The organism is Cytobacillus depressus (genome assembly GCF_008923245.1).
GTDB classification, from domain to species: Bacteria; Bacillota; Bacilli; order Bacillales; family Cytobacillaceae; genus Cytobacillus; species Cytobacillus depressus.
Map to the genome: position 1 here is coordinate 1 of NZ_WBOS01000014.1, position 57,671 is coordinate 57,671.

The 57,671-nt window shown below is 39.0% G+C and carries 52 protein-coding genes (1 of these 52 running past the window's edge); 46 read left to right on the top strand and 6 right to left on the bottom strand.

Going from position 1 to position 57,671, the window contains the following annotated elements; all coding sequences use genetic code 11:
- Positions 1-162 precede the first annotated feature (162 nt).
- A complete protein-coding gene (locus tag F7731_RS19745; protein WP_246197336.1) occupies positions 163-558 on the top strand; it encodes a hypothetical protein in 396 nt (131 codons plus the stop codon).
- 132 nt (positions 559-690) lie between these two features.
- On the opposite strand, the gene F7731_RS19750 is transcribed toward F7731_RS19745, so the two are convergent.
- A complete protein-coding gene (locus F7731_RS19750) occupies positions 691-828 on the bottom strand; it encodes a hypothetical protein (protein WP_151536516.1) in 138 nt (45 codons plus the stop codon).
- Positions 829-1,006: 178 nt separating this feature from the next.
- On the opposite strand from F7731_RS19750, the gene F7731_RS19755 reads away from it, so the two are divergent.
- The 8 genes from F7731_RS19755 to F7731_RS19790 all read left to right on the top strand — a co-directional run bounded on the left by F7731_RS19755 (position 1,007) and on the right by F7731_RS19790 (position 8,975).
- Positions 1,007-2,833: an APC family permease gene (locus F7731_RS19755; protein ID WP_151536517.1), complete on the top strand. Its 1,827-nt coding sequence runs from the start codon at positions 1,007-1,009 to the stop codon at positions 2,831-2,833.
- Between the two features lie 93 nt (positions 2,834-2,926).
- The gene (locus F7731_RS19760) at positions 2,927-3,193 is read left to right on the top strand and encodes a hypothetical protein (protein WP_425482029.1); all 267 of its coding nucleotides are present in this window, start codon (positions 2,927-2,929) and stop codon (positions 3,191-3,193) included.
- A gap of 125 nt (positions 3,194-3,318) precedes the next feature.
- The gene (locus F7731_RS19765) at positions 3,319-3,963 is read left to right on the top strand and encodes a LytTR family DNA-binding domain-containing protein (RefSeq protein WP_151536518.1); all 645 of its coding nucleotides are present in this window, start codon (positions 3,319-3,321) and stop codon (positions 3,961-3,963) included.
- 125 nt (positions 3,964-4,088) lie between these two features.
- The gene (gene scpC / locus F7731_RS19770; RefSeq protein ID WP_151536519.1) at positions 4,089-5,600 is read left to right on the top strand and encodes a succinyl-CoA:acetate CoA-transferase ScpC; all 1,512 of its coding nucleotides are present in this window, start codon (positions 4,089-4,091) and stop codon (positions 5,598-5,600) included.
- Positions 5,601-5,745: 145 nt separating this feature from the next.
- Complete coding sequence (locus F7731_RS19775) at positions 5,746-6,420, top strand: GntR family transcriptional regulator (protein ID WP_151536520.1); 675 nt, start codon at positions 5,746-5,748, stop codon at positions 6,418-6,420.
- Positions 6,417-7,259, top strand: coding sequence for a fumarate hydratase (locus tag F7731_RS19780; protein ID WP_151536521.1), 843 nt, complete (start codon positions 6,417-6,419; stop codon positions 7,257-7,259). The genes F7731_RS19775 and F7731_RS19780 overlap by 4 nt, the downstream gene beginning before the upstream one ends.
- Positions 7,260-7,325: 66 nt before the next feature.
- Positions 7,326-7,907, top strand: coding sequence for a FumA C-terminus/TtdB family hydratase beta subunit (locus F7731_RS19785; RefSeq protein WP_151536522.1), 582 nt, complete (start codon positions 7,326-7,328; stop codon positions 7,905-7,907).
- A complete protein-coding gene (locus tag F7731_RS19790) occupies positions 7,908-8,975 on the top strand; it encodes a tartrate dehydrogenase (protein ID WP_151536523.1) in 1,068 nt (355 codons plus the stop codon).
- 145 nt (positions 8,976-9,120) lie between these two features.
- Here the strand turns inward: F7731_RS19790 and F7731_RS19795 are convergent, their stop codons facing one another.
- The 3 genes from F7731_RS19795 to F7731_RS19805 are packed head-to-tail and all read right to left on the bottom strand — an operon-like array spanning position 9,121 to position 11,662.
- Positions 9,121-10,179 carry a DctP family TRAP transporter solute-binding subunit gene (locus F7731_RS19795; RefSeq protein WP_151536524.1) on the bottom strand — a complete coding sequence of 353 codons (1,059 nt, stop codon included), beginning with the start codon at positions 10,177-10,179 and terminating at the stop codon, positions 9,121-9,123.
- Positions 10,176-11,081 (bottom strand): NAD(P)-dependent oxidoreductase, encoded by a 906-nt coding sequence (locus F7731_RS19800; protein WP_151536525.1) that lies wholly within the window; start codon positions 11,079-11,081, stop codon positions 10,176-10,178. Before F7731_RS19800 ends, F7731_RS19795 begins: the two co-directional genes overlap by 4 nt.
- Positions 11,078-11,662, bottom strand: a complete 585-nt coding sequence (locus F7731_RS19805) for an amino acid synthesis family protein (protein WP_151536526.1) — start codon at positions 11,660-11,662, stop codon at positions 11,078-11,080. Before F7731_RS19805 ends, F7731_RS19800 begins: the two co-directional genes overlap by 4 nt.
- Positions 11,663-11,879: 217 nt before the next feature.
- Between F7731_RS19805 and F7731_RS19810 the strand changes: the two genes are divergently transcribed.
- The 36 genes from F7731_RS19810 to F7731_RS19985 all read left to right on the top strand — a co-directional run bounded on the left by F7731_RS19810 (position 11,880) and on the right by F7731_RS19985 (position 53,833).
- Complete coding sequence (locus tag F7731_RS19810) at positions 11,880-12,434, top strand: TRAP transporter small permease (RefSeq protein ID WP_151536527.1); 555 nt, start codon at positions 11,880-11,882, stop codon at positions 12,432-12,434.
- Entirely contained in the window at positions 12,431-13,699 is a 1,269-nt protein-coding gene (locus tag F7731_RS19815; protein WP_151536528.1) for a TRAP transporter large permease, read from the top strand. Before F7731_RS19810 ends, F7731_RS19815 begins: the two co-directional genes overlap by 4 nt.
- 31 nt (positions 13,700-13,730) lie before the next feature.
- Positions 13,731-14,378: a GntR family transcriptional regulator gene (locus tag F7731_RS19820; RefSeq protein WP_151536529.1), complete on the top strand. Its 648-nt coding sequence runs from the start codon at positions 13,731-13,733 to the stop codon at positions 14,376-14,378.
- A gap of 112 nt (positions 14,379-14,490) precedes the next feature.
- Positions 14,491-15,351 carry an HpcH/HpaI aldolase/citrate lyase family protein gene (locus tag F7731_RS19825; RefSeq protein ID WP_151536530.1) on the top strand — a complete coding sequence of 287 codons (861 nt, stop codon included), beginning with the start codon at positions 14,491-14,493 and terminating at the stop codon, positions 15,349-15,351.
- 20 nt (positions 15,352-15,371) lie between these two features.
- Entirely contained in the window at positions 15,372-16,730 is a 1,359-nt protein-coding gene (locus F7731_RS19830) for an MmgE/PrpD family protein (RefSeq protein ID WP_170289754.1), read from the top strand.
- A gap of 57 nt (positions 16,731-16,787) precedes the next feature.
- A complete protein-coding gene (locus F7731_RS19835) occupies positions 16,788-18,260 on the top strand; it encodes a DASS family sodium-coupled anion symporter (protein ID WP_151536532.1) in 1,473 nt (490 codons plus the stop codon).
- A 155-nt stretch (positions 18,261-18,415) separates the two neighbouring features.
- A complete protein-coding gene (locus F7731_RS19840; RefSeq protein ID WP_151536533.1) occupies positions 18,416-19,069 on the top strand; it encodes a GntR family transcriptional regulator in 654 nt (217 codons plus the stop codon).
- Positions 19,070-19,133: 64 nt separating this feature from the next.
- Positions 19,134-20,333 (top strand): ATP-grasp domain-containing protein, encoded by a 1,200-nt coding sequence (locus F7731_RS19845; protein WP_151536534.1) that lies wholly within the window; start codon positions 19,134-19,136, stop codon positions 20,331-20,333.
- Positions 20,333-21,250, top strand: a complete 918-nt coding sequence (locus tag F7731_RS19850) for a succinate--CoA ligase subunit alpha (RefSeq protein WP_151536535.1) — start codon at positions 20,333-20,335, stop codon at positions 21,248-21,250. Before F7731_RS19845 ends, F7731_RS19850 begins: the two co-directional genes overlap by 1 nt.
- The gene (locus tag F7731_RS19855; RefSeq protein WP_151536536.1) at positions 21,247-22,611 is read left to right on the top strand and encodes an MmgE/PrpD family protein; all 1,365 of its coding nucleotides are present in this window, start codon (positions 21,247-21,249) and stop codon (positions 22,609-22,611) included. Before F7731_RS19850 ends, F7731_RS19855 begins: the two co-directional genes overlap by 4 nt.
- Positions 22,593-23,249 carry a succinate dehydrogenase cytochrome b558 subunit gene (locus tag F7731_RS19860; RefSeq protein WP_246197338.1) on the top strand — a complete coding sequence of 219 codons (657 nt, stop codon included), beginning with the start codon at positions 22,593-22,595 and terminating at the stop codon, positions 23,247-23,249. The genes F7731_RS19855 and F7731_RS19860 overlap by 19 nt, the downstream gene beginning before the upstream one ends.
- A gap of 36 nt (positions 23,250-23,285) precedes the next feature.
- Positions 23,286-25,079, top strand: coding sequence for a succinate dehydrogenase flavoprotein subunit (sdhA, locus tag F7731_RS19865; protein WP_151536538.1), 1,794 nt, complete (start codon positions 23,286-23,288; stop codon positions 25,077-25,079).
- 17 nt (positions 25,080-25,096) lie between these two features.
- Positions 25,097-25,849 carry a succinate dehydrogenase iron-sulfur subunit gene (sdhB, locus tag F7731_RS19870; protein WP_151536539.1) on the top strand — a complete coding sequence of 251 codons (753 nt, stop codon included), beginning with the start codon at positions 25,097-25,099 and terminating at the stop codon, positions 25,847-25,849.
- Positions 25,846-27,390, top strand: coding sequence for an FAD-dependent oxidoreductase (locus tag F7731_RS19875; protein WP_151536540.1), 1,545 nt, complete (start codon positions 25,846-25,848; stop codon positions 27,388-27,390). The genes sdhB and F7731_RS19875 overlap by 4 nt, the downstream gene beginning before the upstream one ends.
- Positions 27,391-27,445: 55 nt before the next feature.
- Positions 27,446-28,291, top strand: a complete 846-nt coding sequence (locus F7731_RS19880) for a fumarate hydratase (RefSeq protein ID WP_151536541.1) — start codon at positions 27,446-27,448, stop codon at positions 28,289-28,291.
- An 11-nt stretch (positions 28,292-28,302) separates the two neighbouring features.
- Entirely contained in the window at positions 28,303-28,866 is a 564-nt protein-coding gene (locus tag F7731_RS19885) for a Fe-S-containing hydro-lyase (protein ID WP_281352572.1), read from the top strand.
- Between the two features lie 78 nt (positions 28,867-28,944).
- Positions 28,945-29,319 carry a VOC family protein gene (locus tag F7731_RS19890; RefSeq protein WP_151536543.1) on the top strand — a complete coding sequence of 125 codons (375 nt, stop codon included), beginning with the start codon at positions 28,945-28,947 and terminating at the stop codon, positions 29,317-29,319.
- A 227-nt stretch (positions 29,320-29,546) separates the two neighbouring features.
- Complete coding sequence (locus F7731_RS19895) at positions 29,547-29,831, top strand: YciI family protein (protein WP_151536544.1); 285 nt, start codon at positions 29,547-29,549, stop codon at positions 29,829-29,831.
- 379 nt (positions 29,832-30,210) lie between these two features.
- The gene (locus F7731_RS19900) at positions 30,211-31,989 is read left to right on the top strand and encodes an adenine deaminase C-terminal domain-containing protein (protein WP_151536545.1); all 1,779 of its coding nucleotides are present in this window, start codon (positions 30,211-30,213) and stop codon (positions 31,987-31,989) included.
- Positions 31,990-32,288: 299 nt separating this feature from the next.
- Positions 32,289-33,146, top strand: a complete 858-nt coding sequence (locus F7731_RS19905; RefSeq protein WP_151536546.1) for a 3-hydroxyacyl-CoA dehydrogenase family protein — start codon at positions 32,289-32,291, stop codon at positions 33,144-33,146.
- A 65-nt stretch (positions 33,147-33,211) separates the two neighbouring features.
- Entirely contained in the window at positions 33,212-33,988 is a 777-nt protein-coding gene (locus F7731_RS19910) for an enoyl-CoA hydratase/isomerase family protein (protein ID WP_151536547.1), read from the top strand.
- 12 nt (positions 33,989-34,000) lie between these two features.
- Positions 34,001-35,182 (top strand): acetyl-CoA C-acetyltransferase, encoded by a 1,182-nt coding sequence (locus F7731_RS19915; protein WP_151536548.1) that lies wholly within the window; start codon positions 34,001-34,003, stop codon positions 35,180-35,182.
- Positions 35,183-35,345: 163 nt separating this feature from the next.
- On the top strand, positions 35,346-36,929 hold the full coding sequence (locus F7731_RS19920; protein ID WP_151536549.1) for a class I adenylate-forming enzyme family protein: 1,584 nt from the start codon (positions 35,346-35,348) through the stop codon (positions 36,927-36,929).
- On the top strand, positions 36,926-38,125 hold the full coding sequence (locus F7731_RS19925) for an ABC transporter substrate-binding protein (RefSeq protein ID WP_151536550.1): 1,200 nt from the start codon (positions 36,926-36,928) through the stop codon (positions 38,123-38,125). The genes F7731_RS19920 and F7731_RS19925 overlap by 4 nt, the downstream gene beginning before the upstream one ends.
- A 75-nt stretch (positions 38,126-38,200) precedes the next feature.
- Positions 38,201-39,079 (top strand): branched-chain amino acid ABC transporter permease, encoded by an 879-nt coding sequence (locus F7731_RS19930; RefSeq protein WP_151536551.1) that lies wholly within the window; start codon positions 38,201-38,203, stop codon positions 39,077-39,079.
- Between the two features lie 17 nt (positions 39,080-39,096).
- A complete protein-coding gene (locus F7731_RS19935; RefSeq protein ID WP_151536552.1) occupies positions 39,097-40,140 on the top strand; it encodes a branched-chain amino acid ABC transporter permease in 1,044 nt (347 codons plus the stop codon).
- Complete coding sequence (locus F7731_RS19940; RefSeq protein WP_151536553.1) at positions 40,103-40,873, top strand: ABC transporter ATP-binding protein; 771 nt, start codon at positions 40,103-40,105, stop codon at positions 40,871-40,873. Before F7731_RS19935 ends, F7731_RS19940 begins: the two co-directional genes overlap by 38 nt.
- Positions 40,870-41,616, top strand: a complete 747-nt coding sequence (locus F7731_RS19945; RefSeq protein WP_151536554.1) for an ABC transporter ATP-binding protein — start codon at positions 40,870-40,872, stop codon at positions 41,614-41,616. Before F7731_RS19940 ends, F7731_RS19945 begins: the two co-directional genes overlap by 4 nt.
- Positions 41,613-41,966 (top strand): cupin domain-containing protein, encoded by a 354-nt coding sequence (locus F7731_RS19950; protein ID WP_151536555.1) that lies wholly within the window; start codon positions 41,613-41,615, stop codon positions 41,964-41,966. Before F7731_RS19945 ends, F7731_RS19950 begins: the two co-directional genes overlap by 4 nt.
- A gap of 29 nt (positions 41,967-41,995) precedes the next feature.
- Positions 41,996-43,135 (top strand): acyl-CoA dehydrogenase family protein, encoded by a 1,140-nt coding sequence (locus F7731_RS19955; protein ID WP_151536556.1) that lies wholly within the window; start codon positions 41,996-41,998, stop codon positions 43,133-43,135.
- Between the two features lie 115 nt (positions 43,136-43,250).
- Positions 43,251-45,470 (top strand): helix-turn-helix domain-containing protein, encoded by a 2,220-nt coding sequence (locus tag F7731_RS19960; RefSeq protein ID WP_151536557.1) that lies wholly within the window; start codon positions 43,251-43,253, stop codon positions 45,468-45,470.
- An 85-nt stretch (positions 45,471-45,555) separates the two neighbouring features.
- Positions 45,556-46,356 carry an MBL fold metallo-hydrolase gene (locus tag F7731_RS19965; protein WP_151536558.1) on the top strand — a complete coding sequence of 267 codons (801 nt, stop codon included), beginning with the start codon at positions 45,556-45,558 and terminating at the stop codon, positions 46,354-46,356.
- A gap of 480 nt (positions 46,357-46,836) precedes the next feature.
- A complete protein-coding gene (locus F7731_RS19970; RefSeq protein ID WP_170289756.1) occupies positions 46,837-48,105 on the top strand; it encodes a CaiB/BaiF CoA transferase family protein in 1,269 nt (422 codons plus the stop codon).
- A 158-nt stretch (positions 48,106-48,263) separates the two neighbouring features.
- The gene (locus tag F7731_RS19975) at positions 48,264-50,798 is read left to right on the top strand and encodes an AMP-binding protein (protein WP_151536560.1); all 2,535 of its coding nucleotides are present in this window, start codon (positions 48,264-48,266) and stop codon (positions 50,796-50,798) included.
- A 142-nt stretch (positions 50,799-50,940) separates the two neighbouring features.
- Positions 50,941-52,413, top strand: coding sequence for an aldehyde dehydrogenase family protein (locus F7731_RS19980; protein WP_151536561.1), 1,473 nt, complete (start codon positions 50,941-50,943; stop codon positions 52,411-52,413).
- A gap of 211 nt (positions 52,414-52,624) precedes the next feature.
- A complete protein-coding gene (locus F7731_RS19985) occupies positions 52,625-53,833 on the top strand; it encodes an MFS transporter (RefSeq protein ID WP_151536562.1) in 1,209 nt (402 codons plus the stop codon).
- 139 nt (positions 53,834-53,972) lie between these two features.
- Here the strand turns inward: F7731_RS19985 and F7731_RS19990 are convergent, their stop codons facing one another.
- The gene (locus tag F7731_RS19990; RefSeq protein WP_151536563.1) at positions 53,973-54,812 is read right to left on the bottom strand and encodes an SDR family oxidoreductase; all 840 of its coding nucleotides are present in this window, start codon (positions 54,810-54,812) and stop codon (positions 53,973-53,975) included.
- 368 nt (positions 54,813-55,180) lie between these two features.
- Between F7731_RS19990 and F7731_RS19995 the strand changes: the two genes are divergently transcribed.
- On the top strand, positions 55,181-56,404 hold the full coding sequence (locus tag F7731_RS19995; RefSeq protein ID WP_170289757.1) for a cytochrome P450 family protein: 1,224 nt from the start codon (positions 55,181-55,183) through the stop codon (positions 56,402-56,404).
- A 727-nt stretch (positions 56,405-57,131) separates the two neighbouring features.
- On the opposite strand, the gene F7731_RS20000 is transcribed toward F7731_RS19995, so the two are convergent.
- Positions 57,132-57,671: the 3' portion of a GntR family transcriptional regulator gene (locus F7731_RS20000; protein ID WP_151536565.1), read on the bottom strand. 153 nt of this gene lie beyond the right edge of the window; the window shows 540 of its 693 coding nt (coding positions 154-693); its start codon lies beyond the right edge, outside the window — the gene reads right to left on this strand; its stop codon occupies positions 57,132-57,134.

Consider the following 57,671-nt stretch of genomic DNA (forward strand, 5'->3'; position numbering starts at 1 on the left):
TATCGGGCCTTTACGGGCTGTTGGATCTCCCACTTAGAAACTTTTGCTTTTTCAACCTCTTGAAGTGGGAGTCTTACAGCCCGTTAATCTGCGATAAAGTGAGAATATCCTTACGCATTTCACAATATGATGAAGTAGAATGTGTGGAATGAGGGGATACAATTGAGTAATCAAAATGCTTTAATTACGAGAGAGATGCTAGCCAATTACAATGACTTAAATCAAAGGAAAAAAGAAATTGAAACACAGCTGGATGAATTGAAGAAGGTTTTTAATCAATATTTTGACATGGCATTTGGAAAAAATGTAAAAGGCGAACTAACGGTAAATGATTATAAGCTGCAAAGACAAATAAGAATAACTGAGAAATATGAACAGGAAGCGACGGTTCATAGATTAGAAGAATTGAGTTTAATGGACCTTATTCAGAAGAAACCTGATGAAGCAAAAATAAAATCAGCGTTACATTTAGGATTTTTAAAGGAAGAAGATTTAGAGGGCTGTAAAACTATAAATATGAGTCAGGCCATTTATATTAAAAGCGTAGATTCCAAATAGTATAGAAAAGGCATTTGACGAGCCACATTGAAAGGTGATGAACATCCTTCTATGTGGCTCGTTTTGTGCCATATATATTATTTAAGTACAGCTGCTCAGTGTTATAAGGTTCCCATTACTTAATAGTGAAGATTATTTATGCCCTTTAGTTTTTTGAAATTGTTTTAACTCCTTTAGATCCATAGCTGGACTGTGACTCAGTTGCGAAATTTCTTTAGCAGCTCTATCTAAAAAGTCATCGGTAAGTAATGGCCGAGTATGTTTGATCAAATTGTTACTCCTATCTTATTTTTGACTTAATCATATTTTTAGCGAATGCCGGGATAATATCCTCTGACTTCATTATTTTCTCCAAAGTAAATTCTTCTTTTTGATGCAAAAATCAAATTTACTTTGGAGATAAGGGAACAATAATAAAAAATAAAAAACTATTTGGTGGTGCACCTAGATGGTATCGTTATTAAAAAAAATATTAATTGGAAGGCCCTTAAAATCAAATGAGTTAGGGGAACAGAAGCTTATTAAAACAAAAGCATTGGCGATTCTTTCCTCTGATGCGTTGTCCTCTGTTGCATACGGGCCGGAGCAAATATTAATTGTTCTTGTTACAATAGGTGCGGCAGCGTTCTGGTATTCGATTCCTATCGCAATAGGAGTATTGATCCTTTTAACTGCACTTATTCTATCTTATAAGCAAATCATTTTTGCATATCCGCATGGTGGCGGTGCGTATGTGGTATCGAAAAGTAATTTAGGGATAAATGCCGGATTAATTGCAGGAGGCTCCTTGCTCGTTGACTATATATTAACAGTTGCAGTTAGTGTATCAGCAGGTACGGATGCCATTACATCGGCTTTCCCAGCCTTACATTCTTATAAAGTGCTTATCGCGATTGTATTTGTTCTATTTATTACGATATTAAATTTAAGAGGAGTTACCGAGTCTGCGTCCATTTTAGCGTATCCAGTTTATTTATTTGTTTTAGCTATATTTATTCTAATTGGAGTAGGGGTGTTTAGGATTGCTACAGGGGGGGTGTCACCAGATCTGCATACACCAGTAGGCACACCTGTTGCAGGAGTTAGCCTATTTATTCTTCTTAGGGCTTTTGCATCTGGAAGCTCTGCATTAACAGGAGTTGAAGCGATTTCCAATGCCATTCCGAATTTTAAAGACCCAGCTCCTAATAATGCGGCTAAAACTTTAATGGCAATGGGGGGCCTACTTGCAATATTATTTTCAGGAATAATTTATTTAGCTTATTATTATGGGATTTCACCAAGTGAAAAAGTGACCGTCGTTTCACAAATTGCAGAATCTGTCTTTGGACGAAATTTTATGTATTTTTTCATTCAAGGAACAACAGCATTAATATTAATTCTTGCTGCAAACACTGGTTATTCAGCATTTCCTTTGCTAGCAGTTAATTTGGCGAAAGATAAGTTTATCCCGAGAATGTTTACTGTGCGGGGAGACCGTTTAGGATATTCGAATGGCATCATATTTCTTGCAACTTTTTCCATCATTCTCATAATTGCCTTTGAAGGACGAACAGAACATCTTATCCCGCTTTATGCAGTTGGTGTATTCCTGCCGTTTACTTTATCCCAGTCAGGTATGATGGTTAAATGGATCCGTGAGAAACCAGAAGGCTGGGTAATAAAATTAGTTATTAATACAACGGGTGCAGCTATTAGCTTTATCGTTACAATTATGTTTTTTCTAACAAAATTTGCACATATATGGCCAATATTAGTGTTTTTACCTTTCATCATTTATCTATTCCACCGAATTAAAAAGCATTATGATTCTGTAGGCGAACAGCTTAGAATAAGTCCAGCTGAGAGCATTCTCCCTATTGAAGGGAATGTCATTATCGTTCCAGTTGCTGGAATTACTAAAGTAGTGGAGAACTCCCTAAATTATGCAAAATCACTTTCACCTGATCAGATTATCGCCGTTTATGTTTCCTTCGAAAGGGAAGATGAAAAAAAGTTTGAGGAAAAATGGAATAAATGGCAGCCTGATGTAAGACTTGTGACATTGCAATCGTATTATAGAAGTATTATCACTCCACTCACCAAGTTTATTGATATCGTGGAGCATAAAGCAAGTGAAGCAAATTATCAAGTGACCGTTATAATCCCACAATTCATTCCGAAAAAAGGCTGGCATCACATACTCCATAACCAGTCAAGCTTACTGATTCGCTCCTATTTGCTTTTTAGAAGAGATATCATCATCACAACAGTACCTTTTCACTTGAAAAAATAAATTCCATCATAAAAAAGTGGTTTTGCATTATGTAGAACCACTTTTTAGGTCTAAATCAATCTAAAATCCTATATTTTATATGGAGGATACAATTTGAGCATTTGGTTGTATCACATACCATATGAAATAGGTGAGCCCAACATGTTTGCTGTTCATTTTTTTGAAAACAAAAATCAATTACTATGTCAGCTGCTTAAGAACGTTCCAAATGAAGGAGAAGCTTTAACCATTAAGGGTCGTACAGGAAAAATTGCAAGTGTTAAAAATATCGATGAAAAAAATATTCATGTACAAGTGATCTTTGAGGCGGTTAAAAAAGCTAAGCCAGTATTAGATAATTCTAAAAAGAAGAAAAGATAGGTAACAGGGACAGTGGGGCGTTTAACCTTGTCCCTTTTCTTTATTTTAAAATAGAATCCTCCTCCCAATCGTTGTAGAATAAAGATAGCCAAAAATAACTTCTTTTATGGGAAGGAAGTTGGGAAATGGAAAGCATCTCAATTAGTTCACTTTTAGACGTTATGGGTGAATTGTTTTCTGATGAAGTATCAATTGCTGTGTCCAATACAAAGGAATATATATATTATCGTCCGAGTAAACGTGTAGATTTAAAAATAAAGCCCGGTGACCCATTGATGGAAGGAACGATTGCCCAGAAGGCAATTGAAACAGGACAAAAAGTATCTGAATTTATTAATCGTGATTTATTTGGAGTTCCATATCATGGGATGGCTGTCCCTTTTCAACATAATGGAAGAATAGAAGGGTGCGTGACTGCCATTTATCCTGCGCTTTCGGATGGAAAGTCAGTCGTGACGATAAGAAGCCAGGATGGATGGAAACCAACTCCGTTTTCGAAAGTTGTCTACATAGAAGCAAAGGATAGAAAGACATTTATTCATACAGATCATGATTCTGGAACACATAAATACTCTTTACAGGAATTTGAGTATATTTTGCCTAAGGAATACTTTATCCGTTGCCATCGTTCCTATATCGTTAATGTGCATCACATTAAGGAGATCTTTCCTGATACACATTCAACATTTATTCTCGCAATGAATAATGGAGACCGCTTGCCTGTCAGTCAGTCGTATTCTAGCTATTTTAGAAAACTATTAGGATTTTAAAATTTTCTGCTTTGTACAAAAGATTCCCTGTTTCATCCCATTTTTCTACAATTTAATCCGAAAACTCTCTTACTCTAGTTTTTAAAAGGTAAAATAATTCTAAATAGTGGGAGAGGGTGGGGAAAATGAAAAAGGGGTATGAACGTATAAAAGATATTCGTTTACAAGATCGGGTAGTCACACCTGAAGAGGCGGCATCATGGATTGAAGATGGCATGACTCTTGGATTAAGCGGCTTTACACGTGCGGGGGACGTGAAAGCGGTGCCATTTGCGCTAGTGGAAAGAGCAAAAACGGAATCGTTCAAGGTAAATGTGTATACAGGGGCTTCTTTAGGCTCTGATGTGGATAAATTATTTGCTGAGGCAGGTATTATTAATAAACGGCTGCCATTCCAAGCGGATCCGACGATGAGAAGGGGTATTAACGAAGGGGACTTTTTATTCGTGGATCAGCATTTATCACATACAGCTGAATTAATTCGGGCAAATGTCATCGAATCAATTGATTTCGCTATTTTGGAAGCGGTTTCTATTACAGAGGATGGGCTGATCATCCCATCTACCTCTATTGGAAACTCGTTAACCTTTGCTCAGCATGCAAAGTCGATTATTATCGAAATTAATCTTGCGCAAACAACGGAATTAGAAGGTTTGCACGATTTATATGAACCGGGAAAACAAGGGGATAGAGATCCTATTCCATTAACAAATGCGGAGGATAGAATCGGTACAACCGGAATTAAAGTACCAATTGAAAAAATAAAAGGCATCGTCTTTACAAATCAGGATGATTCTCCATCTACGATTGTACCGCCAGATGTCGAGACAAAAATAATGGCAGGGCATCTATTAGATTTCTTCCGTAAAGAGATTGCGACCGGAAGATTAACGAAAAAGCTTGCCCCTTTACAGTCTGGAATTGGGTCTGTCGCGAATGCTGTTCTACATGGAATGCTTGATTCGGAATTCGAAGATTTAGAAGTGTACTCAGAAGTGTTGCAGGATGCCGTGTTTGATTTAATCGATGCAGGAAAGGTTCGCTTTGCCTCATGCTGTTCCATCACATTATCTGAACAGAAAATGAAGCAAGTGTTTTCCAATTTTGAGCAATATCGCGAGCGACTACTGATGAGGCCGCAAGAAATATCCAACCATCCTGAAATTATTCGCAGACTCGGGCTGATTTCCATTAATACAGCATTAGAATTAGACATTTACGGTAATGTAAATTCGACACATGTATTAGGTACGAAAATGATGAACGGAATTGGCGGATCCGGTGATTTTGCAAGAAACGCTCGCCTCGGAATTTTTGTCACAAAGTCAATTGCCAAAGATGGCAATATCTCAAGTATTGTTCCGTTCGTATCGCATGTTGACCATACAGAGCATGATGTCGATGTGATTGTGACAGAGCAAGGTTATGCAGATTTGCGTGGCCTGGCACCAAGAGAGCGCGCCCGGCTAATCATTGAAAATTGTGCCCATCCAATGTACCGAGAACAACTGCGAGAATATTATCAGGAAGCCTTAACAAGAGGAGGCCAAACTCCTCATGTATTAGAAAAGGCGCTTTCATGGCACATCGATTTTGCTAAGAATGGGACGATGCTGAAGGCTTTAGTGGAAAATTAATATTTGTTAACTCTGGGTGTACATCCCAGAGTTTTTTGTATAAATAGAAAAATGGAGATTGAAATTTCTGATAATAAATACTATTATAAATATGGGGTGTCGACAGCCGACACAAGACAGACTATATAGTTAGGAGACACTCATTGTGGATCAAAAATCACTAGAAAGGGCTCTTCCATTTTATGAGCAGATTCAGCAAACCATTAAAAAGGGCATATGGGAAGGAGTTTACGAGCCGGGTGATCGCATGTACGAAGCACAATTAGCGAAGCAATTCGCAATAAGCAGAAGTCCAGTCCGTGAAGCTATACGGGCATTAATTAATGAAGGATTACTCGTAATGGATGAGAAATCACAAATATCCGTTTATAAACCTTCTTTACAAGATGTCCTTGATATTTATGATTGCCGGATCGCCCTTGAATCAAAAGCCGTTGCTCTAGCAGCAGAAAGGGCAACTGAAGCCCAGTTAGGTGAGTTAGAAAGGATTTTACAAGAAACAGAAAAGGCCATAAATAGAAAGGAGAAAGAGGAGATTGTAGCATGCAACTCCAGATTTCATGAGGTAATCATTCATATTAGCGGAAATTTAAGATTAAAAAAGCTGGTTAATGAACTTCATTCTTTAACTCACTATTATAGGTTATTAAATATTGAAGGGTCTAACCGGGCTGAAACGATTTTAAAAGGGCATAGACAAATCTTCGATGCAATAAAAGAAAGAAATCCTGAAAAGGCATTTAGAAGTTTAGAAGAACATACAAAGGAAGACCTCGAAAATTTAATGATATTAATAAAAGAGAGGGAAAGGTCAGAATGAGAATAGTTGAGGCGGTAGTACTAACGGAAAGTGTGGCAAAGCTCTGTTGGGAAGCATGCTATTATTTGCCGGAAGATGTTCTAGCGGGATTTAGAGAAGCTGAAAGAACAGAAGCTTCGCCGATCGGCAAATCAATCTTACAGCAGCTCTTGGAAAATGCGGAAGAGGCGAAAACAAATCATATGCCATATTGCCATGATACTGGAATGGCCGTTGTATTTGTAGAAATTGGCCAGGAAGTGCACATAACGGGAGGAGATTATCTTGAATCCATTCAGGAAGGGGTTCGCAAAGGCTACAAAGATGGATTTTTAAGAAATTCTGTTGTAGGTGACCCTTTACTGCGAGTTAATACTGGGGACAACACACCAGCCGTCGTTCATACGGAAATTGTCCCGGGGGATCAAATAAAAATTACTGTCCTCCCAAAAGGCGGAGGAAGCGAAAATATGAGTGCAATGAAATTTTTACTGCCTGGAGAAGGAGTGGAGGGAGTTAAAAACTTTGTTGTGCAAACCATTAAAGAGGCAGGAGGAAAAGCTTGCCCCCCTGTTGTGGTCGGAGTAGGAATAGGCGGAAGTTTTGATAAAGTTACATCTCTTGCCAAGCATGCTGTCCTAAGAGAGGTAGGTGTTCACCATCCCGATCCTCACATTGCCAAGCTTGAGGAGGAATTATTAGAGGCAATTAATAATACCGGTATCGGTCCTCAAGGGTTAGGAGGAACGAGCACTGCACTTTGGGTCCCGATTGAAACTTATGCATGTCACATTACCGCGCTTCCTGTAGCTGTCAATATCCAATGCCATGCAGCTCGTAAAAAAACGATTGTTATATAATGTGATACTTGAATTTTTCTAGTTCAATAGTCTTTAAGAAAATTATTTAAAGCGGAGGAATTAGATATGGCAGAATATCGGCTCCAAACTCCAATCAATAAAGAGGATATTATGAAGCTAAAGATAGGAGATACTGTGTTGCTTTCAGGGACTATTTATATGGCTCGCGATGCAGCACATAAAAGAATGATAGAACTTCTTGAGAATGATCAACCACTACCGGTAAATTTGCAGGGAGAAGTTATTTTTTATGCGGGTCCTTGCCCGCCAAAACCCGGACAAGTGATTGGCCCAGTTGCACCAACGACAGCTTACCGAATGGATCCGTACGCTCCGGCCATGTATGAGTACGGAGTAATTGGAACGATTGGCAAAGGTCCAAGAAGAGATATGGTGAAGGAAGCCTGTCAACAGTATGGGGCCATCTCTTTTGCAGCTATTGGCGGTTTATCTACCATTCTAAGCCGGAGAATTAAGGCTGTTGAAGTGGTTGCCTACGAAGACCTTGGTCCTGAGGCTATTCGAAAACTTGAAATTGAGGATTTTCCTTTATTAGTAGCTTACGATGCACATGGAAATGATTTGTATGAACAAGAAATCCCTAAATATGAGAATTATAATACGAAAACACAAAAAGGAGTCATGTAAATGAGAAAATATGAGATTGCAGTTATCCCAGGAGACGGAATTGGTAAAGAGGTCGTTCCAGTATCATTAAAGGTTTTAGAAACAGTGGCAGAGGTTCATGGCGGCTTGAAGTTCGACTTTAAAGAATTTCCATGGAGCTGTGAATACTATATGGAGCATGGAAAAATGATGCCTGATGACGGGGTAAAGACTCTTTCAAACTTCGATTCTATTTTCCTTGGTGCCATTGGGAATCCTAATCTTGTGGCAGATCATGTTTCGTTATGGGGACTTCTTATTAAGATTAGAAGAGAATTTGAGCAGTCGATAAATATTCGCCCAGCAAAATATTTCAAAGGTCTTAGATCTCCGTTAGTGAACCCAAATGACTTCGATCTCATTGTCGTTAGAGAAAATAGTGAAGGAGAATATAGTGAAGTAGGCGGAAGAATTCATCGAGGGGAAGATGAAGTAGCCATTCAAAATGCTGTATTCACGAGAAAAGGAACAGAACGCGCAATGAAATATGCCTTTGAATTGGCCCAAAAAAGGAGAGGGCATGTGACTTCGGCAACGAAATCTAATGGAATTGTCCACTCTATGCCATTTTGGGATGAGGTTTTTAAAGATGTTAAATCGAGTTATCCAGATGTGAAAACAGATTCGTTTCATATTGATGCATTAGCAGCCTTTTTTGTTACGCGTCCGCAAATTTTTGATGTTATTGTGGCGAGTAATTTATTCGGTGATATTTTAACAGACATTGGCGGAGCAATTATGGGAAGTATCGGCATTGCCCCTGCTGCGAATATCAATTTAAATGGAAAGTATCCATCTATGTTTGAGCCTGTTCATGGATCAGCTCCAGATATTTATGGCAAAGGAATTGCTAATCCAATTGGACAAATTTGGACGGCAAAAATGATGCTTGATCACTTTGGAGAGTATGAGTTAGGGCAAAAGCTCCTAGATGTCGTAGAGGATGTAACGAATGATGGAATTAAAACGGGTGATATCGGTGGGACGGCTACGACAATAGAGGTGGGAGACGAAATTTGCAGGAGGTTAAAAAAGGTAGTTTCAGTTTAATATAATTCTTGTATGCAATCCCAGCTTATTAGTTGGGATTTTTCTTTGTCAGCAGCCTACAGGATTTATTTTACTTTATCAATAAAATAAGACCGAAGCCATTGGCTGCGGTCTTATTGGTCATTCTCCTAAAGGGAAGATTTCATTATCTGCTCTCAGCGTCTTTAATTATATCAGTACCAATTTTCTCAGCCCACTCTTTATATACAGGTTCAAGAACCTTTTTGAATGCTTCGATTTGATCAGCAGTTAACTCGTTAATTTCAGTTTTTCCGTTTGATTTCAATTTTTCTAAAGCATCTTCATTTAATTTTGCTGCAGACTCTATTGCAACCTTTGTAGCTTCATCGATTCCTTTTTGAACTACAGCTATTGTTTCTTCGTTAAGGCTGTCCCAGAATTTTGTATTTGTTAATAATGCGTAGTCAACGCGAGTATGGCCCATGATTGTTGTATATTTTTGGACTTCATCAAACTTCTTTGATTCAATATTACTGAATGTATTTTCTTGTCCATCAACCGTTCCTTGTTGTAGTGCCGTGTAAAGCTCTCCAAATGGAATAGAGGTAGAACCTGCTCCTAATTCGGCGTAAAGGGCCTCAAGTAATTGCCCACCTTGTGTACGAATTTTCATTCCTTCAAGGTCTTCCGGCTTACTGATCGGCTTTTTATTATTTGTCATATGTTTTGCACCATTTGGCCAAAATGCACTACCTAGAACACCATCTTTTTCTAAACGTTTGAAAATCTCTTGTCCTTTTTCACCATCCCAAAAAGCTTCGGCAGCTTCATCACTTTCAAATAAAAATGGCATCGCAGGAATGTTGAAGCCTGGATCATTACCAACAAGCTTTGACATATCTGGTAGAATAAATTGAATATTATTCGCAACTAGATTCTGATATTCATCTTTATCTCCAAACAATGAGCTGTTCGGATAGACTTGAACTTTGATCTTTCCTCCAGATTCAGCTTCAATGACTTCCTTCATTTTTAATGCACCTATGTGCTTAGGCGTATTCTCTGCAACTACGTGTGAGATTTTAATGGTTAATTCTTGAATGCCGCTATCTTTGTTATCTGTCCCAGACCCCTCAGATGTCTCACCAGACTTTTGAGTTGATGAACTGCCACTACATGCTGCTAAGCCGAACGAGAATACGAGAGTCAAGGCGACTAGCAACATTTTTTTTAGATTTTTCATTGGAATTCCCCCTTTTTAAGTAAATAGGTTGAAACAAATCTATTAATTTCTGTATGATCGGCCCCTTTTGCTAGAACTTGGCTTGCCTCGTTAAACTTTTCAAAAACAAGCTCTGGCAAATGAGTGGCAGCATTTCTTTCAGCAAATAACTGCTTCGCCATTTCAACGTCCTTCCTCAGCAAATCAAGAGAAAAGCCGGAATTGTATTCTTCATTTAATATGAAGTTAGGAAACTTATATTCTGTAGAGCCGCTTCTGCCAGTACTTTGATTAATCACATGAATAGCCTGTTCAGGATGAACCTCATATGCTGCTAATAATTGAATGGCCTCACAGGACGCAAGAAGATGTGTTGCGGATAGGAAATTATTAATAGCTTTCATTAAGTGTCCACTGCCAATAGGACCAACATGAAAAAGATTCCTTCCTAATGCGCCTAGCAAACGTTTACTTCTTTCGAATTGTTCAGCAGTTCCTCCAGCCATAACTGTTAAAGATCCATCTATTGCTTTTTTAACGCCTCCACTAACAGGAGCATCAATAAAGCTAATGTGATGATTTTCTAAAATTCTATTATTCTTCTTTGTGTCGGAAGGATATGAACTGCTCATATCTATAATCATAAGAGAGTCTTGTTGAATATGTTTGTCAAAGGTGTGGGCGTCAAGTATTTCGTGCAATACTTTGTTAACGATCGTAGAGGAGGGGAGCATTAGGAGAATAAATTGGACATTGTATACCCAGTCCTCTATTTTTCCGACATTCCCACCGAAGGATTGTAGCTCAGACATAGCAGTAGGGTTAGTATCAAATCCAAAAACGTTATATCCCTTTTTTAATAGATTTTTTGCCATAGGCAAACCCATTTGGCCAAGTCCTATGAAACCAATACTTTCGCTCATGAAGGGAAAACTCCTTCGAGCTCTTTATGTAAAGAGCCAATGCGGGGATGAGCTCGGCCGCTCGTTGTTACTACCGCAGCAATTATAATCTCATCATTTCTTGGTGCATCCGGAATCCGTACTTCGAAGGTCATATGATGGCTCCGGATTTTTGCATCCATTTTATGCTTGATAGCTAAGTCAAGAGTTGAACCTGCACTCCCTCTTTTTTCAGCAGAAGGAAGAAGTGTTTCGGCGTTTCCACATAGTTTTCGAAATGGATTTCCGAAAGTGAGCGTATGAATGATAGCTGAGCCATGCTCAATTTCTCCATCCAAACCAATAAGGGCTCCTTTTCCGTATGCTTCAACCTCTTCTCCAGTAATGCCTAACGATTCCATTGCTTTTTTTGGTAATATTTCTCCTAACTTTTCTGAATAAGTTTTAATTAAAGGAAGAAGATCTTCTACATACCTACCTGCATAAGGGTTTTTGATAACAGCTAAAGCAGCAGCAATACGTACTGGATTCTTTGCTTTTTTGAAGCCTTCAATAAATGTTTCTTCTTGGATGGTGACAATCTTTCTAATTTCTAATTCCACAAGCCTACCTCCTTTTAAAAAATTGGATACAATGTATGTTTCGATAAAGTAAATCTATAGATGATGAAAATATTATAACAAACTAGCCTAATATTGTGAATATACAAAAATAAATAAAAATATTAAATTTTCTGTTTATTTTTCTGTGTATTTCTAGTATATTAAAAAATAGAATGAGATTAAGATTGGATACAATCTAAAAAAGGAGTTGATATGGATGAAACTCTTTAAATGGCTTGATCGCATCGAAGAAGGAGCAGCTGGGGTGCTATTTGTTGGGGGAGTTGTTGTTAGTTTGTATGGTGTATTTATGCGATATGTAGTGAATGCACCGCCAGCATGGGTGACAGAGGTTTTTGAGTTTTTACTAGTTTGGTCTATTTTCTTAGGTTTTGGAATGGCTTTAAAGGATAAGAGACATATTCAAGTGGAACTTTTATTTGATTTATTACCTTTTGGAGCGAAAAAAGTAGTAGCAGCAATTGCTAACATAATTGGCGGGTGCTTTTCATTTTTTCTGGCCTATTCGTCACTAGAGTTGATTGCGCTTTCAAAGGAACAGGGAATGACAACGATTGATGTTGGGATTCCAATATGGATCACTTATCTCGTTCTGCCAATTGGAATGGCATTACTTGGTCTTTACTTCATTATTAATGCCTTTCGCGCAATGAAGGGTGATAAGCGTGAACTGGCAGGAGAAATTGAGACTTTATATGAAGAAATGAAGGAAGTAGCAAATCATCCAGGTGACAAGGGGGTAGGGGTATGAGTCCGGTCTTAGTCCTATTTATAGTGTTTGCCATTCTGTGTCTAATCAGGGTCCCGATTGCGGTCAGTCTCGGGCTTTCAAGTATTGTCGCGCTGTCTATGACTGATTTTACCCTCTATACTGTCATCCAAAAAATGTTTAACTCTTTAAATTCTGCGACCTTAATGGCAATACCAGGCTTTGTTTTTGCTGGAATTATTATGTCAAAGGGCGGTATTTCATACCATTTAATCGAAGCGCTAAAATCATGGGTAGGACATATTCGCGGTGGTTTAGCAATAGCTACCATTTTATCATGTATGATTTTTGCCGCTATTTCCGGGTCAAGCCCTGCGACAGCTGCAGCGATTGGCGGTATCATGATCCCAGGAATGGTAAAAGCGGGTTATAGCAAGCGGTATGCAATGGGGTTAGTTGCGGCCGCGGGAACGCTTGGAATTTTGATTCCTCCTTCTATTCCGTTGATCATTTATGCATCGGTAGCAGAGGAATCTGTCGGAAAGTTATTTGCAGCTGGTATTCTTCCAGGGCTGATGCTAGGTGGAATCTTGATAGTTTCAGCGATTGTTCATGCAAGAATTAATAATTATGGTCAATTGCCGAAAGAGTCGATGGATGTAAGATGGAAAAAATCAGCTAAAGCGATTTGGGGTTTTCTTCTTCCGGTTATTATTCTTGGCGGAATTTATTCAGGCGCAGTTACACCAACAGAAGCAGCATTCGTTTCCTGTTTATATGGAATAATTGTTTCTGTATTTATTTATAAGGAAATGACATTCCCTAAGTTTAGAGAAGTTCTAAAAGAATCCATCAATATTACAGCGATGATTTTTCTAGTCATTGCCTCCGCGATGATTTTTGGCATGTTCTTAACAACGGAGCAAGTTCCGCAAAACTTTGCTGCTTGGATTGAAGCAAGCTCATCAAATAAATGGATATTCATGATTGGTGTCAATCTCATGTTCTTTGTATTAGGAATGTTCTTAGAAGCGGTAGCGATTATTTTAATCACTTTGCCTATTTTACTTCCTGTCCTTGTGTTATTTGACATTAATATCATTCATTTCGCGATTATTATGACAATCAATATGGAAATTGCCATGATTACTCCACCAGTTGGATTAAATTTATTCGTAGTTAGCGGGATTACGAGGGAAAAGGTCGGGGAAGTGGTACGAGGAGTTGCTCCTTTCTTCGTCCTAATGGTCGTTGCATTAATATTAGTCGTTATTTTCCCGCAAATATCTTTATTTCTAGCAAAATAATGAGGTTGCATTGTCGGTAAGGAGCTCGATCATGAAACAGTCAAATGAATTTCATACTCTGCAGGAAAAGGTAACCTCCATAATAAGGGAAGCCATTTTCACTCAGGAATTTAAGCCTGGTGAAAGATTAATCCAAGATGAACTGGCTACAAGGCTTGGTGTAAGCAGAATGCCTGTAAGAGAGGCGCTGCGTTGCCTTGAAAGGGAAGGGTTAGTTATTTTTCTGCCTCACAAAGGGGCACAAGTGATTGGAATTAGCAAGGAAGATATTGAAGAGCTTTATTATTTAAGATCAATGCTTGAAGGCATTACTGTTCAGAAATCAATGAGCTTTTTAACAACAAAAGACAGAGCGGAGCTTCAGTCACTCGTTGATTCAATGGATATTGATATTGAGAATGACGATATGGATTCTTATATGAATCACAATCAGCAATTTCACTCATTATTGCAAAAGGGCTGTAAATGGAAAAAAACAAAAATACTCACAAAAGAATTGATTGAAGGATATCCTTCATATGTTCCAATATTAATTCCTAAAACAGTAGTGGTTTCTAATAAAGAGCATAAACAAATATTAGCGGCTTTAGATGAAAAGGACCCAATTAAATTAAAATTATTAGTAGAGAATCACATAATGAGAGCTGGCAACATGCTCCTAGAATTTATTGAAGATTAAAAATACATTATTAATAACAACCGGCAAGAGTTAACTTTTATAAAATAAATTTTAGCTCTTCCAATTTTTTTGAATTAAATTGGATCCAATATCCACCAGAGGAGAAGATCAAATGACAGTAAAAAAATCATATTTATTTGTCCCTGCTACTTCTGAAAAAATGATGGGAAAAGCCATTGTGAGTGATGCCGATTGTGTCATTTTTGATTTAGAAGATGCGGTTGCTATTCACGAAAAAGATATGGCTAGGGAAAGAGCAAAAAATTTTCTTATTAATAATCCGCCTCAAAAAGACGTCTATATTCGGATAAATGATTTTACTACCCCATTATGGAGAAACGATATTGACGCAGCGATTGATTCTGGAGCTTTTGGGATTATCGTTCCTAAAGCAGAGAATGGCATTAATATGTACACCATATGTGAATATATAAAAAATCGGCTTGAATGTAGAGGGGAAGGCGAGCGTATTTTTGAGGTATTGCCCCTGATTGAGACGGCAAGAGGTGTGCATTTTGCCTATGAGATAGCAAATTCCCATCCTTTTATTGCCCGGCTAGTATTTGGTTCGATTGATTATTGCCTTGATTTAGATTGTGAATTAACTCCGGGAGGCGATGAGCTTATTTATGCGAGATCACAAATAGTGAATTCATCGATAGCTGCAGGAATCGAAAATCCGGTTGATGCCGTTTTTCCGGATTTGTCTAATGAAGATGACTTATATAATGAAGCTATTCGCGCTAAAAGATGCGGCTTTAAAGCAAAATTAGCGATACATCCGAAGCAGTTAAATACCATTCACCGTGTTTTTACTCCAACAGAAGATGAGATGGAAGAAGCAAGGGAAATTGTGAAGGCATTTGAAGAGGCTGAGTTGAGTGGGATTGCCTCCATTTCAGTTAGGAATAAACTAGTCGATTACCCTGTATATAAGAAAGCGAAAGGTCTATTGCAGTATTCAAGTAAATAAAGTGATAGGAGGGTATTATTTTGACAGTAACTAGACAATTAGTATCCCATATTAAACAAACAAACTATGACAATATTAAAGAGAATGCTGTTTATGAAACGAAGCGAAGCCTTTTAAATTGGCTTGGTGTAGCTATCGGGGCAGCCAACCATGAATCGATGGATAAGGTACTTTCTGTTTCAAGAATGCTGGGAAGCACACCGCAATCTACAATACTAGGAAGAAAAGAAAAAACGGATATGCTTTTTGCAGCACTGCTTAATGGCATGTCATCTCACATATTTGATTTCGACGATACTTTGCTCGAAACGGTTCTTCATCCTTCAGCCCCAGTTTTCCCAGCTGTATTGGCTTATGCAGAGCATCAAAAGAAAACAGGGAAGGAGGTTTTAGAGTCATTTATCGTAGGGAACGAGGTGCAGGCGCGATTAGCAAGGGCGGTATACCCGTCTCATTATTGGCGAGGCTGGCATATAACAGGAAGTGTTGGCGGAATTGGCGCCGCTGTCGCGATAAGTAAGTTGCTTGATCTTGATGAAGAAAAAACTGCTTATGCCATTGGCATAGCGGCTACTGATCCAACTGGATTGAGGGAAATGTTTGGGACGATGACAAAACCTTATCATCCGGGAAAAGCTGCCATGAATGGGATGCTTGCTGCATTAATCGCAGGGGAAGGTTTTACAAGCTCTACAAGAGCGTTGGAAGCTGAACGCGGGTTTGTACAGGTTTTATCTGAAGAGAATAAATTAGATCTGTTGACCGATCATTGGGGGCATGCATGGGAAATTGAGAAAAACTCCTATAAGCCATTTGCAAGTGGTATTGTCACACACCCAGCCATTGATGGAATCATTAAAATCCAAAATGAACATCACTTACAGGTGAATGAAGTTCAATCCATTCATATTACTGGTCATCCTCTTGTTAAAGAGTTAACAGGCAAAACCGAGATTTCAACAGGGCTTGAAGGAAAGTTTAGTGTATTCCATTGCGTTGCCGCAGGGTTCATAAATTTAAAGGCTGGAGTCCATGAGTTTTCGGATGAATTTGTCCATGACCAAAAAGTGAAAGATTTAAGATCCAAAATTACGCTAACAATCGATGAAAACATGAAGGAAGACCAGGCCGTAGTTCAAGTTACATTAAAAGATGGGCGCACATTCAGTCATTTTGTTGAGCATGCGATCGGCAGCATGGATGTGCCGATGACCGATCAGCAGCTAAAAGATAAATTTATCGACGTGACAGGCAATGTAATTAGTCTTGAAAGCAAACGAACGTTAATTGACTTAGTGTACCGCTTTGAAGAAATAGCCGATTTAGATGAATTTTTTGAAATATGCAGGCCAGCCGAAGCAGCCAGTCATATAAAGTAACAGGAAATAAGAGCCAAGCGCATACTCAAGGTTCTTTTTAGAAAGTAGGAGAGTTGAATGGGTTCTCCAAATGCACGGAAAAAAGTACACCTAGTAACAAATCCAAAGCCTTCAGGTGCCTTACCCAATGGGACTAGAAAAATAATTACCCTTATTTTAGGAGTTCTATTAATGGGGATAATTTATTTCATTCTCCCTGGAGAGTATAATGAATCAGCAAAAATCATGCTCGCTCTTTTGGTCATGAGTGTTTTTTACTGGACGTTTGAGCCGGTCCCGCTTGGTGTAACAGCTATCCTTTTGCTCATTTTAATGATTCTATTTAATGTTGTATCCAAGGAAGTGATTTTTAGCGGGTTTTCCTCTCCAGCATTATTTCTTATTATCGGCGGAATGATGCTGGCAAAGGGAGTAAATGACACTCCGCTTGCCAAAAGACTTGCCTATATCATATTAGCAAAATGGGGAGGAACCGCCAAAGGCTTACTTGGCAGTATTATTTTAATTCCGCAAATTCAAGCATTTTTTATCCCGGCGGCAGCTGTAAGAGCAACCCTTCTTATTCCGGTGGCACTCATGTCTCTCGATACAATTGGGGTAAAAGAAAACAGCAATCTTCGCAAAATGATTTTACTTGGAGTTGCATTTGCAGGGACAATTAGCGGGACGGTTGTAATGACAGCAGCAATCGGCAATATTTTAACGGTAGAATTGCTTAAGGAGTTTCTTGGAATCCAAATTACTTATATTCAATGGTTCACATACACTGTTCCAATATGGCTTCTTCTTATTCCAGTTGGATGGTTTATCTTATTGAAAAGTTTTCCATTGCCAAAAGAAAATAAAGAGTTTCCTCATGTGAAAGAGGAAATGAAAAGAAAACTAGATGCACTCGGTAAAGTAAATGCTCAAGAGAAAAAGTGCTTAAGTATCCTCATTTTAATTGTAGGGCTATGGTTTACAGAACCATTTCATGGATTACATCCAAGTATCCCTGCTCTTATAGGAGTTATTTTAATGGCCTTTCCAGGGATAGGCTGTGCGAAGTGGGAAAGCATGGTCAAAATTAATTTTGATACCATTCTATTAATGGGAGTCACACTGACATTAGGCTATGCATTCAATCAATCAGGGGCAGCGGAACTGGTAGGAGGTAGCTTAAGCGCGGGATGGTTAATCGACCTGCTGCGTTCCCCAATCATCGCCGTTATAACGATATTGATTATTACTCAAATATTGCATCTTGTTGTAGCAAATGTTTCAACAGCTGTTGTCACTTTGATTCCGATATTTATTGGGTTATCTGTTAAGGCGGGAGCGGACCCTGTGTTAATTTGTGTAACGGCCTCGCTAGCATGTCTGCATGGCTATATTCTTGTTGTAGAAGCGACACCAAATATCGTTGTCTATAGCACAGGGCAAATTCAACAAAAGGATTTTCTTCTGCCTGGTTTATGGATGACTCTCGCAATGATCGCAGTTACTGTATTAACAGCTGCAACTTGGTGGAATTGGATTGGTCTACTTTAATCCTTACATGTAATTGTTAGGCGGCATACTTTTTTTAATATAAAAGTATGCCTGCTACAACAATTTCAGATTGAAATTTCCGAATAGTATAGACGATTAGCATTGGATCATCCTGTATCCTAAAATTAAAAATGTCAGGAAAGGTAGCGCATTGAATGGCAGATTTACGAATTGAAAACAAAGATACACTACATTTAAAAGTATGCAACATATTACGAGAAGCAATCATCAGGGGGGATTTTAAACCTGGAGAAAGATTAAAGCAATCCGAACTTGCCGACAAAATGGGTGTCAGCCGAATGCCAATAAGGGAAGCTTTTCGGAAATTAGAATCTGAAGGGCTGATCATCCTCGAGCCCCATAAAGGAGCAGTTGTAAAGTCAATTAAGCTTGAAGATATTGAAGAAATTTATGCACTAAGGGCTGAACTGGAAAAAATGGCTGTCTATCAAAGTGTTGAATGGCTAACAAGTGAAGATTTAGAGGAATTATCTACTTTAGTCGATAAGATGGAATCAACTGATGATGTAGATGAATTTATTCAATATAATATTGATTTTCACAAATTGATTGTCAAACGGTGTAAATGGCAAAGGCTTAACTCCTTTATTGGTACGTTATGGAGCGGATTTCCGCAGCAGACCCCTCATTTAATCAAGGGGCAAACGGAAACATCAAATGTGGAGCATAGAGAGATATTAGAAGCTGTTCTAAGGAAAGACAAGGAAATAGCATCAACGCTAGTTTATGAGCATATTTTCCGAACAGGAGAAAAATTAATTAAAAGCTTAAAAGAAGACGGGAAATAAATGGTCCCTCTTTTATATAGCGTAAAAATTGGATCCAATATCCTAAATGGGAGGTATAAATCACATGGGAAGAATGTTAGAAGATGCAAGTAAGACAATATTAAAGAAAAACGGAATTCCTGTTCCTGCACACTCGGTTATTTCATCAAGTGCGGAAATTACAGAGGAGCATCTGTCCACATCAAAGGTTTTAAAAGCGCTTGTCCCAGTTGGAAAAAGAGGAAAGGCTGGGGCCATTAAATTTGCCGATACCGTTGAAGAGGCAAAGGCAAAAGCAGACGAAATTTTTCAAATGACTGTTCGAAATTACCCTGTTGAAAAATTGCTCGTAGAAGAAAAGATCGATATTGATGAAGAATGGTATGTTTCCATTGCGATAGATCCGCAAAAGCAAAAGCCAGTTATTATTGCAACAACAGAGGGCGGGGTTGAAGTAGAAGATTTAGTCAAGGATTCGCCTGATAAAGTGGTTGTTTATCATGTCGAACCATTTGCCACCCTATATCCTTATGAAGCGAAGGAAATCTGGAGCAGACTTGGAGTTACTGGAAAGCCACTTATAAAAGCGACCGCCATTCTATGCAAACTCTATGATGTTTTTTCGAAATACGATTGTTATATTCTTGAGATTAATCCTCTTGTTCTTACGAAGGATGAAAATGTCATTGCGGCTGCTTCAGTCATGGGAGTTGATGATGCATCACTTTACAGACAGCCAGAGCTTGAAGGACTTGTGGAATCAGGCAGTGAACGATCATGGCGGCCATTAACAGAGCTTGAAAAAGAAATGGTTAAAGTGAATGATGCTGACTACCGGGGCACTGCCCGCTACACCGAAATGGAGGGCGGCGACATCGGATTTATGTGCGGCGGTGGCGGAGGAAGCCTGCTAAGTTTTGATGCCTTAGTAAATTTAGGGGCAAAGCCAGCCAATTATACAGAAACGGGCGGAAATCCGTCAGAGGATAAAGTAACAGGATTAACGAAAGGGATTCTTACCAAGGAAGGGGTAAAAGGCTTATTTGTCGCTCATAACATTACGAATAATACACAGATTGATGTCATGGCAAGAGGAATTGTCAAAGCAATTCAGGAATTAGCGATCGATCCAGCTACATTTCCTATTGTTGTACGTGAAGCGGGTGTAAACGATGAGGAGGGAAAGAGAATCTTCATTGAAGCAGGAATTACTTATTTTGGAGAGGACCGAACGATAGAAGAAGCAGCAGCAGAAATGGTTAAGAAAATGAAGGGGGTATCGTAATGGCAATTCTAATTGATAAAAATACTCGAATGGTTGTACAAGGAATCACTGGCAGAGAAGCATCCATGATTGTCAGTCACACTCTTTCATACGGAACAAAAATTTACGCCGGAGTCACACCAGGTAAAGGTGGTCAATTTGTTCAAGGAGTTCCTGTCTACGATACATTCGCTGAGGCAGTAAGAAATCATCAAGTAAATGCAAGTCTTATTGTTGTTCCGCCGGCATTTACACTTGATGCAGTCCTTGAAGCCATTGCTAATGGGATTAAACTGATTGTCGTCACAACTGAAAATATCCCGCAGCATGATGTGGTCAAATTGTTATACATGGCGAAAAAAGAAAAAGTAACAATTATCGGACCAAATACAGTTGGACTTATTAATCCAAAGGACCGTATTAAAATGGGCTCCATCGGCGGAGACAGACCTGAACGCTGTTTCGTTCCTGGAAATGTAGGTGTCATTTCTAGAAGCGGCGGGATGACAGCAGAAACTTCATGGATGGTGAAGCGGGCTGGTTTTGGGGTTTCAACAAGCGTCGGAATTGGCGGAGATAGTTTAATAGGAACGACGATTAAAGACCTGCTTGCACTATTTGAACAAGATGATGAAACAGAAGCGGTTGTTACCTATTCAGAGCCGGGAACGTCATTTGAAGAGGACGCGGCACAGTTTTTAAAAGAAGGCGGTTTTACAAAACCTCTCATTTCGTTCATTTCTGGAAAGTTTACTGAATCAATGCCAGAAGGGACTGTTTTTGGGCATGCAGGAGCAATGATTTCCGGCAATGTCGGCCGTCCTTCATTAAAAGTAAAAGCACTTAGAGAAGCGGGAACACATGTGGTGGAGCGTTTTGATGATATGATTCACGTTTTACAATCAGTATTAGATGTTAAAGTGGGGGAAGCGAAATGACACTAACTAAATTGTTAGCTGAGTATACTTTAAACCTTAAATACGAAGACTTGCCTGCAGAGGTTGTTGAGTTTACAAAACTTTGTATTCTTGATTGGTATGGCTCTGCTTTAGCTGGCAAGGATGAAAAACCGATCCAATCTTTCAAAGAATTAGTAGAGGAATGGGGCGGCCATGAACAATCGAGTCTAGTTACAGGCGGGAAATCCTCTATTGGCAACGCGTGTTTAGTAAATGCTGCTGCCAGTCATATCGTTGAGCTGGATGATATTCATAAAGCTTCTATTATCCATGCTGGAACCGTTGTTATTCCCGCAGCAGTAGCTGTAGCGGAAGCACATAAAAAAAGCGGCAAAGATTTAATTACCGCCATTGTCGCTGGCTATGAAGTCTGCTACAGAATTGGTGAAGCTGTTTCCCCATCACACTATTTTTATTGGCATAATACTGCCACATGCGGCACTTTCGGATCAGCAGCAGCTGTGGCAAAATTATTGAATTTAACTGTCGACCAAACCGTATACGCTTTAGGGAACGCTGGCTCCCAAGCGGCAGGTTTATGGGAATTCATTGAAGACGGTGCAAATACGAAACAGCTTCATACAGCAAAAGCTGCCTATAACGGGGCACTTGCAGCATTACTTGCTAAAAAGGATTTCACAGCAGCCAGCAAAATTTTAGAAGGCAGAAGAGGCTTTTTCAATGCTATGTCAGATGAGTTTAATATAGAGAAAGTAACAAAAAACCTTGGCCAGGAATTTAAAATTATCGAAAATAGCTTTAAAATCCATGCTTCCTGCCGTCATACCCATCCAGCAATGGATTGTATTTTAGACATTATGCAAGAACATTCCCTTCATCATGAACAACTTCAAAATATAACGATTAAAACCTATCAAACTGTTCTAAACATTACAGACAATCCCAACCCAGAAACGATTTATGCTTCAAAATTCAGCAGTCAATTTTGTGCAGCCTTAATTGCAGTGAACGGTTCTGCATCCTTAAAGAACTTTAGCAAGGATACTTTACATGCAAATGTAATAAGAGAATTAATGAGTAAAATCGACGTTCAAGTCGATCCTTACTATGAAAATGCCTATCCTGAAAAATGGGGTGCAAAAGTAGAAGTCACCTTAAATGATGGAAGGACCTTCATTCAATCTACCGATTATCCAAAAGGTGATCCAGAAAAGGTCGCGAGTAAGGAAGAGCTCATTCAGAAATTTACAGCCATGACTTCAGGAAAAACAGATCGACCAGAAGCGCTCGTCCATGCAATTTTACGATTAGAAGAAGTAGATATAAATGAATGGATGTCGGCGGAAAAGAGGGAAGAGCCGTGCAAACAAACACAGTAGGCCCACTGATTCAATCACGTCCTTCTAACAAAAGAGGAAAATTTGTCTTATCGAGGCTGCATTCACTAGCGGGGTTAATCCCGCTAGGCCTTTTTCTCATTCAGCACCTTATGGGGAATGCGTTAGCCATTCAAGGCAGTGAAAGATTTAATGAGCATGTTCAGTTCATGACGAGTTTGCCATTTTTGCTAGTTTTAGAGATTGTTTTTATCGCATTGCCTTTGCTATTCCATGCGGTATACGGCATCTACTTATCATTTATCTCAAAACCGAATGCCCATGTGTATAAATATGGACGCAATATTAGCTTCTTGCTGCAAAGAATAACAGGGGTTATCACGTTTATATTTGTCATTTATCATGTGTGGGCCTTAAGAATTGGTCCGGCTTTAAAAGGAACTGAAGTAAATTTTCAGCTTGTAAGTGAGCATTTATCAAATCCGTTCATCTTCGTATTCTATTTAGCGGGTGTATTAAGTACGGTTTATCATTTTTCAAATGGGATCTCAACTGCATTTATTACTTGGGGAATCACAATCGGACCTGCATCACAGAAGACTGTTCGGCGGATTTGTTCAGGGGTGTTTGTTATTTTAGCAGTTATGAGCGTATGGAGCTTACTTTCATTTGTTAGTTAATGTCAACTGAAATGTAACAACAGGAGCGTGGATAAAATGAATAATCAAGAAATCATTGTAATTGGCGGCGGGCTTGCGGGCTTAATGGCCACTATAAAAATTGCTGAAGCAAAAAAGAAGGTAAAACTGTTTTCATTAGTTCCTGTTCGCCGCTCTCATTCAGTATGTGCGCAAGGCGGGATCAACGGCGCTGTTAATACAAAAGGTGAAGGGGACTCTGTATGGGAGCATTTTGACGACACAATTTACGGAGGAGATTTTTTAGCGAACCAGCCACCTGTAAAAGCGATGTGTGAAGCAGCCCCAGACATCATTTATTTGCTTGCAAGAATGGGCGTTCAATTTAATCGAACAGAAGAAGGGCATATCGATTTCCGAAGACTCGGCGGAGCCAAATATTCAAGGACAGCATTTGCAGGCTCCACAACCGGGCAGCAAATTCTGTATGCACTTGATGAACAAGTTCGAAAATATGAGACTGAAGGCCTTGTAGAAAAGTTCGAGCATTGGGAACTGGTTTCTCTTATTAAAGATGATGAAGGAAGATGCCGCGGAATTACGGCCCAGAATTTAAAAACAATGGAAATCCAAGCGTTCAAATCAGATGCAGTTATACTCGCATCAGGCGGAATCGGAAATATCTTCCGTAAGAGCACGAATTCCATCATTAATACGGGGAGCGCGCATAGCATCGCTTATCAGCAAGGTGCCAGGTATGCAAATGGTGAGTTTATTCAAATCCATCCAACAGCCATACCAGGAGACGATAAACTTCGCTTAATGTCAGAATCAGCAAGGGGAGAGGGCGGAAGGGTTTGGGTTTACCGTGATGGAAAACCGTGGTACTTCCTCGAAGAAAAATACCCTGCTTACGGAAATCTTGTGCCAAGAGATATTGCGACGAGAGAGATTTTCCACGTTTGTGTTGATTTGAAGCTAGGGATTAACGGCGAAAACATGGTTTACTTAGATCTCTCTCATCTTCCGAGTGAACTTTTGCAGCGTAAGCTAGGTGGAATCCTCGATATTTATGAAAAGTTTGTTGGGGATGATCCGAGAAAGCTGCCGATGAAAATTTTCCCGGCCATGCATTATTCGATGGGCGGACTGTGGGTAGATTACGATCAAATGACGAATATCCCTGGCCTTTTTGCTTGCGGAGAGTGCGATTATCAATTTCACGGTGCCAATCGCCTTGGAGCCAATTCGCTAGTATCTGCTATTTATGGCGGAATGGTTGCTGGTCCAAATGCCGTACGTTATATAAATGGCCTTGAATCAACTTGTGAGGATCTGCCTCAATCCTTGTATGATTTAGAAAAACAAAAGCAAGAAGCGGAAGTCGAGAAAATTTATAAAATGAACGGCTCCGAAAATCCGTATCAATTGCATGTTGAAATGAGCGATTGGATGGTCGACAACGTAACCGTCGTTAGATACAATGACCGTCTGCAAAAAACAGATGAAAAATTGCAGGAATTACAGGAACGGATGAAAAATATCGGCATTGATGATACGTCGAAATGGCAAAACAGAACGGTCCCATTTGTACGGCAATTAAAGAATATGCTTGAGCTTGCTAGAGTCATAACATTAGGTGCACTGCAACGAAACGAAAGCAGAGGAGCTCACTACAAGCCAGATTTCCCGGAGCGGGATGACGAAAATTGGCTAAAAACGACCATTGCTACATACACACCATTCGGTCCAAGTCTATCCTATGAACCCGTTGACCTAAAATATATCGCTCCAAGACAAAGGCGATATGACATCGTCACATCAAGCAATGAAGAAACAGAAAATAAAATAGAAGAACCTTCAAAAGTATAAGAGGGAAGGTGAAAAAAGTGGCAGACACAAAAGAAATTCGATTAAAAATTAAGCGAACAGATCATACCGGCGGCGAATCCTATTGGGAAGAATTTAATATCCCTTTCAGAAAAAATATGAATGTTATTTCCGCCCTAATGGAGATTCAACGAAATCCAATTAATATAAATGGTGAAAAAGTAAGGTCAGTAGCTTGGGAGTATAACTGCCTCGAAGAAGTATGCGGGGCTTGCAGTATGAGAATTAACGGAAAAGTAAGGCAGGCATGCTCAACACTCGTAGATCGGTTAGAACAGCCGATTCAATTAGAGCCAATGGAAACATTTCCTGTTGAAAAAGATTTAGTCGTCAATCGTGACCGCATGTTTGCCGCCTTAAAGAAAATAAAAGGCTGGATTCCGATTGACGGAACATATGCGATGGGAGCCGGTCCGCTCATTTCATCTGATGATCAGCAGGAAGCCTATAAATATTCTACATGCATGACTTGCGGTTGCTGCTTGGAGGCATGCCCAAACGTAAACAGCGGATCACCGTTTATCGGACCGCAAGCACTAGGACAAACAAAATATTTTAATATGCATCCAACCGGTTCCCAGCAAAAGAGCAGCAGGCTAGAGGTCATCATTGGGGAAGAAGGAATCGCAAACTGCGGAAACTCTCAAAACTGTGTTCAAGTTTGTCCGAAAGAAATCCCGTTAACAACGGCAATAGCTGAATTGAATAAGGACGCAAACCGCTATGCCATGTGGAGCTGGCTAAAGAAATGAAGATAAAACAAACTTTTCAATATGATGTACTCGTCATCGGGGGCGGTCAGGCGGCATTGGCCGCTGCGATATCTGCAAAAGAGGAAGGCGTCTCTGTTGCGCTTGTTACGAAGGGAAAAGCAGGGTTAGGAGGATCTTCCGTTATTTCAGACGGGGTCCATTCAGCTATTTTCTCACCCGGCGATTCACCAGATGCATTTTATAAAGATATTATCAATGGGGGCAGGCAATTATCAGATCGCAAGTTAGCTAGAATTTTAGCAGAAGAGTGTACGGATAGGGTAAATGAGCTTGAGAATAAATTTGGCATTGAACTTGAGCTGGAAAGAAAAATAAGCACACCGGGCCATACTTTTCCCAGAAGGGTATATGCCGGAAACGGACTAGGCAGAAATACAACAAAAGCTATGCGCAAATTTGCAAGTGAAATAGGAATATACTTTCATGAACAGTCAGCCATTGTTGACTTAATAAAAGATCAAGATTCGGTTATTGGGGCTATTATTCAAAGAGAAAATGAGTTTTATGCCTATAATGCTCCAGCAGTCATTTTAGCATCTGGGGGATTTGGAGGATTATATGCTTCATCTGATAATCCAAGAGATGTTTCCGGTGAGGGGATCGGAATGGCGTGGCGGCATGGAGCTTGTCTTGTCGATATGGAATTTGTCCAATTTTACCCTTATCGGCTCAAATATCCGGCAAATGTTGATATTATGACAAGGATTTTTGGCAAGGGTGCTTTTTTAGTAAATGAAAAGAACGAACGGTTTATGGAGAAGTATCCAAAAAAAGAGCTCGAAACAAGAGATGTCCTTAGCTATGCCCTGTTCAAAGAAAATAAAGTGCTATTGAATTTTGCCAATGTCGAGGAAGGAAATATCCAAAGGGATAGTCCTCATTTATACCGGCTATTTAAAAAAGGATATGAAGGGGAATGGATCATGAGTCCAGTCCAGCATTATTCTATGGGCGGTATCCAGACGGATGAATGGGGCCGGACGAATTTGCCCGGATTGTATGCATGCGGCGAATGTACGGGGGGCTTGCACGGTTCCAACCGTCTTGGGGGAGGGTCTCTAACAGAGGCACTAGTATTTGGACATCGGACAGGAAAAATGGCTGCAAGAGAAAAAAGGCTCGAGTATATAAAAGCTACTGATAGTTATTTTGACAAAGAAAGTTATCTAAACAGCCATACACAATTGGAAGAACAAGAGATCATACAAAAAATAAAGGAAATTATGTGGACGAAGGTTGGAATAGAAAGAACAGGCCAGTCATTGCGGGAAGCAGCGGATGAACTGGGCTGGATTGCTTCGCAATTAGAAGAAAATAAAAGCATCATAAACGTGCAGCTTCAAGATAAGGTCCGTGCGGCATGGGCTTCAGCTCTTGCTGGTGCAACGCGAAAAGAAAGCCGAGGCGCGCATAAAATTCAAGATATTAGAGGTGAGCAGACAGAGTGGGAGAGAAAAATTATCATTCAAAAACATGATATTCAATTTTCTCAAACATTCTTTAATACTATCGCAGATTAACAAAGTTCGTCATTCCTCATGGATGGGAGACTTGCTTAATAAAGGGGAAGATATTGTGAGAACCGTTACTTATGAAGAGATTGTTAATCAAGTGGCGAAACTGTGTCAGGAAGCTAACTTTGAGCTAGGGCAAGATGTGGTTGATGCTTTTCGAACAGCCTTAAAAAAGGAAACGTCTGAAACTGGTAAGGACATACTTGAGCAGTTAATTTTAAATGCCGATATTGCCAAAAGCGAAAGAGTACCTATGTGTCAAGACACTGGCGTTTCAGTGTTTATCGTGGAAGTCGGGCAGGATTGTCATATTACGGGCGGTAGTATTTATGATGCTATTAATGAAGGCGTCAGAAAAGGGTATGAGGAAGGTTATTTAAGACACTCGATTGTCGATCACCCTATCACCCGCGAAAAAAGCAAAGGCTATAACACACCTTCTATCATCCATATTGAACTGGTACCCGGAGAGGAAATTGTGATTCACATGTCCGCAAAAGGTGGAGGCAGTGAAAACATGAGTACGTTAAAAATGCTAAAACCCTCAGATGGATTAGAAGGCATTAAAGCTTATATTCTCGACACAGTTGCAAAAGCTGGTCCAAACGCGTGTCCTCCGTTAGTCGTTGGTGTTGGAATCGGAGGAAACTTTGAACGATGTGCTTATTTAGCCAAGAAATCATTATTCAGACCTATCGGGCATCGAAGTGATCGGCCGGAAATTGCCCAATTAGAAAAAGAGCTAATGGAGAAAATTAATGAATTAGGAATTGGCCCACAAGGAATGGGCGGCAATACAACGGCTCTTGATGTCAAAATTGAAATTGAACCATGCCATATCGCAGCATTGCCTGTAGCAGTCAATTTAAATTGCCATGCAAGCAGACATAAAGAAATCCGATTGTAGGAGGGATGAATTTGTCAGCTCTTCATTTAACTTGTCCAATGGACGAAAATATTTTAACCAAATTAAAAGCCGGAGACCGGGTACTCATAAGCGGAACCATTTATACAGCAAGAGATGCTGCCCATAAAAGAATGTCAGAATCCCTGCAAAGGGGAGAAGAGCTTCCATTTGATATTTCCGGGCAGACCATTTATTATGTAGGCCCCACGCCCGCAAAGCCCGGACAGGTCATCGGTTCAGCAGGGCCAACGACGAGCGGGAGAATGGACAAATATACTCCATCTCTATTGGACCGAGGGCTGAAAGGGATGATCGGAAAAGGATATAGGAGTCAGGAAGTAATCGATTCTATGGTGAAAAATAAAGCGGTTTATTTCTCAGCTATTGGTGGTTCTGGGGCATTAATTGCACGTACCATTCAATCGATGGAAGTCATTGCTTATGAAGATCTAGGACCTGAGGCGATTTATAAATTAGAAGTTAAGGATTTTCCAGCAGTTGTGATAATTGATTGCAACGGCAATGACTGGTACGAAATTGGCAAGCAGCAGTTTAATAGAAAGGCTAACTTGTAAGTCTATCACCTAAACCTTCAAAAATTTAATATTTGAAGGTTTTATTTTTCGAAAATAAAAATCAAAAGGAGGGTTTGAATGATTGAAAGCATGGATCATATTGTCCTTACTGTGCGGAGTATTGAAAAAACAAGTAAGTTTTATTCACAAGTCATGGGGATGCAGGTTGTTAATTTTGGAGAAGGAAGAACGGCGTTAACTTTTGGAAAGCAAAAGATTAATCTTCATGAATTGGGAAAAGAGTTTGAACCAAAAGCAATGAACCCTTTACCAGGATCAGAAGATTTATGCTTCATTACTAATTGGAATCTAAACAAAGTAATTGAACATTTAAGGCGATACGAAATCCCAATTGAAGAGGGCACAGTCAGTCGGACTGGTGCTCTTGGTCCAATTACTTCAATTTATATTAGAGACCCTGATAAGAATCTTATCGAGATTTCGAATTATTAACCTCCAATGTACAAAGACCCAAGTGTGGAATTGTCATTTCATACAATCTTCTTAAATTATTTAAGCGAATTTAGCATTCCTACACTTCAATGTGATTTGTCTAAAGCTGGTGTATTTCTTAACATTTGCTATAATTAATTATAATAATATATGGAAAATTCAAATAACCATAAGGTGTAGACTTTTAGCTAAATTCGAAAAAATATTAAAGGAAAGAAGGTTTGAGAATGAAATACTTTGCTGCTTTTTTACCTATGCTAAACGAAGAGAGGAGCCAATTATATCGCCCTCAGCACCTTGAGTTTTTAGATAAAATGAGTGCCGATGGGAAAGTTTTTGCAAGAGGGAGATTTGCCGATGGTGCAGGCGGGCTAGTTATTTATGTGGCGGAAACATTGGAGGATGCAAAAGCAATGGCGAAGAAAGATCCTTACATAGTACATAACGCCAGAGGTTTGGAGATCCATCAGTGGGAGATGATTAGTGACGCATTTATACCAAAAATAAGCTGAATAATATTTAACGTGTAACGCAACTGTTCAAGGTCAACTCACAATCAAAATGTGGGTTGGCCTTTTTTTTGTGAAACTTTACTGATCTCTTCCCATGATAAGGTATTAAAAATAAATGAAATAAATTGCAATATTTATGTACGCTGAACTCCAAACCCATTATTAGGGTTAATCAAATTTATGCATTTATATTGACATGTAATTTGTTCTTATTTAATATTATGATAAATTGACGGAATTTTTAAAAACATAATATAAGCAATAGTGACTAAATTGAATTACTTGAATGTAGCAATTGTCCAAGAAGCTATCGTGCAATTAGTTTTGTACATGTTTTTGAGCTAAATATCTATTCTTGATCATAATGGGAGTGATGAACATGGAACTTAAGGCCCGAAGAAGTGAATTGATTGAAGTGGCAAAAGGTGAGCGGCCCGCTGATTTATATATTAAAGGTGGGACAGTGATTAATGTTTATTCACAAGAGTTTCTGGAACAAAATGTGGCTATATATAAAGATTGTATTGCCTACGTTGGGAACATCGAGGCATCTATTGGAGAAAACACAAAGGTAATTGATGCAAAAGGGATGTATATTTCTCCAGGGTTTATCGAATCTCATGCTCACCCTTGGGTTATATACAATCCGGTAAGTATAACTAGAAAAGTATTGCCATTTGGCACAACAACATCAATAAATGATAATTTGTTCTTTCATTTAAACATGGGTGCCAATCGATTTAAGGAACTAATAATGGATTTAAAAAGCTTACCTGGGAACTTTTTGTGGCTTGTTAGACTTGTTTCACAAGCAGATTTCCCTGGTGAAAGGGAATGGTATAACCAAAAGGAGATACAGGAGCTTCTTAATTTAGATGAAGTAGTTGGTACAGCTGAGGTCACTCGTTGGCCACTAATTTACAAGGCTGATCCTCAATTATTGGAAACTATGGATTATGCTAAGAAAATCGGGAAAATATCAGATGGACATACTTCAGGATGTTCCTATGAAAGATTAAACGCTATCGTTGCCTCTGGTGTGAATGCTTGCCATGAGGCAATCACGGCAAAAGAAGCATTAGATAGGCTTAGATTGGGTTTATGGACAACCCTACGTAACAGTTCCCTACGCCCTGATTTGCCGGAAATTGTCAAACTTATTACAGAAGGAAGCGTCAATACAAGCCGTATTATAATGACGACAGATGGACCGCACCCCGCTTTTATTGAAAAGGAGGGGTATGCTGACGGGCTTGTTAGACAAGCAGTGGAACTTGGAGTCCCGGTTTTGAATGCCATTCAGATGGTAACGATTAATCCGGCAACTTATCTTCGCCTAGATGACTATGTTGGCGGCATTGCACCAGGTAGAAAAGCAGATATTCTCCTACTTCCTGATCTTGTTCAATTTCGTCCGGAATTAGTGATTGCAGGAGGAGAGGTAGTAGCCGAAAATGGAAAACTATTGACTTCGTTACCTGAAATCAATTGGAAAAAATATATTCATAGAAAACCATTTACGATTCCTAAGTCTGTCTTGAAAAAGCCTGAATTATATCAATATCCTCATACGTCATCAAATAATCCTGTCCCGGTTATTCATTTTCGCAGTAATGTAATTACTCAAAGAAAGGACACTGTACTTCCTTCTAAAAATGGATTTGCGGACCTTTCAGGGCATGATAGTTTATTACAAGCAGTTTTGATTGAAAGAAATGGGGAGTGGATAGCAAAAGGAATAATAGAGAGGTTTGCTACAAATTTAGATGGAATGGCCTCCACTTATAATACAACAACTGAACTGCTTGTTATTGGAAGAAGGTCAGAATCTATGGCAAAAGCTGCATCAAGAGTCCATGAAATAGGAGGAGGAATTGTCATTGTGGATGGTGAAGAAATAGTCCTTGAAATTCCTTTACCATTTACAGGCATGATGACTGCGAGTAATTCTTTTGATGAAGCACTAGAATTTCATAATCAATTATTATCGGTATTACAGGAACGTGGATTTCCATTTCACGATATTCTTTATACATTACTGTTTTTAACATGTGACAATTTGCCTGGTCTTCGACTTGTTCCTTACGGGCTTTACGATGTTAAGGAAGATGAATTTTTGCAGTCTTCAACACCCTTAAAAAGCTTAACTTTTAGTTAAGAAAATATGCAATTGATAAAATCTTTTTTAAATATTTGTCTAGTAATGCGGACTATCAGGAAGGAAAAGCCAATTATTCTATCATTGAATAATTGGCTTTTTAGCGCTATAAGCTGTGGATATGACTAATTATTGATTTATGAAAACTATTAAGTCTTAAACTCGGTTGCTTCAATTTGCGGAAAAGTAAACACTGAATTCCTTATATTAAAGGTACAAATGAAAAAAAATATGCATTAGTATTAGTTTAATATTCTTAATATTCAAACTGATATTCAAAATAATTGGAGGGTTTACATATGACAATGAAAAGAATAGGTGTGGTTGGATCAGGGACTATGGGGGGAGCAATTGCCCACCAAGCAGCCATTTCTGGATTTGAAGTTATTCTACAAGATATTGAACAACGTTATCTAGATAATGCTTTAGCACGTATGGAGAAGTTTATGGATAGAGCCATTGCAAAAGGAAGAATGAAATCAGAAGAAAAATCTGAAGTTTTAGCGAGAATTCATTTAACAACAAATTTAGCGGATTTAAGCGAATGTAATGTTGTCATTGAAGCAATAATTGAAGATCTGGAAGCCAAAAAAGAAGTCTTTCACCAATTGGATGAAATTTTGAGTCCAGAAGCGATCGTTGCTTCAAATACATCCTCCATGTCAATTACTGTTCTTGCGGAATCTACGAAACGGCCTGAGCAAGTGGCAGGGATGCACTTTTTTAACCCTCCACAAGTTATGAAACTAGTAGAAGTCATTCGAGGTTATAAAACTAGTGATGAAACGATAGAAATTCTTAAAAAATTATCGATTGATATGAAAAAAGAACCAATTGAAGTTAAAAAAGACACCCCCGGATTCATTGTTAATCGTATTATGATTCCTCAGTTTATCGAAGCGATTCGCTTAGTGGAAGAAGGAGTTGCAACACCTGAAGATATTGATAAGGCAGTTACATTGGGTCTCAATTATCCAATGGGGCCGTTTACACTTCAAGATTATGCAGGGGTGGATATTGGATTGCATGTCATGGATTACTTTTATGAAGAATTTAAGGATCAGCGATTTGCTGCCCCTCTTGCGTTAAGAAACCTTGTCCGAGCTGGTCGGGTTGGTAAGAAGTCGGGAGCCGGCTGGTACGATTATGACCAATAAAGTAAAAATGTCATTCGTGTTTTTTACTGACTATTAATTTAAGAAATACAAAAGGAGCTGGAAAAATGGAAACTTTAGAATTTACTCTTGATGAAAATCGCATAGGGACGATTTTTTTAAACCGTCCTCCATTTAACCCTTTAAATACACAGTTATTCCAAGAACTTTCAACACTTTTAGATAAGCTGGAGGCTGATCCATTAGTCCAAGCCATTATTATTACAGGAAAGGGAGATCGCGCGTTTGCCGCTGGTGCTGACATCACTGAAATGATGAATTTGAATGGTGCCGAAATGCTGGAAATGTCTAGAGTATCAAGAATTGCGTTCGATAAGGTCGAAGCAATGAGCAAACCTGTTATTGCTGCGGTTAACGGATTAGCACTTGGTGGTGGGTGTGAACTGGCATTGGCTTGCGATTTCCGAATTTGTTCCTCTAATACGAAGTTTGGCTTACCTGAAATCAACTTAGGCATTATTCCGGGCGGAGGTGGTACCCAACGGTTGCCGCGAATAGTTGGCCTTGCAAAAGCAAAAGAATTACTCTTCTTCGGTGAAATGATTACTGCAGATAAAGCAGCTGAAATCGGGCTGGTAAACAAAGTAGTTGAACTAGATGAACTTCTTAATGAAACGAAATTATGGGCAGAGAAATTAGCTGAAAAACCACGAGTTGCGATGAAAATGTTAAAAACAGCTGTGAATCGTGGAGTAGGAGTTGATTTAAACACAGCACTTGATCTAGAAACAGCATGTTTTGGAAATGCGTTTGCTAGTGAGGACCGAAAAGAAGGTATGAAATCATTTGTTGAAAAAAGAATGCCACAATTCGTAGGAAGATAAGGAGTGGTTGAAGTGAATAATAAAGATCTTTTCGTTATTGACGGCGCACGGACAGCATTTACAGAGTTTGGGGGTTCATTTCGTGATGTTTCAGCCATTGATCTTGCCGCTGCAACAACGAGGGAAGCAATGAAAAGAGCCTTCATAGAACCAGAAGAAGTAGATCAAGTAGTAATAGGGAATGTTATCCAGTCAAGTGCTGATGCTATTTATATGGCTAGGCATGTTGGCTTAAAAGCTGGAATCCCTGAACATGTTCCAGGGTTAACCGTGAATCGGCTTTGTGGTTCAGGATTACAGGCTATTATTAATGCTTCACAATCAATTGCACTTGGGGAATCAAATGTTGCCATAGCTGGTGGAGCTGAAAATATGAGCCAAGTTCCTCATGTCATTCGTGGTGCACGTTGGGGGCTATCGCTAGGCAAAGCGCCGATGGAGGATTATTTATGGGAAGCGTTATACGATCCTTACGGAAAATGCTCAATGGCTATTACAGCTGAAAATCTTGCGGAAAAATATGAAATTACTAGAGATGATATCGATCAATTTGCCTCCAGGAGCCACCAAAAAGCATTAACTGCAATCGAAAATGGCTATTTTGCAGATGAGATTGTTCCATATATTATACAAGGACGTAAAGGTGATAAGGTGATCGACCGGGATGAACACCCACGTGATACACCAACTGACATTTTAAATAAACTTCCAGCTCGTTTCAAGGAAAATGGGGTAGTAACCGCTGGAAATGCAAGTGGGATTAATGACGGTGCAGCAACACTTGTTGTCACTTCAAGTGAATATGCTGAAAAACGGAATTTAAAACCATTAGCAAGACTTGTATCATGGGGAATTGTTGGCGTTGAACCTAAATATATGGGAATCGGCCCAGCACCTGCTATTAGACAGGCACTAGAGCGTGCTGACATGAAAATTGATCAACTAGATTTAATTGAAATAAACGAAGCCTTCGCTGCCCAATATTTAGCCTGTCAAAAAGAACTCGGATTTAATCCTGAAATAGGTAATGTGAATGGTGGAGCAGTCGCATTAGGTCATCCGCTAGGAGCAAGTGGAGCAAGAATAAGCCTAAGTTTACTATATGAACTTAAACGTAGAAATAAGAGATTTGGAGCTTCTGCACTATGTATAGGCGGGGGCCAGGGGATCGCAGCAATTTGGGAAGTTTTATAAAAAGGCTCAGTTAACATTCATTGTTGATATTAGCCTTATGTGTATGTCGTGAACGGGTTTTACTCGGTACGAGTGACGTAGTAAACACATACACATAAGGCGGTCCAAAGATCAACAACAAGATTTAACACAGCCTATAAAATAATATAGGAGGGTTATTTGGATGAAACAAGAGATTAGTAATCTAAGTGTTTCCCAATTGCTTCAACAAGTTTATAAAAAAGATCCTGAACATGAAGTAGCCTTTGACGGCTATGGGAGAATCTCGTATGAGGAATTATGGCGTCAATCCATAACCCTTGCAAAATCCCTTCAAGAACTTGGCATCAAAAAGGGAGACAAAGTTGCTGTATGTTTACCGAATTGGAATGAATTTATTGTCATATATATGGCTGTTTCCCATGTTGGTGCAATTCTTGTTCCTTTTAATACAAGATATCGCCAAGATGAGGTTGAGTACATCTTGAGAAATTCCGAAGCAAAGTTAGCCTTTTTTACGAAGGAGTTTAGCGGGGTAAGGCATTACGATCAATTCGCTTCGGCAATAAAAGTTGTAAATAGTTTAAAAACGTTAATCTCTGTACGATGTCAAATTGATGGGATACTGAGCTATGAGGCTTTGCTTGAAAATAATGAAAGCGCTTCATTTGAACCTATCGATATCGATTCGGAAAATGACACATTTTCGATTCTTTACACATCTGGGTCGACAGGTGCTCCAAAAGGAGCGATGTTAACTCATTCAAACGTAGTGAATACTGCAATTATTTCTGCTAACCAAATGAAGTGCACAGAAAAAGACGTGTTTTTTGTTGCTGTGCCAGTGTTCCACGTATTCGGACTTGTACCGAGTATTCTCAGTACAGTTGCAGTTGGTGCCAGGATGGTATTAATGGATCAATATAAAGCAAAAGCTGCTCTAGAACTGATGGAATTAGAGAAGGTAACTGTCAAACACGGAGTACCAACAATGTTTATTCTCGAATTAAATCACGAGGAATTTGCGAGTTATGATTTATCTTCTTTAAGAACAGGAATTATTGCTGCCGCTCCATGTCCGATAGAAATTGTTAAGAGAATCCGTAACGATATGGGTTGCGAGATTATGGTTGCTTATGGGTTAAGTGAAACCTCCCCTACTCTAACGATGACGAGCTTTGATGATGAAGATATTGTACGCGCCGAAACGGTTGGTAAAGCCCTTCCTGGTGCTGAAGTAAAAATTGTCAACGATAGCAGGCAAGAAGTTAGAACAGGAGAAGTTGGTGAGATTGTCTGTAGAAGCTTCGGTGTAATGAAGGGATATTATCAAATGCCAGAAAAGACAGCTGAAGCGATTGATGAAAACGGATGGTTTTACACAGGTGATCTCGGAATATTAGATGAAAATGGGAATCTTAGAATTGTAGGCCGTAAAAAAGAAATGATTATTCGTGGAGGCTATAACATCTATCCGCGAGAAATAGAAGAAATTCTTTATTTACATTGTGATGTGTTAGAGGTTGCAATTGTAGGCTTGCCAGATACTGTGTTAGGGGAAATTTCTTGTGCCTGTGTAAAACTGAAATCCCATGCTACAGCTGATGAACAATCACTTATTGATTTTGTTAGACAGAGAGTAGCTAATTATAAAGTCCCTGATAAATTAATTATTATGAAAGGCTTTCCGATGACCGCCAGTGGAAAAATCAAAAAAGTCTCACTTCAAGAACAATTAATGGAAAGTATAGGAGTTGAGTTGCGATGAAAACCAGATACCATTGGATGTGGTCATTTTTTATTATCATTTCTAGTCTTATTTTAGTAGCAGGATGTGCGAATTCGAGTCAAACAAGTACATCAGGTGAGGAGTCTTCTGATTCGGCTAACGTTAATACTGGTCAGTCTGAAGATACGATTAAAATTGGCGTCATTGTAGCGGACACTGGTCCAGCCTCTTCACTTGGAAAGCCTGAAGCTGACGTTGCTCGCCTTCTAAAAAAGCAACTTGCAGATAAAGAGTTTAATGGAAAAAAAGTTGAACTCATCATTGAGGATTATGCGACGGATGATACAAAAGCTGTCGTTATTATGAAAAAGCTGATCTCGGAACATATGGTTTCGGCAGTTGTTGGCGGAACACAAACAAGTACAAGTGTTGCTTTAGGTGGGGTTGCGTTAGAAAATGAAATCCCTCTTGTTGCCTTAGGGGTACTTAATGATGATCAATTTAATGATTTTATGGTTCAGGCACCTCAGGCAAACGCAACCGTTTTACAAAAAGCGGTCGATTATTTAAATAACAATGGAATTAAGAGTGTAGCTTGGGTGAATGCAAGAGATGGGTTTGGACAGACCGGTTTACCAGTATTCGAAAAAATGGCAAAGGAAAATAATATTGATATTATCGCTGTTGAAGACTTTGATGCAGAGGCAAATGATATGACTGTCCAATTGACAAAAATTAAACCCAAAAAACCAGAGGCAGTGATTATTTGGTCAAGACCTCCTGGAGCTGGAATCATTGCGAAAAACTTTAAACAGCTTGGTTTTGATATTCCGATGATCCAAAGTCATGCAGTTAGTAATAAAGGGTTTTTAGAACAAGTCGGTGCAGACGGTGAAGGCGTATTAGTCATTGGAAGCAAGCTAAACGTATTACATTCAATAGAAGATTCTGAGCAAAAACAAATTTTAGAAGATTTTTCACAACCTTTTATTAAGGAATATGGTTATGATCCTGGTCCGTTTGGCGGATATGCGTATGATGGGATTCAAATGGTGCTTCAAGCGATTTCAGAAGGGAAGGAAACGCCTCAAGATATTAAAGAATACCTCGAAACCATTTCTTATAAAGGAGTTACCGGAACATATAATATGAAGCCAGATAATCGAAACTCTGTTGCAGGTGATGGAATGGCGATGTTAAGAGTGGGTAATGACGGCTGGGAGATCGCTGAGTAGAACATACAGAGAGGGTGACCCTTTTGTTCTGAGTCATCCTTCTTGCATAGATTTATCCAGGAAGGAGCAGTTAAAGTGGATTTTAGCCAGCTATTACAATATACAATTACTGGACTAACTACAGGCAGTATATATGCCCTTATCGCTATTGGTTTTGTTACCATCTATAATGTCACGGGCATTATCAACTTTGCACAAGGTGAATTTTCAATGCTTGGTGCCATGTTTTGCATTACTTTTGCAGGAATGGGCATGCCCATTTACGCAGCGATTCTCTTAGCAATCATTGCGACGGCACTTATTGGTCTTTTCGTCGAAAGAGTTGCGATTATGCCAACAAAAAATGCCAGTTTTATTAATTTAATTATTATTACAATCGGTATCTCGATTATATTACGTGCAATCGGGTTATTTTCATTTGGAACTTATCCAAAATCATTACCACCTTTCTCTCAAAATGATCCAATATTAATTCTCGGAGCCGTTTTAATTCCACAAAGTATATGGGTAGTTAGTACTCTTTTCTTCTTGCTTATTTTACTCTATTTCTTTTTTGAAAAAACAATGGTTGGTTCTGCTTTTAAAGCATGTGTCATTAATCCAAAAGCGGCACGATTAATGGGGATTAATACTCAATCAATGTCAGCACTAGCGTTTATCCTAAGTGCCGCGGTCGGGGCTATTGCTGGGATTGTAATTGCTCCAGTAACTGGAGCAACATATGATATGGGATTAATGTTAGGGCTGAAAGGATTTATGGCGATGATCATTGGGGGGATGACGAATGTTCAAGGAGTAGTAGCAGCTGGATTTATCATTGGGCTAATCGAAGCATTTTCAGCCGGTTACGTATCAACCTCCTACAGTGATGCAATTAGTTTCGCTATCTTACTGCTTGTCCTATTTGTTGCCCCAAATGGGATTATGTCAAAAATGACTGGCAAACGTGTGTAAGGAAGGAGGGAATTAATTTGAGTTCATTATATCCCAACCGTATAAAGCCGTTATTAATTTTCGTTATTTTAGTATCTGTGCTTCCATTCATATTTAATTCGTCTTACATGCTTAGCTTGTTTATCTTAATTGGCATCTACAGTATGATCACGATAGGATTAAGCCTTTTAATGGGCTATGCTGGCCAAATTTCTCTTGGGCATGCAGCGTATTTTGCTATAGGTGCCTATACTTCAGGTGTTTTGACGGTGAATTATGGTGTATCCCCATGGTTAGCCTTGATAGCTGGGATGCTTGTCACTGCACTTATTTCATTTTTGATTGGAATCCCCATTTTAAAATTAAAAGAACATTTCTTAGCTTTTGCCACAATTGGCGTTAATGTAATTGTTTATATTGTTCTTTTAGGGCTTACAAGTATCACAAAAGGTGCTGCTGGATTATCGGGCATTCCGAAACTTAATTTCTTTGGGATTCCGCTGAAAGGGGAGTTAAGCTACTACTTTTTTGTTTGGGGCATTGTGTTAATGATCGTGTTAGTATCCTTAAACATTGTTTACTCACATGTTGGGAGGGTATTAAGGGGCATTCATGATAGTGAAATCGCAACCTTGACTCAAGGAATAAATGTAGCTAAATTCAAACTTCATATTTTTGTTATTAGTGCCATTTTTGCATCTGCTGCTGGCAGTATTTATGCTCATTTCATGAATTTTATTACTCCGTCCACGTTTCACGTGCTTGTTTCCGTACAATTTCTTGTCATGGTCGTTGTTGGTGGTTCACAATCAATTTGGGGCGCCATTACAGGAGCATTTCTAATGACCATGCTTGGTGAATGGGTAAAAAATACCCTTCCATTGTTTTTCGATGTGGGCGGAGAAGTTGAAATCATGGTGTATGGGGTTGTCTTAGTCCTTGTTATGATGTTAATGCCAAAGGGATTATTGCCGACATTCTCTAACTTTTTGAAATTAAAAAACAAAACAAAAACATTGCCCGTAAAGGAGGAGGGGATTTCCTATGAAAACGAGCATCATGCAGGTGAAAAACTTAACTAAGCAGTTCGGGGGCATTACCGCAGTTAATGATGTTTCTTTCGACGTAAATCAGGGGGAGATTGTTGCTGTGATCGGTCCAAATGGGGCTGGGAAAACAACCTTATTTAATATGATTTCTTCCGTTCTTCCTCCGACAAAGGGCGAAGTTTGGTTCATGGGAGAAAGGATAAATGGGGCTCCAATTCATAGCCTTGCAGGCAAAGGAATCACCCGCACGTTTCAAAATCTGCAAATCTTTGAAAATATGTCGGTTCTGGAAAATGTCATGCTCGGTGTTCATACCCAGATGAAAACGAATGTATACTCAGCAGCACTAAGATTGCCAAGGGTGAAGCATGATGATGAATTAGCGAGAAGGTATGCTTTAGAAGCATTAGAAATGATCGGAATTAAAGATCAAATGAACGAGATCGCTGGGAATCTTCCCTATGGTTTACAAAAACTATTGGAAATCGCGCGTGCGATCGTTTCAAACCCAAAATTAATTCTGTTAGATGAACCAATGGCTGGATTGAATGATGGTGAAACTTCGAAGATTGCTAATATTTTAATTGAAATGAAGCGAAATGGCCTATCATTCTTGTTTGTTGAACATGACATGAAAACAGTAATGAGAATTGCGGACAGGATCGTCGTGATTGATTTTGGGAATAAAATTGCCGAGGGAACACCAGAAGAAATCCAAAAAAACCAAAAGGTCATTGCTGCCTATTTAGGGGAGGAAGTACTTTGAGCCTTCAAATTAAAAATCTCACAACCTATCATGGCAGAATTAAGGCGATTGACAGGGTTAACTTGCATATAAACGAAGGGGAAATCGTTTCTATTATTGGTGCAAATGGTGCAGGAAAAAGTACATTACTAGGGACGATTGCTGGAATTTATAAGGCGTCAGAAGGTGAAATTACGATTGGCAACCAATCCATTACAAATATAAAAGGACATAAGGTGGTGCAAAATGGGGTTGCCCTTGTTCCAGAAGGAAGACAAATATTTTCAAGTCTATCCGTGAAAGAAAATCTAATCCTTGGGATGTATGCTAAGTATAGAAAAGAAAAACATCTTGTCGCATCAAAGATTGAGTCTATGCTTAAAATGTTTCCGGGGCTTGTTAAACATATGAATAATACAGCGGGGAATATGAGCGGAGGAGAACAGCAAATGTTAGCCATTGCGAGAGCATTGATGTCAGATCCCAAAATCATTTTATTAGATGAACCATCAATGGGCCTTGCCCCATTAATTGTGAAAGAAATTTTAGCAATCATGGAGGAAATTAGAGCCAACTTAGGTGCGATGGTTATTTTAGTCGAACAAAATGTCAAAGCAGCCTTAAGTGTGGCAGATCGTGCATATGTCATGGACCGCGGCCAATTTGTATTGGAAGGATCAGCAGATGAATTATTGAGAAATCCGCAAGTACAGTCCACATATTTAGGGTATGGGCAAGATGAGAAAGGATTGGTAGAAGTATGAGCCAGGAAATAGCTGAAGAGAGAACAAGCCGCTTTGTCGCAAATGATAAAGAGTGGAAGGCGCTTCCTTTTCCAGGTGTGTTTATTAAGACACTCTACAAGTTTGAAAAGGGAGGAAGTACTGTCTTAATTAAAATGGAACCGAATAGTTCATTCCCTCTGCACGACCATCCAGCGGATGAAGAAGTATATGTTCTTGAAGGTGAGGTTCGGGTTGGGAAATATCAACTTGCAAAAGGGGATTATTTATTTACTCCTAAAACGACAATCCATGCCCCATTTACACGAGAAGGATGTGTTCTTTTAGCAAGATCATCTGAAGCATTAGTATTTCTAAACAATGAAAAATAGGATTATAAATTCAGAAAAGGTGAGATATCATGACAGTTTTTCAGTTAAATGAAGAGCAAGTAGCCATTCAAGCACTTGCAAGTGATTTTGCAAAAAATGAAATAGCCCCTTATGCCCGCAAATATGATGAGGAAGAATCGTTTCCGATGGAAATATTTCAAGATCTACATAAATATGGATTAAGTAATTTAGCTGTGCCTGAGGAATACGGTGGACCTGGGATAGATAAAATGTCACAGGCTTTAATTATTGAAGAGATTGCAAAAGCTTGTGCAGGGGTGGCCACAAGTTTAGAAGCCAATTCCCTCTCATCTTATCCCATTTTAGTTGGCGGCAGCGAAGAACTGAAAAAGAAGTACTTAACAAAGCTAACGGAAGAAGGGAAATTTGCCGCGTTCGCTTTGACTGAACCAGGGGCTGGAAGTGATGTAAGTTCACTAAAGACGACAGCCAAGAAAATCGGTGATGATTATCTTCTCAACGGTGAAAAATGTTTTATTACAAATGCAACTTTTGCTGATTTCTATGTTGTTTTAGCTAATGTCTTAGTAAAAAGTGGCCAAAAGAAGTTTACTGCCTTTATTGTCGATCGAGAATTAGCTGGGGTAAAAGTAGGGGAAACAGAAAAGAAGCTAGGTTTAAGAGCATCTAATACAGCTTCAGTAATTTTTGAGGATGTACTTGTGCCTTCTAAAAATCGAATTGGCGAAGAAGGTGAAGGCTTTAAAATTTTTATGAAAGGATTAATGCATGCAAGGCCAATGGTTGGTGCTCAAGCTTTAGGTATTGCCCAGGCAGCATATGAAGCATCGCTTAACTATGCGAAAGAACGGGAACAATTCGGAAAACCTATTTCACATCTTCAAGCGATTCAATTTATGTTGGCAGATATGGCCATGAGTATAGAAGCATCACGTTTGCTAGTTCATAAAGCAGTAGATTTACTTCAATCCGGAAAACCGTCGATAAAACATGCTTCCTTTGCCAAATGCTTTGCATCTGATACTGCGATGAAAGTTGCAACAGATGCTGTCCAAATTTTTGGTGGATATGGATTTATCCGTGATTACCCGGTAGAAAAATATTTTAGGGATGCAAAAATTATGCAAATCTATGAGGGAACAAATCAAATTCAAAGAGTTGTTATTGCTAAAGAAATTCTTTCGTAGCACTAATTTTCGTAATATTTTAAATAAATCGATACTAAAAAGGTTAATAATAGCCCCTTATAGAATTACGTAAAGAGAATAACTTCATATTTTATAGAAAAAAGGGGCGTTTTTATTGCAATTAAACAGTAGCAAGGAAAAGCTAAAGGGAAAAATAAACAACCATCTTCGGAATGTGACAAGGCAACTTATTACATTTGATACATTAGAAGAAACATTGAATTACTTGTTAGAATCCTTTTACATGGGGTTTACGTGTGATTTAGTGGGGATCATTCTGAAAGAAGAAGGAAGACTTGTACCAAAGGCATGGATTGGTGATCAATTTAATATTGACTCGACATTAAATTTGGAAATTAGCAAGTGTGCACCAAATTTACTTGAAGACGCTCTTTGGTGGCCAAATGACAAGCAGGAAGACCATTGTGATTTTCGAGAAGGATTAAAAAAAGAGCAATTATCTACTTGGTTTACTGTACCCTTGAGAAATAACAACAATAGCTTCGGTCTGTGTGTAATTGGGTTCCGTGACTTTGTTCCCCTTGTCCTAGAAGCAGAACAAATCTTTGCTGAGTTTGGACATGATGTAGCGATCGCCATGGATTTAGCAAAAGATAAGGAAAAACAAAAAAGAAAAATAAAAGGAATAGAGTGGATTAAAGAGAATATTTTTCCCGGTTCCTCAATCGAACAAGTAATCGAAAAAGTGATTGAACGAGCTGTAAAGGGGACACCGGCTAATGGGGCATGCATTTATTTATACGATGAGGTGAATCATTGCTTTGTCATAAACCCGCCCGTTTACGGTACCATTCATTATTCGGATAAAATTGAGATAAATACAGAGCAAACAATTATTAACTATTTTCAGTTTGTTGAAAAAGCGGGAGGAAAAGAGTTAACAGTTCCCTTAAATATTAACCTAAAGACAATTGGGGTGCTATATGTAACAACAGATAAGGATCGTTTATTTTCTGAAGAGGACTTAGAGTTTTTTAAATTTTTATCTGACTTTGTTTCTATGCAAATTGAAAATGCTCGGCTTTATAGATATGAATTTGAAAGTAAAAAAAGATTGGAGACACTTTTAGAAAATCATCAGGAACTAGTCAAAAAAACAGTAGAAGGGAAAGATCTCTATTCTATTACTAAAACAATAAGTGCAATGCTTGATTGTTCAATACTCCTCTACGATCGATTCTTAAGGCCTCTCACCTCCTACTATAAAGAGGAAGAATTACACCTCTCTAGTCATTATGAAAGTAAGGTTCTCGAGAAAAAGGCACAAATTACTCAGCATAAGACGCGAGAGTTCTGGATTGACGACCAAAATGCTTCTCTTTCCGCCTGGCCAATCGTTAGCGGGACAGATCTACTAGGCTATTTAGTTGTTTGCATAGAGCAGAAAAAAGTAGATCGTGTACTTCGTTTAACGATGGATTATGCTTTAAATGTTTTTGCGATTGAATTTATTAAACAAAAGCTTGTTTTGGATGCAAAGGAACAAGTCAAAGAAAGTTTTGTTAATCAGCTTTTTTCTGAGTCTATCGAAAATCAAGAAAAGATTATTCAATATGCAACCCTTATCAATTGGAATATTTTAGAGTCGCATCGGGTTGCGGTATTATCGTTTGAAATTGGCCATGAAAAAAATAATGAACCGAATTTAGTAGTAGTAGAAGGTTATAAATCATGGCTTTGGGATCAACTCAAAACGAACCTAAACTTACATTATTCCAATATTATCTATACCCGTAAAGGGAATGAATTTATTCTAATTATGAGAATAGCAGATGAGAAAAAAAACTCTACTGAATTCTGGGCAAAACTATTCCAGCGGATTAAAGAGCTAGTGAAGAAGGAAAGTCCTTTAACCAAAATTTATTTAGGAATAGGGGATCCTACTCATAATATCCCAGATTACTATTTTTGCTATGTAAAAGCAGTAAAAGCTAAAAATGTTGTTTCCCATCGTTATTATGATGGAGGCTACTCTTTTTATGATGATTTAGGTTCCTATACAATTTTAAATAATACGAATGACCCTTTAGCTGCCAAATTATTTGTGAAAAAGAATTTATCCCCTTTATTAAGATACTCGGAAACAAATAATATTGATCTCTTCTCAACGTTAGAGGTGTTCTTAAAGCATAATGGAAACTATAGAGAATCTTCTAAAGAACTATACATTCACCGAAGTACGCTAGAATATCGGATTGAGCGTATTTCTGAATTATTAAACATCAATATAAATGATGCTGAGACAAGGTTTGAGCTGATGATGGCTTTTAAATTATATAATCTTTTTGACTTTAGCAGAAAGCAATTGCTGTAAATTTGATCCTTCTTTAATGGGTCCATGTTAAATAAGGATTAGATTGTATAATTCAGCCAATTGAAATATGTAAAAGGAGTTACACATGATTGAAATAAATTCTTATGGTAATGTCACGAGTTTAAAGGGCTTTGTGAAATATAAAGATATTTCTTTACCTATACATCTTTTCTTTGCTGATCATATGTTGATTGATACGGGTCCCTTTTCTTTGTTACCCGATTTGATCCCATTTTTTCAGCGGGAGTCTTTTGATTTCGTTGCGTTGACACATGTTCATGAGGACCATACTGGAAATGCAAACTGGATCCAAGAAAATAAAGAAGTTCCTATTTATATTCATCCAATGTCCGTGGATGAATGTTTACATGTGAAAGAATATCACCCATTTCGTCAAGGGTTCTGGGGGATTAGAGAGGGCTTTACCGCTCAGCCTCTTAAGGAATCCCTCCATTCACGAAAAGATAAATGGAGGGTAGTCCATACACCTGGGCATTCAAACGACCATATGGTTTTTTTAAACACTTCAACTGGCATTTTATTTTCTGGAGATTTATTAGTAGGAGTGAAACCAAAGGGAATACTGCCTGATGAATCTATTGCAAAAACAATAGAATCTCTTAATACTGTGCTCAGTCTTGATTTTCAAGAAATGTTTTGCGCTCATTCCGGATATTTCCCAAATGGAAAGATATTACTAAAGGAGAAAAAAGAATGGCTGGGGAATCTTCAAGCGGATATCCTTCATCTTTATAAGCAGGGGCTATCGGTCCCTGAAATTAACCAAAAGCTATTTCCATCCACTCAGCCCCTTATTTCGGTATCAGAGAATGAGTGGGACTCAATTCATATTATAAACAATGTATTAAAAAGCAGCTTTGAATAGCTGCTTTTTGTTTGCTTTAGAATTCAATTGATAATTATTAACTCATAATATATTCAATTCTGAAAAGGTAAAGTAGCATACTATGGCTTAGCAAAAAAAGCTTTTAGAGTATATTGCTTTATTCTAGATTATGGAGAAACAAGTTCCTCGGATCTGAATTGCTGACAAGTTAAGTCAATTTTGTTAGATATTTATTAGGTAATATTAAAAAGAGGTAGAGGGAAAAATAAAAATAACTAAAAATAATGAATTATCTAAAAATATATTGACATTCATTCGATTTATCTTGTATTATTGTATACAATTCTTCATCTCTCATATTTGAACTTAATGTCGAAAATTAGGTCCGTACCTACAATTCTAGGAAATTCTTAATCAAGATAATTAATAGTACTTTGGCACTGTGTTCTTAAAAGCCCTAACATTTTTAGGTTTTTACTCGGAGGGTGAAGGTTTATGTATTTATACGGGGGTGAAGTAATGAACTTTTCAGACACAGCATCTACCAATTTTTTGCCGCCGCTTCATGGAATTCGAATAGTAGACTTATCCCAAATTGGAGCAGGCCCGTATGGAACTTCTATGCTTGGGGATATGGGGGCGGACGTCGTAAAAGTTGAATCGCTGGAAGGGGAGAGTTTTAGGTACATTGACAATCTCTTTGGACATGGAGACAGCGCTTACTTTTATGGGGTAAATCGAAGCAAGCGTTCGCTGACTTTAGATTTAAAAAGTATAGAAGGTCAAGAAGTTCTTCAAAAGATGGTCCGCAATGCTGATGTATTTGTAGTCAGCTTTAAACCTGATACCGTTGATCGTTTAGGGATTGGGTACGAAAAACTTGCACAGCTTAACGACCAGCTCATTTACTGCCAAATTACAGCATTCGGTGAAACCGGACCCAGAGCCCATCAGCCTGGAATGGATATATTAGGTCAAGCACTAGGGGGGATCATGGGTTTAACAGGTGAAAAAGATGGACCACCAATTAAAGCTGGAGTTCCAATTGCAGACTTTCTAGCGTCTTTCTCTCTTGGCTTTTCGGTAAGTGCTGCGCTACGCGCTCGTGATCTAAATGGACGAGGACAGAAAATCAGTTTGAATTTACTTGATGGTCAGGTCGCTATCTTAGCTAATATCTTAACCCACTATCAGCGGACAATGATTCCAGTTCGGCCAGAAGGCGGCGGGCACCCGCAATTAGTACCATATCAGCCATTTCAAGATATCAATGGAGACTATTTCATCTTAGCGTGCCTAAACGATGGGTTCTGGAGCCGGCTTACTGATGTTATTGGCAAACCGGAGTGGACAGATGATCCAAGATATGCAAGTAATCCGGATCGGGTTAAGAATCGTCAAGAGCTGATTGCCATCCTATCTGAAATCTTTGCTCAGCAACCGGCATCTTATTGGTTGGAAAAACTAGATTCTGCTGGTGTTCCTTGTAGTCCAGTCAACCGATTAGAGGATGTTTTCACTGATCCTCAAGTTATCCACAATGAATCAATTATTACGCTTAAACATCCGAAACACGGAGAATATCCCGTACCAAACATTCCGATCCGTATGCATGGGACACCAGCTCAGCCTCGCGGATACGCACCACGTCTTGGTGAACATAGCCGTGAGATATTGGCAGACTATGGCTTTGCGGCTAAAGAAATTGATAATCTTATTAGTAAGGGTGTTGTAACAGAGTTTGAAGATAAGCTAGTGAGTACTGGAACTTCGAAGGCGAAAGATTAAGCTTTTAGTAATAGAGGTATAAACAGGAACAGTTATTCGTGTAAGTGTTGATTATATCTGTGTCTTTTTATTTGGGTATTATTCCCTCTTTATAAAAACTCCACATTTGAACTTTTACATTTCAATTAAAAAAGAGTGTACTGAAAGGAGAAAGAAAAATGGAGCTCAAGGTGACGAAGTTTGAGTTACGAGAGGATGGAATTGCTACAGTCTGGTTACACCGACCAGGTCGCGGAAACTCATGGACGAACCGAATGAATGCGGAGTATCGGTGGATTATGTCGACTCTTGATGCTAATCCAGAAGTTCGAGCGGTAGTTGTAACTGGAACTGGAAATCAATTTTGCGTAGGAGCAGACACGAAAGCACTTGACTTCTATACAGAAACAGATGAGGTCTATAAGGAAACGGTTAAGAATGCTGAATATGCATTGCCTGGATACGGGGTAAACCCACAGTTCGATAATGATTTGGTTTGGCATTGGGGGCTGCGTGTTCCTGTAATTGCAGCGATTAATGGGGCTTGCGCCGGTATTGCTGTTGCCATCGCAAACTTTTGCGATTTACGCTATGCTGCATCGGGGGCGAAGTTCACCACTGCTACACCGCGGTTAGGGTTACCGGCTGAATATGGATTGGCCTGGACGTTGCCACGTATGGTTGGAGTCACAAATGCTGCCGAAATTTTATTTACGGGGAAAATTTTTACTTCTGAAGAAATGTTCCGTATTGGATTTTTAAATGGTGTCTTTCCAGCAGGTGATGAATTCCTTGATAAGGTCTATGAAGTTGCGAAGTATATTGCGACAAAAGTATCACCTACTGCTGCCACTGTAACAAAACGACAACTCTACTCAGACCTATTAAGGCAAGAGGTCGGCACTTCAATAGAAGATTCAAAAGGATATATTGGCGCTTTAATGCGTAAACCAGATTTCACAGAAGGGGTAGCCGCCATGGCTGAGAAACGCCAGCCGCGGTTCGGTCCACGCGAAGAACTTCCTCCGCTTGAACAAATCCTTGAGGATGAAAAAGCTCAGTTATCAAAAGTCGATCCTGCAAGTTCGAAATGGGAGAATAATCGTTGGAGCAGGGAGACTACCGAGGAGCTCGTTAATGGACGGAAATTACGAGTGTACGCTAAAAGACCGCGCACTGTCGCTGAATTTCTAGTTGATGCTCGCAGATGGAGTGATAGGACACACGTGATACAGGGAGATGTTCGCCTGACATTTGCCGATCATGAGAAAGCGGTTGCACGTGTTGCAAATTGGATGGGAAAATTCGGAATTAAGGAAGGATCACGTGTTGCTATGCTTGCGCGAAATCGGTTGGAGTGTTCGATTGCTTTTTGGGCTTCACACTGTCTTGGCGCAGTCGTAGTCCTTGGTAATCCGTGGTGGAGTGAAGCAGAGGTGCACAGGGCACTGGAACTTTCAAACCCGGAGATGGTGTTATGTGACAAAGAAACCGTAAAGCTTCTACCAAACGGCATGATTGGTATATTGGTCGAGGATCTTACTGACCTGCTTGAGGGAACTGACGCGCCGCCGCTTCCGCAGCCAATGGTAGACGAGGATGCACCTGCACTTGTAGCGTTCACGTCAGGTACGACGGGTTCAGCCAAAGGCGTGATCTTATCCCAGCGGTCGATCGTAAATAACATCCAGAACATGCTTGTTGCACAGAATCGTTTGCCAAGTGAAATGGATCCATCACGGTCGCAAAGAGTTACTTTGCTTACATTGCCGTTGTTCCATGGGGCCGGTATTCAAGTGCTCACTGCATCACTGCTTACTGGTGCAAAACTTGTCTACCAAGCAGGACGCTTCAATGTAACTGAGGTAATGAGTCTAATAGAAAAAGAGAAGATTACTACTTGGGGTGCGGTTCCGACAATGGTTATCCGCTTGATGAATCACCAAGATTTCACCAATTATGACTTAACAAGTTTAACTTCTATACAAGTTGGCGGTTCGGCTGCTGATGCTGATTTCCGCCGCCAAGTGAACGAAGCATTTCCTTCGTTAAAATCAGGTGGTACGGGCTCATTGTATGGCCTTCAAGAGGGCGGGGGATTACTTGCAATGGCAAGCTCAAAGGAGCTAAAGGATCGGCATGGCTGCGTCGGCAAACTATTACCAGTCGTTGATGTAAAGATTCTCGACCCTGATGAAGAGGGGAATGGCGAAATACTAGTGCAAACTCCTGGAATGATGAGCGGCTACTTAGGGAATGAAGAATCGCCGATTGATGAAGACGGTTTATTGCATTCTGGTGACGTAGGCCACGTTAGCGAGGATGGCTATCTTTACCTTAGCGGCCGTAAAAAGGAAATCATTATTCGGGGAGGAGAGAACATCTCTAGTGCACAAGTTGAGCAAGTGCTGATGAGCTATGCGCCTGTCGCTGAGGTGTCGGTTGTTGGCTTGCCACACAAGGAAATGGGTGAGGAGGTCGGTGCAGTCATCGTCCTTCGTTGGGATGCTAAAGCTACGATTGATGAGCTCTTGGAACATGCTAAAGACAATCTTGGACGCTTTCAATTGCCAACTAAATGGTGGATTCGTCGCACCCCGCTACCAACAAATGCTATGGGGAAAGTCGTGCGTAAGGAAATTCAAAAGCTTTGGCTGGAACAAGGTGGCGAGAATATCGTTGAACTTGAAGAGGTTGGATCTAATAGAAACTAAAAGACTAGCAGGAAAGGAAACAATATTGGTCGAAAAACAGTGAGTACTAGGCTACTAAAGTAAAAAGAAATTGTATTCATTTTAAAAATGAAAAACATCAATGGAGATTAAAGAAATGAATTTTATGTAAAGGGGTGCTTTTATGCGGAAAAACATTAAACATTTTATTAATGGGGAATGGGTTCCATCTACTGGTTCAAAAACCCTTGATGTTATGAACCCGGCATCTGAAGAAGTAATGGGCCAAATTAGTGCGGGAACAAAAGAGGATTTGGATAAAGCGGTTTCAGCAGCAAAAAATGTCTTCCCCGCCTTTTCTTTAACAACTAGGGGGGAGCGTATTCATTTACTAAATCGAATCGCTGAGGAATATGAAAAGCGAAAGAACGATCTCATTGAAGTAATTACAGAGGAACTAGGCGCCCCGCTTTCATTGAGTGAATCCCTTCATTACAACATTGGATTATTTCACTTTCGGCAAGCGTCAAAGGATTTGGAGAACTTTGAATTTAGTGAAAGAATTGGAGATACATTAGTACGCAAAGAGCCAATTGGTGTAAGCGGTCTCATAACACCGTGGAATGCTCCAACCATTCAAGCCACTACAAAAATTGCTTGCGCATTCGCAGCCGGTAGCACCGTCGTATTAAAGCCAGCTTCAATTGCACCATTTAGTGCAATAATTCTTGCAGAAATTATGCAGTCTGCAGGCGTACCAAAAGGTGTTTTTAACCTTGTAAATGGCTCAGGAGAAGTAGTTGGAAATGGAATTAGTTCCCACCCTGATGTTGATTTTGTGTCATTTACCGGCTCCAATCCTGTAGGACAAACAATCCTTGAAAAAGCAGCTAAAACAATTAAAAAAGTAGCGCTTGAACTCGGAGGGAAGTCCCCGCTTGTTATACTTGATGATTATGATATGAAAAAGGCAGCGAAAATTGCCGTTTCTAGAGTGTTGAATAATTCTGGTCAAATGTGTACATCACCATCTAGAACCCTTATTTCAGCAAACAAACATGATGAATTCATCGAAGCTGTGAAAGACGTTTTGCCTGAATTTAAAATTAGCGATCCGAAGGCCCCTAATACCTTCCTTGGCCCAGTAATTTCAGAGAATCAATACAAGCAAATACAATGGTTTATTGAAAAAGGAATCGAAGAAGGAGCAACACTTGTTGCTGGTGGAACAGGTAAACCTGAAGGATTAGAAAGAGGATATTATGTCAAGCCAACGGTCTTTACGAATGTAAAAAATAATATGACCATCGCAAAAGAAGAAATCTTTGGACCGGTTATGTCCATTCTAACCTATGAAAACATTGATGAAGCGATTGAAATTGCCAATGATACCGTATATGGGTTAGCTGGCTATGTCGTTGGAGAGGACAGCGAAACTTTGGAGAAAGTCGCATCCTCGATACGTGCTGGACGTATATTAATTAATGAAGCAATGTCGGATTACGCAGCACCGTTCGGAGGTTATAAACAATCAGGAATTGGCCGCGAATGGGGCAAATACGGTATTGAGGAATACTTGGAAATCAAATCAATAGCGGGAATACCTGCAAAGAGCAAAAGTCATTCAGATCGCCTTGTCATCACCAATAATAAATAAAAGATTGAACGTTTTCACCCCTTTGGAAGAGTGATCTGGAGGGGTATTTTTGGGCTGATAAGAAAGAATAACTTTCTTATCAGCCATACGTGCAACTGCGCCTCTGTCTTCGCCAATCGGCGAGTTTTCTTTAAATGAAAATTGCATTCGATGAAAATAATCTACCAGTAAATAGAAACAAATATTCTAAAATGAGGGGATAGAAAATGAAATGAATCGAACAAGAGATAAACTTTGGACGAAGGATTTCATTTTAGTATCCTTAGTCAACTTTTTTCTATCGCTAGTCTTTTATTTATTAATTGTAACTATCGGGGTTTATGCAGTAGACAAATTTAGTGCTTCCACAACGCAAGCTGGCCTTATCGCGGGAATTTATATTATCGGAACTTTACTTGGCCGTCTGATAATTGGCCGTTTTATAGAGTTCCTTGGCCGTAAAAGAACGTTATATATGGGGTTAATCTTTTTTACTATGGTCACACTATTATATTTTGTCCATTATGGGGTCACTTTTTTGCTCATTACCCGTTTCCTCCATGGTGCTGCAATGGGTGTGGCAAGTACAGCAGCGGGAACGATTGTAACGCAAGTAATACCGGATGAACGTAAAGGGGAGGGCATTGGCTATTACAGCATGGGTGCGGCACTTGCTACGGCACTTGGGCCGTTTATTGGATTATATATGAGTCAATACTTTAACTTCCAAATGATATTTATACTTTGTCTTGCTTTAGGTGTAATCAGTTTGGCTGTATCATTTTCCCTGTATGTACCCATAATGAAAGGACCACAAAAAACAGTAGATTTAAAAAATTTCAAGATCTCCAATTTTATTGAGTTAAAGGCGCTCCCAATTGCAGTCATTACTTTTTTATCATCCTTTTGTTACTCCGGTGTCCTATCTTATATAAATTTTTATGCGATTGAAATCGATTTAGTTAAGGCAGCAAGTTTCTTTTTCCTCGTATATTCGCTCGCAGTATTAGTATCACGTCCGATCACAGGTCGTCTGATGGATGTAAAAGGTGCCAATTTAGTTTTGTATCCGGCCTTTTTTATTTTGGGTGTAGGTCTTCTGCTTCTAAGTTTTGTAGAGAAAAGTATTACTTTATTAGCAGCAGGCATCCTTATCGGGCTTGGCTTTGGAAATATTCAATCATGCACGCAGACAATTGCGGTGAAATTGACGCCTACAGAACGCATGGGGCTTGCTACGTCGACCTTCTTTATATTTTTGGAAGGAGGCCTTGGATTCGGCCCCTACTTTTTAGGTTACGTCATCCCAATCACCGGCTACGGTATCTTGTATGCCATCTTGGGTATTGCGGTCTTAGCAATCTCTATTCTCTATTATTTCCTGCATGGCAAGAAGGAATTTACTACAAGGGAAGGTGTAAACAGTACAATTTCATCTTGATGGTAAATAGAAAAGGAAATCCTTATATGGGATTTCCTTTTAATATTTTCCCTAAATGTGCCCAATGCATTTCGCTGGGGTATGCCTTTAATCTATTTGGTAAATGATTATTAGTCTTATAAATTAGTATAGTTGCTTACTAACTGTTAATAGCCTCAAAGCCGTATAAAACATGTGGTGAATGAGCAAAGTCAACTTGCAGATCTTGTCCACTTACATAGGAAGCTAAGTTGCTGCCTAAGAAAATTAATGCCTTTGCTTGGTCTTCAGGCGTTGCAGGTACACCAATTTTTGAAATAGCTCTGTTTGCTAATCCTTTACTAATAGAATCAAAGGCTTGCGACATAGGTGTAGCTGTTGATCCTGGAGATACGGTATTTAAGCGAATCTTCTTTTCGGAAAGTTCATAAGATCTCTTTTTCATCCAAAGGATTATAGCCTCTTTGGAAAATGTATAGGCAGCATGTGCTGCTATTCCGTAATCAGCAAGAACATTGTCTTTATGAACGTTAAACCATTCTTGTGCTTCTTCGAAACTCTTTGTATCAACGATTGGTAATAAGGTTTCCATTTTTTGTGACCATTTTCTTCCGGCGGCTGATGCAATGATCGAGATAGAGTCCCCTTCTTGTAAACGTGGAATTAATACCTCGATCATATATCGTGCACCGATAAAATTAACGGTCATAACAGTTAAGGGATTGAGTAGATTCCCCTTATTATTTACTCCTGCGACTCCGGCACAATTCATAATAGAATTAATCTTTTCGGGAAGCTGTAAAATGGCAGAATCAATCGACTCCTTCTCAGCTAAATTTACTTGAATAAACTTTTTAACAGGCAAGGCTGGTTCTTTGATATCAAGTGCATATACCTCTGCACCTAAATCAATGAGCAATTGCGCCGTTTTCTCCCCAATACCTGATGCTGCTCCTGTTACTACCACTTTTTGACCCTCATAATTTAGTAAACCACTCATATAATCGCCTCCATAATAAGAAATGTATATTTGTATACAATTATAATATTCTTAATATTTATTATAATTTGTTTCTGTGAATATATCAAAACATTTTAGAGATTTTTAGTTAGCACATTGAAAAGTAGGATTTCATGTGTGGAGAATTTTAATCAATAATAATAATAGTTTTCTCATCTATAACAGGTGTTAATATATCAATTAAAAACTGAGTATTATTGTGCAGGTACAACAAATTAATTAAAAATAATGAATTATCAAAAAACAATTTGACTTTTTGTATTTTTCGTATTATTGTATACAATAAGAAGCCCATCCATGTATTTTTCATCTAAATTCTGAAAAAATAAAATGATAGGAGTATGATTATGAAATCTGTTCATGAAAATCTTGATTTGACTTCACTGGAATTTAAAAATAATGCCTATAAAATTTATAAGGAGCTTCGTGAAAATGAACCGGTTCACGAAGTAAAGATGCCGAATGGACAAAAGACATGGATGATCACGCGCTATAGCGATGCAGTGGAAGTATTAAAGGATAATGAACGAATTACAAAAAGGGTGTATTCTCTTTATCCGGAAAAATTTGCTTCGATTTTGCCTGAGAAAGAATTGAACCTCGTCGGTGGACATATGCTCTATGCCGATCCACCAGACCATACCCGTCTTCGTAACATCGCTCAAAAAGCATTTACTCCAAGAGTGATTAAGGGAATGGTCGATGAAATTCAGCAACTTACAAACGGCCTACTAGATCAGCTTGAGGAAAAAGGAAATGTGGTTGATGTAATCCCCGATTTTGCTTATCCGATTCCGGTTACCGTTATTTGCAATATGCTTGGTATTCCCGAAGAAGATTACGGCCTAATTAGAGAATGGTCCGACGCTTATATGTTGGCTTCCAATAATTATGCCAATCTAACAAAAATATATCCTCAACTGCATGCTTTCAGACTTTATCTTGAAGACCTCATTGCAAATAGACAGAAAAATCCTAAGTCTGATCTAACAAGCTTGCTTGTTCAAGCCCATGATAACGGAGATAAGTTCAGCCTTGACGAACTGGTTGCAACTATTTTTGTGACCATTGTCGGTGGGCATGAAACGACGGGTGGACTGATCAGCAATGGCTTGTTCGCTTTACTGGAAAACCCGGAGCAATTACAACTATGGAAAAATGATCCATCAAATGCTCGTACGGGTGTTGAAGAGTTATTAAGATATTACAGTCCCCTTGAGTTTGCCACAACCCGCCTTGCCAGCAAAGACTTTACATGGCATAACAAAAACATCACAAAAGGTGACTACTTTTTCGTATCACTGGCTTCTTCAAATCGAGATCCTGAACAATTCGAGAATCCTGAACGATTGGATATTACAAGAAAAAATAATAAGCATATCGCCTTTTCAAACGGTGTTCATTTCTGCATGGGTGCCCAATTAGCTCGTTTAGAAGCACAAATTGCTATAACAAGCTTCCTGCAAAGGTTTCCCAACTACGAAGTAGATGGAACACTAGAAGAGCTTAATTGGAAAAAAGGTACAGTAATTGCAAGAGGCTTGGAGCGGTTACCTATTATACTCAAATAAATAATAAAATAAGAGGAACCTGCTATATCTAGATTAATTCAGATTAGTAGGTTCATTTCTTCTATTATTAGAATTAATGACGGTTATTGAGGATAAAGCATATATGACAATTATGGGTAAAACGTAATTTATATAATTCTTGGTATGCTATATAGACAACTTTAGAACAAGGAAAGTGATAGCCATAGTTTAAAAAAAGAGGAACGTGTTGCAAATATCACTATCGCAGCACGTATATATATGGACGCCTGCAAAGACGTTACTACCTGCAAATTAATGCAATGTAATACTTGTGTGAGACGGAAGATAATGGCCAAGTTCACCTAATTTCTAAAGTTGCAAAATGACCATTGCGATCAGCCAGACTAAAGCTTAGGATTTGCAGGGACTCTGATGATAAATCGTATTTAAATTGAAAGTTTCTCGCATGCAACGTAGATTAGCAAAATGAGCTTAAGAAGAGGCTCTAGATTAGAAGAATACTTACTTAATTATTTTTAAGAAGTTGATTACGGTTATACTAGACTATACGGATTAGGAATAACATGAACATTAGCAATGTCACATAATAACTCTGTAAAAATATACAAAAAAATCCTCAGATAACTGTGCTGAGGAGTTTTTATGTGAAATAAAGGAATTAAAGTTTTGGATGCTTCTATTTCTAATGAACGGGCTCTTTCAAGTTCGCCATTTACTATCTTTTTATCCATTCTATATTTCACTTTTATCGCTCTTCACCTCTTGAAGCCAAAAAGTTTTGGACGGCTTTTTCGAGGGTTACAAGGCTACGCTTCATATGTGAACGCATGGATTCTTCTACTTTATCTGCATCTTTAGTTTTAAGTGACTGTAATAGATTTGTGTATTCTTGTAAAGGGACATCTGGTGTGTAATCCGGATTTTTGTACCCTCCCACTCTTCGATAGCGTTCAATCTGATCATGAAGTTGAGATAAAAAGCGTTTAGCTGTCTTATTAGTGCTTAATCCATACAAAACATTATGAAAATCGGCACCGAGTTTAATAACTTCAAAACTTCGCTGTACTTCAATGGCTCGCTTCATTGAAGCAACTTTCTCTTCTAAATGGTATAAAGAATCTTCGGTCATGTTTTGTGATACTTCACGAGCAATTAAGCATTCTAATTGTTCACGAACGCTGTACACTTCCTGCACATCACGAATAGAAATGTCCGCTATAAACATACGACCATTCGCATGCTTATACGTTAACCCCTCTGATTCAAGACGATAGAGTGCCTGGCG

Bases quoted from the DNA above. Each gene is read 5' to 3' on its own strand.
- sdhA (WP_151536538.1), top strand. From the start codon at position 23,286: ATGAATAATCAAGAAATCATTGTAATTGGCGGCGGGCTTGCGGGCTTA.
- F7731_RS19955 (WP_151536556.1), top strand. From the start codon at position 41,996: ATGACAGTTTTTCAGTTAAATGAAGAGCAAGTAGCCATTCAAGCACTT.
- F7731_RS19835 (WP_151536532.1), top strand. From the start codon at position 16,788: ATGGGTTCTCCAAATGCACGGAAAAAAGTACACCTAGTAACAAATCCA.
- F7731_RS19845 (WP_151536534.1), top strand. From the start codon at position 19,134: ATGGGAAGAATGTTAGAAGATGCAAGTAAGACAATATTAAAGAAAAAC.
- F7731_RS19910 (WP_151536547.1), top strand. From the start codon at position 33,212: ATGGAAACTTTAGAATTTACTCTTGATGAAAATCGCATAGGGACGATT.
- F7731_RS19810 (WP_151536527.1), top strand. From the start codon at position 11,880: ATGAAACTCTTTAAATGGCTTGATCGCATCGAAGAAGGAGCAGCTGGG.
- F7731_RS19800 (WP_151536525.1), bottom strand. From the start codon at position 11,081: ATGAGCGAAAGTATTGGTTTCATAGGACTTGGCCAAATGGGTTTGCCT.
- F7731_RS19970 (WP_170289756.1), top strand. From the start codon at position 46,837: ATGAACTTTTCAGACACAGCATCTACCAATTTTTTGCCGCCGCTTCAT.
- F7731_RS19975 (WP_151536560.1), top strand. From the start codon at position 48,264: ATGGAGCTCAAGGTGACGAAGTTTGAGTTACGAGAGGATGGAATTGCT.
- F7731_RS19995 (WP_170289757.1), top strand. From the start codon at position 55,181: ATGAAATCTGTTCATGAAAATCTTGATTTGACTTCACTGGAATTTAAA.
- F7731_RS19990 (WP_151536563.1), bottom strand. From the start codon at position 54,812: ATGAGTGGTTTACTAAATTATGAGGGTCAAAAAGTGGTAGTAACAGGA.
- F7731_RS19965 (WP_151536558.1), top strand. From the start codon at position 45,556: ATGATTGAAATAAATTCTTATGGTAATGTCACGAGTTTAAAGGGCTTT.
- F7731_RS19920 (WP_151536549.1), top strand. From the start codon at position 35,346: ATGAAACAAGAGATTAGTAATCTAAGTGTTTCCCAATTGCTTCAACAA.
- F7731_RS19840 (WP_151536533.1), top strand. From the start codon at position 18,416: ATGGCAGATTTACGAATTGAAAACAAAGATACACTACATTTAAAAGTA.
- F7731_RS19980 (WP_151536561.1), top strand. From the start codon at position 50,941: ATGCGGAAAAACATTAAACATTTTATTAATGGGGAATGGGTTCCATCT.
- F7731_RS19855 (WP_151536536.1), top strand. From the start codon at position 21,247: ATGACACTAACTAAATTGTTAGCTGAGTATACTTTAAACCTTAAATAC.
- F7731_RS19875 (WP_151536540.1), top strand. From the start codon at position 25,846: ATGAAGATAAAACAAACTTTTCAATATGATGTACTCGTCATCGGGGGC.
- F7731_RS19985 (WP_151536562.1), top strand. From the start codon at position 52,625: ATGAATCGAACAAGAGATAAACTTTGGACGAAGGATTTCATTTTAGTA.
- F7731_RS19765 (WP_151536518.1), top strand. From the start codon at position 3,319: ATGGAAAGCATCTCAATTAGTTCACTTTTAGACGTTATGGGTGAATTG.
- F7731_RS19825 (WP_151536530.1), top strand. From the start codon at position 14,491: ATGACAGTAAAAAAATCATATTTATTTGTCCCTGCTACTTCTGAAAAA.
- F7731_RS19780 (WP_151536521.1), top strand. From the start codon at position 6,417: ATGAGAATAGTTGAGGCGGTAGTACTAACGGAAAGTGTGGCAAAGCTC.
- F7731_RS19755 (WP_151536517.1), top strand. From the start codon at position 1,007: ATGGTATCGTTATTAAAAAAAATATTAATTGGAAGGCCCTTAAAATCA.
- F7731_RS19890 (WP_151536543.1), top strand. From the start codon at position 28,945: ATGATTGAAAGCATGGATCATATTGTCCTTACTGTGCGGAGTATTGAA.
- F7731_RS19895 (WP_151536544.1), top strand. From the start codon at position 29,547: ATGAAATACTTTGCTGCTTTTTTACCTATGCTAAACGAAGAGAGGAGC.
- F7731_RS19790 (WP_151536523.1), top strand. From the start codon at position 7,908: ATGAGAAAATATGAGATTGCAGTTATCCCAGGAGACGGAATTGGTAAA.
- F7731_RS19795 (WP_151536524.1), bottom strand. From the start codon at position 10,179: ATGAAAAATCTAAAAAAAATGTTGCTAGTCGCCTTGACTCTCGTATTC.
- F7731_RS19850 (WP_151536535.1), top strand. From the start codon at position 20,333: ATGGCAATTCTAATTGATAAAAATACTCGAATGGTTGTACAAGGAATC.
- F7731_RS19785 (WP_151536522.1), top strand. From the start codon at position 7,326: ATGGCAGAATATCGGCTCCAAACTCCAATCAATAAAGAGGATATTATG.
- F7731_RS19815 (WP_151536528.1), top strand. From the start codon at position 12,431: ATGAGTCCGGTCTTAGTCCTATTTATAGTGTTTGCCATTCTGTGTCTA.
- F7731_RS19905 (WP_151536546.1), top strand. From the start codon at position 32,289: ATGACAATGAAAAGAATAGGTGTGGTTGGATCAGGGACTATGGGGGGA.
- F7731_RS19950 (WP_151536555.1), top strand. From the start codon at position 41,613: ATGAGCCAGGAAATAGCTGAAGAGAGAACAAGCCGCTTTGTCGCAAAT.
- F7731_RS19940 (WP_151536553.1), top strand. From the start codon at position 40,103: ATGAAAACGAGCATCATGCAGGTGAAAAACTTAACTAAGCAGTTCGGG.
- F7731_RS19925 (WP_151536550.1), top strand. From the start codon at position 36,926: ATGAAAACCAGATACCATTGGATGTGGTCATTTTTTATTATCATTTCT.
- F7731_RS19820 (WP_151536529.1), top strand. From the start codon at position 13,731: ATGAAACAGTCAAATGAATTTCATACTCTGCAGGAAAAGGTAACCTCC.
- scpC (WP_151536519.1), top strand. From the start codon at position 4,089: ATGAAAAAGGGGTATGAACGTATAAAAGATATTCGTTTACAAGATCGG.
- F7731_RS19900 (WP_151536545.1), top strand. From the start codon at position 30,211: ATGGAACTTAAGGCCCGAAGAAGTGAATTGATTGAAGTGGCAAAAGGT.